This is a genomic window from Plantibacter sp. M259 (assembly GCF_006065115.1).
Lineage (GTDB): Bacteria > Actinomycetota > Actinomycetes > Actinomycetales > Microbacteriaceae > Plantibacter > Plantibacter auratus.
Map to the genome: position 1 here is coordinate 2,615,632 of NZ_CP040750.1, position 56,443 is coordinate 2,672,074.

Genomic DNA, 56,443 nt, shown 5'->3' on the forward strand with positions numbered 1-56,443 from the left:
ACGCGATCAGCAACCCGCGCCTCCGTGAAGGGAAGTCACGATGAACGCCGTCAACCTCCAGGCCGAGAGCGCATCCGCGCCGGCAGCCGGGACCGGAGCGCTCCTCGAGGTCCGCGACCTGTCCGTCGTCTACGAGTCGGTCGGCGCCGCGCCGGTCCAGGCCGTCGACCACGTGTCGTTCTCCGTCGGCGCCGGTGAGTTCATCGGGCTCGTCGGCGAGTCCGGCTCCGGGAAGTCGACGCTCGGCTTCGCGGCCACCCGCTTGCAGAAGCCGCCGGCCCGCATCAACGGCGGGCAGATCCTCTTCGGTGGCAAGGATATCCGCGAGCTCGGCGACGAGGCGCTCCGCGAGCAGCGGCAGGGCGGGTTCGCCATGGTGCTGCAGTCGGGGATGAACGCACTCAACCCGGTCCGCACGATCCGCAACCACTTCGTCGACATCTTCAAGGCGCACGGGCACGTCTCCCGCGACCGCTGGGACGCCCGGATGGCCGAGCTGGTCGGCAAGGTCGGGCTGACGCCGCAGGTGCTCGCGCGCTTCCCCGGCGAGCTCTCCGGTGGCATGCGCCAGCGCGTGTCCATCGCGCTGGCCCTGTCGCTCGAGCCTCGCCTCATGGTGTTCGACGAGCCGACCACCGCGCTCGACGTCCTCGTGCAGCACGCGATCATGGACACGATCACCGAGCTGCAGCAGGCCGAGGGGTTCACCGCCATCCTCATCAGCCACGACCTCGGTGTCGTGCTCGAGGCGACGCAGCGCGTGCTCGTCATGCATGAGGGCCGCATCGTCGAGGACGCCCCGAGCCGCGACATCCTCGAGCGTCCGCAGGACCCGTACACGCGGATGCTGCTCAGCCACTACGCCGACCCGCGCGCCGCGGTCGTCGAGCTGCCCGGCTTCCCCTCGCGGGCGAACCGCGGGACGGCTCCCGTCTCCGGCACCACGACGAGCGTCCCGACCGCGACGAGCGCGAGCTCCGAGTCGGGCAAGGCCTCGTCGCGCGCCGGTCGTTCGGCCGAGTCGGCGGTCATCGTCGACGCCGTCTCGAAGGTCTACCCGCCGCCGCGTCGCGGTGAGTCCGCGGTCACGGCCGTCGACGACGTGTCGTTCACGCTCGAACCCGGCCAGTCACTCGCGCTCGTGGGGGCCTCGGGCTCCGGCAAGTCGACCATCGCGAAGCTCATCACGGGCATCGAGAAGCCGACCTCCGGCGCGGTCCGCTTCGGTGACCTCGACGTCGCCCAGCTGAACCGCAAGGGCATCCGGAACCTGCACAAGAACGTGCAGATGATCTTCCAGGACCCGTACGCGGCGCTCAACCCGCTGCACACGGTCGAGTACACGCTCACCCGGCCGGTGGTGAACTTCACCGGGCTGAAGGGCGACGCGGTGCGCAAGCGCGTGCTCGAACTCCTCGAGACGGTGGGCCTCTCGCCCGTCGAGCAGTTCGCGGCGAAGCTGCCCCACCAGCTCTCCGGTGGACAGCGGCAGCGAGTCGTGATCGCCCGGGCGCTCGCGAGCGACCCGCAGGTGCTCATCGCCGACGAGCCCGTCTCGATGCTCGACGTGTCGCTGCGTGCCGGTGTGCTCGCACTGCTCGAGGACCTGCGGGAGCAGTGGGGCGTCTCGATGCTCTACATCACGCACGACCTGCTGTCGGCGCGACTCGTGACCGACAACATCATGGTCCTCAATCAGGGTCGCGTCGTCGAACGAGGCGAGACCGCGCACGTCCTGCAGCACCCGCAGGATCCGTACACGATCCAGCTGCTCGACGCCGTCCCCAACCCGGCCCGCGCCAAGCGCTGACGCCCGTCCGGTCCCTGCGCTTCCCCCGGTCCCTGAGCCTTCCCCTCCCCGGTCCCTGAGCTTGTCGAAGGGCCTGGTTCCCTCCCGGTCCCTGAGCTTGTCGAAGGGCCACACCTCTACATGAAACAGGAGCAACACCCGTGCTGACCTTCCCCGACGGCTTCCTCTGGGGCGCCGCCACCGCTGCCCACCAGATCGAGGGCAACAACATCAACAGCAACTGGTGGGTGCACGAGCACGAAGCCGGGACGAACATCGTCGAGCCCTCGGGCGACGCGATGGACAGCTACCACCTCTACCGCGAGGACATGCAGCTGCTCGCCGACGCCGGGCTCAACACCTACCGGTTCAGCATCGAGTGGGCCCGGATCGAGCCCGAGCGCGGCATCGTGTCGCGTGCCGAGGTCGACCACTACCGTCGCATGGTCGACACCGCGCACGAGCTGGGACTCAACCCGGTCGTCACGCTCATGCACTTCACGGTGCCGCGCTGGTTCGAACGTGACGGGTTCTGGCGGGCCAAGGACGCCGCCGACCTCTTCGCGCGGTACACCGAGCTGACCCTGCCGATCGTCGGCGAGGGCGTCGACCACGTCTGCACCATCAACGAGCCGAACATCGCCGCGATGCTCGCCGGTGGTGAGGACGCGGCGAACCTCGTCGCGTACGGCCTGCCGAACCCTGACCTGTTCGTGGCGGATGCGCTCCTCGAGTCCCACAAGCGTTCGCGCGAGGTGCTGTCGCAGGTGTCCGGCCTGAAGTCCGGCTGGACCATCGCGACGCAGGCGTTCCGGTCGAACGGTGAGCCGGGCTCCGACGAGATGCTGCGCGAGTACGGCTACCCGCGTGACGACTGGTACCTCGAGCAGTCCGCCGGCGACGACTTCCTCGGCGTCCAGGCGTACACGCGCACGTTCATCGGGCCGAAGGGTCCGCTGCCCGTCGAGGACGGCGTCGAGACGACGCTCACCGGTTGGGAGTTCTACCCGCCGGCCGCCGCCGAGGGTGTGCGGAGCGCCTGGGAGCTGTCGGGCGGGGTGCCGATCATGATCACCGAGAACGGCATCGCGACCTCGGACGACACGCGTCGGATCGACTATACGGACGGCGCCCTGCGCGAGCTGCACGCCTGCATCCAGGACGGGATCCAGCTCGAGGGCTACCTCCACTGGAGCGCGCTCGACAACTACGAGTGGGCGAGCGGCTTCCGGCCGACCTTCGGCCTCATCGCCGTCGACCGCGAGACCTTCGTTCGCACGCCGAAGCCGAGCCTCGCGTGGCTCGGAAACGTCGCGAAGGCGAACGGCCTCACGGAGTAGCGGAAGCGCCCCGTTGCTGTCCCCAACTCAGGAGACGTCCGGTGTGTCGGGCTCGTGTGGGTGGCGACACGCGTCGGAGTCCTGAGATAGGGGCGCCGGGGTCGGGTGTGGTCCGTCCGTGCCCAACTCAGGAGATGTCCGGTGTGTCGGGCTCCGTGTGGGTGGCGACACGCGACGGAGTCCTGAGATGGGGACGTCGGGGTCGCGTGTGGTCCGTTCGTGCCTAACTCAGGAGATGTCCGGTGTGTCGGGCTCGTGTGGGTGGCGACACGCGACGGAGTCCTGAGATAGGGACGTCGGGGTCGCGTGTGGTCCGTTCGTCCCCAACGCAGGAGACGTCCGGTGTGTGGGGCTTCGCGGGAGGGTGACACGCGACGGAGTCCTGAGAACGGGACGGTGGGTCGAACGGAGAGAGCCCCGGGCAGCGGTTGCTGCGCGGGGCTCTGTGCATGGAGTTCGGCTGGGGTCCGCATGGGCGGAAGACGCCGGCGGCCGGTCAGCGTTCGCTGCGGGGGCCGCGACCGAAGCGACCACGCGGGCCGCGTTCGTGGGCCGTGCGCTCATCCCAGCCGAAGGCCCGGGCGATGCTCTCGAGGCTGGCGAGGGTCGTCGCGAGGTCCTCGGGCGAGACGGCGTCGGCGACGGTCTGGCGGACCGCGTCGACCTTGGTGCGGAGCGCGTCGTGCGCCTCGCGACCGGTGTCCGTCAGGGTGATGCCGTCGGCGTCGACGATGACCCAGCCGCGGACGGCGAAGTCCATGACGATGTCCGCGGTCGAGCGACGAGGACCGCGGTGCCCACGGTGGTGGCCGTGTCCAGGACCGAACGGTGCACCGCCGGAACGGTGACCGCGACCGAAGCCGGGACCGGACTCGCGGCCGCGCCCGAAGGCCCGATCGTGAGCGGGGTGGCCGTCCTCGTGGCCGCTCGGACGCTCGGCGGATGCGGTGTCCGCCGTCGTCTCGGCAGTGCGCTCGGGGCGACCGAAGCCGCGACCGGGGCCGAACCCGCCGCGGCGGCCGAACCGTTCGGGGCCGCGCGGTTCGCGGCGGTGTGGCGGGAGCGCTGCGTCGATCTCCTCGACGCTGGACGCGCCGGAGGCGATGAGCTCGAGGGTGCGCCAGCTGCGGCGGCCGAGGCCGTCCTCGGCGAGCACCTCGTGCATCGAGTGCTTGACCGCGTGGTCGACGGTGCGGAGCCAGAACCCGAGCGGTCGCTCGGCGGACTGGGTGGTGGACTGCTCTGGGGAAGTCGTGGGGGTGTTCATGGGTGGTCTCCTTATTTGCATGCTCTGTTACATGTAAATGTATAATGACATGTATGTCCGATGATCGTCAAGCGCAGCCCAGCGAACCCACAGCAACCGACCCGGTGGAGATGATCGAGCAGGCCCTCGTCCAGATCCGACGTGACCAGTCAGGCCGTCGGTTCGGCGGTCGCGGTGGGCGCGGTGGGCCCGGTCATCACCACCACGATGAGCACGGGGGCGGTCATCGGCACGACGCCGACGGCGGCGCTGAGGACGAACGCGGACGTGGGCGCGGTCCGGGCCTCGGACCTGGCTTCGGCGGGCCCTGGGGTCCCGGCGGTGGCGCCCGTCACCCGCGCGAGCAGGCGATCGCCCAGGCGGCCCGGTTCCGGATGCTGGACGCGCTCGCTCGTGACGAGGCGGCCGGTGGCATGGGGATCAGTGCGCTCGCGGAGTCGATCGGCGTCGACCAGCCCCGCGCGAGCCGGCTCGTGGCCGAAGCGACGAAGCGTGGCGAGGTCGCTCGCGCGGTCGACCCGAACGACGGTCGACGCAGCGTGGTGCAGCTGAGCGCCGCCGGCCGCGCGGTCCTGCAGGAGGCGCACCGGGGTCGACGCGACGCGGTCACGACCGCGCTCTCGGGGTTCACGCCGGAGGAGGCGGCGCAGTTCGCCGCCTACCTCGACCGCTTCGTCGCCGCGTGGCCGCGCCCCGACACCGACCGGTAGCTCGCCCGCCTGATCCTCGACTCCGGGTTCGCAATTCAGGAGCGTCCCGGTGAGTCGAGCCGGATCATCCCCTCGGTGGCCGGACGCGCCGGCGTGCGCCTGAGTTCTGCACAATCGGACCCGGCCGGTCCATGCGGTTCGCAATTCAGGAGGAGTCAGGCGTGTCGGCCTGGGGATGGCCGTCTCACGGGAGAATCGCCGGAGCGCTCCTGCGTTGTGAACGGTGAGGCGGCATCGGGACCCCGCCCTCGCTACTCGGGGCGGAGGCGGAGCTCCTGCATCCCGCCGTCGACGGCGATCGAGGTGCCGGTCGTCGAGCCTGATCGCGGACTCGCCAGGTAGGCGACGGCACCGGCGACCTCGGTCGCGGCGACGAGTCGGCCATGCGGCTGACGTGCCTCGAGTGCGGCGCGCTCGGCGGCCGGGTCCGAGGCGCTGTCGAGCAGCCGGCCCACCCACGGGGTGTCGGCCGTGCCCGGGTTCACGCAGTTGACCCGGATGCCCTCGCGCAGGTGGTCGGCGGCCATCGCGCGCGTCAAGGACAGCACGGCCCCCTTCGTCGCCGTGTAGAGCGCGCGCTGGGGGAGTCCCGCCGTCGCGGCGATCGACGCGGTGTTCACGATCGCGGCCGACGGTGACTCTCGCAGGTGTGGGAGGGCTGCGCGGGTCACGCGAGCCATGCCGACGACGTTGATGTCGAAGACGCGGTGCCACTCGTCGTCGTCGTTCGACTCGACGGTCCCCTGCGCACCGATGCCGGCGTTGTTCACGACGATGTCGAGGCGGCCGAACCGTGCGACGACGGCTTCGATCGCAGCGCGGACCGACGCGTCATCGGCGACGTTCGCACGCACCGACAGGCGGGTTGCGGAGTCCTCGTCGGGCGACGGGTTCAGATCGAGGATCGCGACGCTGGCGCCGTCGGCGGCCAGGCGTTCGACGATGGCGGCCCCGATCCCCGAAGCGCCGCCGGTGACGATCGCGACGAGTCCGTCGAACTCGCCGGTGTCTTCGGCGCTCATGCGCGGGCTCCGAGTGCCTCGGCCGGCTTCGCGGCCGGCGCGATTCCAGGGACCGGGTCGACGAACCGCTGTCGCTGGCGGCCGAGGCCCTCGATCTCGACCTCGCAGACGTCGCCCGGTGCGAGGTAGGGGAAGCGGCCGGAGAGCGCGACGCCCTCGGGTGTGCCGGTCAGGACGAGGTCGCCGGGTTCGAGCTGCAGATACTGGCTCAGGTGCCAGATGACCGTGGCGACGTCGAAGATGAGGTCGGCCGTGCTCGAGTCCTGACGTGGTTCGCCGTTGACCCAGCTGCGGAGTCGCAGGGCGCCGGCGTCGACCTCGTCCGGCGTCACGAGCCACGGGCCGGTCGGGTTGAAGCCCGGAGCGCACTTGCCCTTCGACCACTGCCCGCCACTCGCCGCCATCTGGAAGTCGCGCTCCGACACGTCGTTCGCGGTGACGAAGCCGGCGATGCGGCCGAGGGCGTCCTCGGGGCTGTCGAGGTAGGAGGTGCGCTCGCCGATGACGACGCCCAGCTCGACCTCCCAGTCGGTCTTCGTGCTGCCTCGCGGGATGCGGACGTCGTCGTTCGGGCCGACGACCGTGTTGGGCGTCTTCAGGAACATGATGGGGATCTCGGGCGGAGCGGATCCGGACTCCGCCGCATGCGCCGCGTAGTTCATCCCGATGCAGACGACCGCACTCGGCCGGGCGATCGGAGCGCCGATCCGAAGGTCGTCGGCGCCGTCGAGGGTGGGGAGCGCACCCGACTCGAGGGCGGCGCGAACGCGGGCGACACCACCGCCGGCGAGGAACGCTCCGTCGATGTCGGGGGTGATCGATCGGAGGTCGTAGGCGGTGTCTCCCGCGAACACGACGGGGGTCTCCCCGTCCACGGGGCCGAGTCTGGCGAAGCGCATGCTGGTCCTTCCGGTTCCGCCGGTGCCCGCGTGCGGACCCGGCTCCGTAGCCGATAACGTCTGAACTCTACCGCCCGATCCGACCGTTGCAACAGGTGAATTCGTCCACGCTGGGCGCATTGACATGTCAGACATCGGATGTCTAAGCTCGGTGGCACCAGCCCGAAGGAGCATGCCGACGTGAGTACCATCATCGGATTCGAGACGCACGACGTCCGGTTCCCGACCTCGACCACCCTCGACGGCTCGGACGCCATGAACCCCGACCCCGACTACTCCGCCGCCTACCTGCGGCTCGTGACGGACGCGGACGACGGCCACGAGGGCCACGGCTTCGTCTTCACGATCGGACGCGGCAACGACGTCGAGGTCGCAGCCATCCACGCCCTCCGGGAGCACCTCCTCGGTCGCGAGGTCGAGCCCGTGCTCGACGCCCTCGGAGCCTTCTGGCGCGAACTCGTCTACGACTCCCAGCTCCGGTGGCTCGGTCCCGAGAAGGGCGTCATGCACATGGCGATCGGCGCCGTCGTCAACGCGCTCTGGGACCTCAAGGCCAAACGCGCCGGCCTGCCGCTCTGGCGACTGCTCGCCACCATGACCCCGGAGGAGCTCGTCGAGCTCGTCGACTTCCGCTACCTGAGCGACGTCCTCACCCCGGACGACGCCCTCGCGATCCTCCGACGCGCCGAACCGGGACGCGAGGCCAGGATCGAGGCCCTCCTCGCGGCCGGGTACCCCGCCTACACGACGACGCCCGGGTGGCTCGGCTACTCCGACGAGAAGCTCGACCGCCTGTGTCGTGAAGCGGTCGCGGACGGATTCACGCAGGTCAAACTGAAGGTCGGCGGCAACGTGGAAGACGACGTCCGTCGCCTCGCCATCGCCCGGAACGCGGTGGGACCCGACATCCGAATCGCCGTCGACGCCAACCAGCGGTGGGACGTCGCGGAGGCGATCGACTGGATGTCCCGACTCGCCCCCTACGACATCGCCTGGATCGAGGAGCCGACGAGCCCCGACGACATCCTCGGCCACGCGGCGATCGCGCGCGGCGTCGCCCCGATCCCGGTCGCGACCGGCGAGCACATGGCCAACCGCATCATGTTCAAGCAGTTCCTGCAGGCCGACGCCCTCCAGGTGCTCCAGATCGACTCCACTCGGGTCGCCGGCGTGAACGAGAACATCACGATCCTCCTCCTGGCCGCGAAGTTCGGTGTCCCGGTCTGCCCGCACGCCGGTGGCGTCGGGCTGTGCGAAGCGGTGCAGCACCTCTCGATGTTCGACTTCATCGCCGTGTCCGGGAGCGAGGATGGACGCATGATCGAATTCGTCGACCACCTGCACGAGCACTTCGTCGAGCCCGTCGAGATCGTCGCCGGCCGGTACCGCGCGCCGGTCGCCCCCGGCGGCGGTTCGGAGATGCTCGCGACGTCGATCGCCGAGTTCACCTTCCGGGGCGCCGGTGCCTGACCTGCTCGTCCCGCGGCTCGCGTACGGCGCCGCCAACCTCGGCAACCTCTACCGCGAGCTCAGCGATGAGGACGCCTGGGCGATCCTCGATGCGGCCTGGGAACACGGCGTCCGCTTCTACGACACGGCTCCGCACTACGGCCTCGGCCTCTCCGAGCGTCGGCTCGGCGCCTTCCTGCGGACGAAGCCTCGCGACGAGTACGTCCTGTCCACCAAGGTCGGCCGCCTCCTCGTGCCGAACCCGGCGGGGAGGGTGCGCTCGACACGGACAACGACTTCGTCGTCCCGGCGACCTTGCGGCGCGAGTGGGACGCCAGTGAGTCGGGCGTGCGGCGTTCGCTCGACGAGTCCCTCGAGCGACTCGGGCTCGACCACGTCGACGTGCTCTACCTCCACGACCCGGAACGGAACGACCCCGAATCCGGGATCTCCGAGGGGATACCGGCGCTCGCTGCCCTCCGCGACGAAGGACTCGTCAGGGCGGTCGGGATCGGGTCGATGGACGTCGCCGCGCTGCTCGCCGCGGTGCGCACGGGCCTGACCGACCTCATCATGATCGCCGGTCGGTACACGCTCGCCGAGCAACCAGCGGGCGAGGAGGTGCTGCCCGCCTGCCTGGAACACGGCGTCGGCGTCGTCGCCGCCTCGGTGTTCAACTCCGGCCTGCTGGCCCGCGCCGTCCCCGACCGCGACGGACGCTACGAGTACGGTGCTGTCCCACCTGAGGCCTTCGACCGCGCCGTCGACATCGCCGAGATCTGCCGTCGGTTCGAGGTCGAACTGCCCGCAGCCGCCCTCCAGTTCCCGCTCCGCCATCCCGCCGTGCGGACGGTCGCGGTCGGTGCCTCACGGCCGGAGCAGATGATCCAGAACGTGGAGCGCTTCGAGGCGCCGATCCCCGAGACCTTCTGGACGGAGCTGCGCACCAGAGGGCTGCTCGGCTGATGCGGACGATCGACGCGCACCTCCATCTGTGGAATCGCGCCGACGGGTATCACTGGCTCGCTTCGGCCGACGAGGCACTTCGCGAGGATTTCACGCCGGAGCGCGCGGCCGCGGAGCTACGGGAGGCCGGCGTCGATGCGGCGATCCTCGTCCAGGCCGACGACACGGAGCTCGACACGATGTCCATGCTCAGCGCATCGGACGCTTTCAGCTGGGTGGCCGGCGTCGTCGGCTGGGTGCCGATCGACGATGCGAAGCGGGCTGAGGCCCTGCTCGACCGCTGGTGCGCGCATCCACGGTTCCGCGGCGTTCGTCAGCTGCTGCACGACGATCCCCGGGACGGACTGCTCCTGGCTGCACCCGCCCGCCGGTTGGCGGCGCTCCTCGCGGACCGTGGGCTTCCGCTCGACCTCCCGAACGCCTTCCCTCGGCTGCTCCGCGACGCCACCGGACTCGCGCGGCTGGAGGAGGGGCTGACGATCGTCGTCGACCACCTCGCGAAGCCGCCGCGCGACGATGAGGCCTTCGAACGATGGGCGACCGAGCTGGCGGCTGCGGCGGCGTCACCGAACGTGGTCGCGAAGGTGTCCGGCCTCAACCGGGCCGGTCGGCCGTTCGTGGCGGCCGAGGTGCGTCGGGCCTGGGGCACCGCACTCGCCTGCTTCGGGCCCGAGCGGTTGATGCTCGGTGGCGACTGGCCGATGACCGTCACGAGCGGCGGGTACGGTGCGGTCTGGCACGAGCTGTCCGGTCTCGTCGACGAGTTGTCGCCGTCGGAACGCGATGCACTCCGTGGCGGGACAGCGACGCGCGTCTACCGGCTCGACCCCCGCGGGCCGGTCGGCGTCGACGGACTGACATGATCGGGCAGACGGATGGACACGGAACCATGACGAGGAGGTCACCATGCTGACAGGGATCGACCCGGTGCTGAGCGGCGAACTGCTGCTGCACCTGGACGCGATGGGACATTCGGACGCGGTGGTGATCGCCGACGCGCACTTCCCGGCCACCCGGCTCGGCGAACGCGTCGTCGTGCTGCCGACGCTGTCGACGCCGGAGGTCCTCCGAGCGGTGCGCACGGTGATCCCGCTCGACGACGAGCCCGTGCTCGACCTCATGACGAGTGCCGACGGCACGGTGCTCGACGTCCAGCGGGAACTCATCGCCGCCGCCGGCACGACCGAGGACGCCGTGCGATTCGTCGACCGGTTCGCCTACTACGACGAGGCCGCCACGGCGTTCCTCATCATCCGCACGGGCGAGACCAGGAAGTACGGGAACGTCACCCTGCGGAAGGGCCTCGTGCTCCCGGGCGCCTGACCCGACCGTGGGCTGCTGTCGCTCACCAGCAGAGCGCGACGATCGCAGCACCGACGACGGCGTAGATCCCCGAGAGGACCTGCCGACCGCGAGTGCGGGGTGCGGCCGCGGTCTCGACCGTCGCCCCGTGCTCGTCGAGTGAACGCTTCGGCTTGGGTGCGTGCCAAGGGAGTGTGCGCCAGCGGAGTGCTGCGCCGGCGAGTCCGAAGCCGACGATCGCAACGGCGAGGACCCACGCCCAGGACCAGACGCCGACCGGCGCGGCGAGGGCGCGGACGAGGGCGAGGATCACGACGCTGTCGACCGCGTCGACGACGAGTCGGTAGCGCTCGGTCGCCGCCCAGCGTCCCGTACTCCACGCATGCGCGACCTGGAGGGCGAGGAACCACGCGACGACGAGGGCGACGACGACGGGGATCAGGATCTCGATCATCGTGCTGCTCCGATCTGCTCGAGGAGGGCGACGCCGGCCGCATCGACCGACTCCTGGGTCGCCGAGACGAGGACCACCGTGGTGCCGGTCGCCGGGACGACGCCGACGAAGGACGCGAACCCGCCCGTGGCGCCGTTGTGCCAGACGAGGTCCTCACCGTCGATCGCCTGCCGATCGGTGATCCAGGCCCAGCCGATCTCGCGATCGCCGAACGCCGCCTGTGGGTCGAGTGCCTCGATGCCCGGCGCGCTGCCGTCGGCCAGTCGTTCCGCGAAACGCGCGAGATCCGCTGTGTCCGAGCGGATGCCGCCGGCAGGTCCGATCGCCGTGCCGGTCCATGCTGCGGCGGTCCGTCCGCCGGCGGTCTCACCGAGGAGGTCGCGGTCGCCGAGGTCGCCCGCATCGCTCACGGGGGCGGTCGAGTCGAGTCCCATCGGACCGGTGATCCGTTCCTCGAGGAGGTCGGGGTAGCTGGTGCCGGCGGCTGCGCCGAGGGCGGCACCGAGGAGTTCGAAGCCGAGGTTGGAGTAGGTGCCCTTCGGGGTGTCGAGGGACGCGGACCGCGCCTGCTCGAGCAGCTGGTCGAGGTCTTCGCCGTAGGGGTTCGCCGTCGTGAGCGCGAACCACGTCGAGGAGAGGATCGTCGAGAGGTCGATCGGCAGCCGGGGCAGGCCGGAGGTGTGGGTGGCGAGCTGCGCGAGGGTGACGTCCGCCGCGGGCGCGTCGCCCAGTTCGAGGAGGTCACCGAGCCTGGTGTCCGGGGTGACCTCGCCGCGCTCGATCGAGTCGGCGAGCAACAGTCCGGTGAAGGCCTTGCTCACCGACCCGATCTCGAACCGGGTGTCCGGCTGGGCGCCGATCGTCGCGGTGCGGGTGCCGTCCGGGGTGACGACGACGGCCAGCAGGGCCTTGCGGTCGGGGCCGGCGAGCTCGCGGACGGTCGCCGCGAGTTCGGCGTCGCCGGTGGCCTCGGATGGAAGCGTCGAGGGCCCTGGCCGGAAGGCGAGCCCGACCGCGAGGGCGACAGCGGTGCTGACGGCGGCGATGGCCCAGACCCGTCTGGGTCGGGACGTGCTGCGTGGTGTGGCGGTCATGCGGGGTCCTTCCTGGGGTCGGTGGTCATTCCATGGCGGCGACGGCGACGAGCAGCGGGACGAGTCGCATGGGTGGGACCGCGACCCGTCCGCGGCCGGCGGGTTGCAGCCAGCCGGCGGCCGTCAGGACGCGGACGTGGTGGTAGACCTGGCCGGTCGTCCCGATGCCGTCGAGTTCGCCGAGGTCCGCGAGTGCGGACGTGCCGTTGGCGACGGCCAGGAGCAGCTGCAGCCGGACGGGGGAGCCGATGGCCGCGAGCCGCGATGCCGCGGTCGCGAGCGGACCGGAGCCCGCTGACTCCACGGCGTCGGGGTCGTCGCCGAGCGCGAGGAGGTCGTCGGTCGCTCGGGCGTACTGCCACTGCACGGGTCCGCCACCGGCGACGACCGATCCGGTGAAGAGGACCGCCCCGTGCTCGAGCGCCGTCGTGCGCTGTTCGAGGCCGCGGAGCGCCCAGAAGGTGTCGTCGGCAGCGCCCGCCGCGGCTGCGGACGGAACGTCGTCCGGTCGCCCGGCGGTCGAGTCGTCGTCGGCCGCCTGGGCGAACACGGCGGCTTCGAGACGCGCGAGACGTGCCTCGTGATCGCCGGGGTCGATGGTCGTCATGACCCAAGTGTACAAATATCGTAATTACGAAATCAAGCCGATCGCTCCCGAGCTCGGAGCGGGGAGCCGCGCATCACGCCCGCGAGGCGAGCCGCCCCTGCTTCGCGTGCACCGGGATCAGCAGTCCGAGGCCGATGAGCAGCACGAGCACGATCCCGAGGATCCCCCAGAACTGCGCCCCGCCGAGCGTGACGAACAGTGCGAAGGCGGTCGGCGCGAGGAAGGACACGGCGCGGCCGGTCGTGGCGTAGAGGCCGAAGACCTCACCCTCGCGGCCTTCCGGGATGATGCGCGCCAGGAACGAGCGGCTCGCCGACTGTGCAGGGCCGACGAACAGGCACAGCATGAGGCCGAAGATCCAGAAGATCGTCGCGCCGCCCTCGTGGAGGAAGAACACGGCGCTTCCTGCGATGACGAGGCCGATGAGCGACGCGACGATGACAGGTTTCGGGCCCACCTTGTCGTCGAGCAGGCCGATGGTGATCGTCGCGATCCCGGCGACGACGTTGGCGGCGATCGCGAAGATGATCACCTCGCCGGGTGAGAAGCCGAAGGTCCCCGCGGCCAGGACGCCACCGAAGGTGAAGACACCGGCGAGCCCGTCGCGGAACACGGCGCTCGCGAGCAGGAAGTAGAGCGTCTGTCGGCTGTCGCGCCAGAGTTCCGCGATGCTCTTGGCGAGCACCCCGTAGGAGGCGAAGAACCCGACGTGCGGCCGGGCGACGGCCTGGGGTGCGTGGTACTCGGGCACCGCGAAGAGCACGGGCAGGGCGAAGATCCCGAACCACGCCGCGGAGACGAGCATCGCGACGCGGACGTCCATGCCGTCGTCACCGGTGACGCCGAAGAGTCCGACCTCGGGGGAGATGAAGCCGAAGTACACGATGAGCAGCAGCACGATGCCGCCGATGTACCCCATGCCCCAGCCGAGACCGGAGACCTTGCCGATGGAGGTGGGCGTCGACACCTGGGCGAGCATCGCATTGTAGTTGACGCCGGCGAATTCGAACACGATGTTGCCGACCGCGAGGAGGATGAGGCCCAGCCAGAGGAAGTTCGGATCGGGGGCGACGAAGAACAGGAGCGCGGTGATCGCGACGACGACGTAGGTGTTGAAGCCGAGCCAGAACTTCCGTCGCCCGGCGGAGTCCGACCGCTGGCCGACGACCGGCGCGAGGATCGCGATCAGCAGCCCGGCGGCGGCGAGCGCCCACCCGAGGGACGCCGACACCGCGGCCTCCTCGCCGAAGGAGTCGCTCGTCAGATAGACGGTGAACACGAAGGTGGTGACGACGGCGTTGAACGACGCCGAGCCCCAGTCCCACAGGCTCCACGCGAAGATGCGACCCTTACGACCCGCCTGCGCCTTCACTGCGGCGACCTGCGAGGTGTCGAGGTCGACGGTGGCTGCTGCGGCGTCGGGGGTGACGAGCGGTGGTGGCGGGAAGTTGCGGGGCCGGGATCCGAGACGCGGGGCCTCGTCGCCGGGCCCGTCTGTCCGGCCGGTGTCGTCGGTGCCACCTGGGGAGTCGTGCTCATGCACTGAGGCTAGTGCCGCGTGGTGAGCGGGCGGTAGCGCGCGTCCCGGAGCGCGATGGCTGGGGGTTCGCTGGGACGAGGATCGTTGCCGGGAATAGCTTCGGGCACCCCGCGTTGGACTTGAGCGTACGACACTCAAGTTTGAATCCAGGAGGTTCACGTGCCCGAAGACTTCACCCAGGGCGGCGCAGCAGCAGACGGCGGATCGTCGTCGTTCGACGACTTCCTCGCCCGATACCTCGAGGGCGAGCGGGCGCGTTCGGCGCGGACCATCGACCTCAGCCGCTTCCTCACCGCACGGACGCAGGAGATCCTGCAGCGCGCCGGCCGGTTCGCGCTGGAGCGCGGCCAGAACGAGCTCGACGCGCTGCACATCCTGCGCGTCATCGTGAGCGAGGAGCCCGCCAAGGACGCCGTCGCGCGCCTCGGCGTCGACCCGAAGATCATCGCCAAGGCCGCCGAGCAGCGCCTGCCGCAGGCGTCCTCGCCGAGCGTCAAGGACCCGGCCATCACGCCGTCGGCCCAGCGCGCGCTGTTCCACGCCTACCAGGTGGCCCGCGCCGCCGGATCGACGTACGTCGACCCTGAGCACCTCTTCTTCGCGCTCGTCATCAACCAGGACTCGCCCGCCGGTGAGGTCCTCGCGCGCGCCGGCGTCACGGCGGAGGCGCTGACGCAGGGCATGCGCCAGACCGTCGGCGACCCCGGCGTCGCCACCGACGACCAGGACGACCGCGATGCCGACGACCTCGACTCGGACACCCCGATGCTCGACCGTTTCGGCACCGACCTCACGGCGCTCGCCGCAGGCGGGTCGCTCGACCCCGTCATCGGACGTTCCGAGGAGATCGAGCAGACCATCGAGATCCTCTCCCGCCGCACGAAGAACAACCCCGTGCTCGTCGGCGAGGCCGGCGTCGGCAAGACCGCGGTCGTCGAGGGACTCGCCCAGGCGATTGTCGACGGCGGCGTCCCGGAGCAGTTGCGCGATAAGCGCGTCATCTCACTCGACCTGCCTGCCATGGTCGCCGGAACCCGGTACCGCGGCGACTTCGAGGAGCGCCTCACCGGCCTGCTCGACGAGATCGCAGCCAACCGCTCCGAGCTGATCGTCTTCATCGACGAGGTCCACACCGTCGTCGGCGCCGGAGGATCCGGCGAAGGCGGCATGGACGCCGGCAACATGCTCAAGCCGCGTCTCGCTCGCGGTGAGCTGCACCTCATCGGTGCGACCACGCTCCGTGAGTACCGCGGGATCGAGAAGGACCCGGCACTCGAACGCCGCTTCCAGCCCGTGCGCGTCGGCGAGCCGTCGATCGAGGACGCCGTCCTCATCCTCGACGGTCTCCGTCCGGCCTACGAGGAGCACCACGACGTCCGCTTCACCGACGCCGCCCTCCGCGCCGCCGTCGAGCTCTCGGCCCGCTACCTGCCCGACCGTGTCCTGCCCGACAAGGCCATCGACCTCGTCGACCAGGCCGGCGCCCGACTGCGGTTGCGGCTCGGGAAGGCGGTCGACGTGAGTGCCCTCGTCGAGGAGCTCGCGACACTCGAGGCGTCGAAGAACGCTGCCGTGTCGGCCGAGCACTACGAGGAGGCCTCGCGCATCCGCGATGAGATCACCGCCGTGCAGGCGAAGCTCGACGCCGCCTCCAACGGCCCCGGCGCGCGCACCGACCGCGACGCCGTCGTCGACGAGGCCCAGATCGCCGGCGTCGTGTCCCGCGCCACCGGCATCCCGGTCAGTCGGCTCACGGAGGGCGAGCGGGAACGTCTCGCCGGCCTCGAGGACGAACTGCACGCTCGCGTCATCGGCCAGCACGACGCCGTGACCGCGGTGTCGAAGGCCGTCCGCCGCAACCGCACGGGCATGGGCGACGCGAACCGACCCGTCGGCAGCTTCCTGTTCCTCGGTCCCACCGGCGTGGGTAAGACGGAGCTCGCGAAGGCACTCGCCGGATCCCTGTTCGCGGACGAGCACTCCGTGATCCGCTTCGACATGAGCGAGTTCGGCGAACGCCACACGGTGTCGCGACTCGTCGGTGCCCCTCCCGGGTACGTCGGGTTCGACGAGGCGGGCCAGCTCACCGAGCGCGTGCGGCGCAACCCGTACTCGATCGTGCTGTTCGACGAGATCGAGAAGGCGCACCCGGACGTCTTCAACCTGCTCTTGCAGGTCCTCGACGACGGTCGCCTGACCGACGGTCAGGGGCGGACGATCGACTTCCGCAACACGGTCGTCGTCATGACCTCGAACCTCGGCTCCGAGTTCCTGGCCTCCCGGTCCGGTGCGATGGGCTTCGTGGCCGGTGGCGCCGACGACCCGACGGGCTTCGGCTCCGAGGAGGCGCTGCGGGCCCGGGTCATGGGCAAGCTGCGCGAGGCGATGCGTCCGGAGTTCCTCAACCGCATCGATGAGATCGTCCTCTTCCGCAAGCTCGACCAGCAGCAGCTGCAGGAGATCGTCGCGCTGATGCTCGGCCGCACGACCGAACGGTTGGCCGCGCGCGGTGCGTCACTCGAGACGACTCCGGAAGCGCGCGCCCTCCTCGCGGAGCTCGGCTACGAGCCGGAGTACGGTGCACGCCCCCTGCGTCGCCTCATCCAGCGTGAGGTCGACGACCGCATCGCCGAGCTCGTCGTGGGCGGCGGGGTCGGCGACGGCTCGACCGTGCACGTCGACGCGGTCGGCGGGAGGATCGTCGTCACCGAGCGGTCTGTGATGGTGGCGGAAGCCGCCTAGGCCGGGAGATGGATCGACAGGCTCAGGGACCTGACCTCCGGACCCTGAGCCTGTCGCCGTCTGTGCGCGCGGGCACCTCGACAGGCTCGGTGACCGGAGCAGCCCGGAGTGTTCCTACTCCTGAAGTCCTTGCACCGAATCCAGCAGGCTCGGCGCGCTCACGTAGAAGAGTTGCCCGTCCTGCCACACGAAGCCACCGGAGAGGTTGCCGCCCGGGTCGGTCGGCTCGAGGAGGAACGGAAGTCCGGACTCGTCGCTCTCGACGAATCCGGCGGCCTCGAGTTCGACCTGCTTCGCCGCCCAGGCCGTCTCGTCGAACGGTGCCTGCGCGACCGTCGCCGAGATGTCGGTCTGCGGCTTCGTCCAGGTGCACGCGACGCCACCGGCGTCGACGAGGAACGTCAGGTCGGTCCGTGTGACCTGGTACGCCCGCGGTTCCATCTGGGTCTGCGCGAGGTCCGCATATCCCTGCTCAGTGAGGATCGTGTCGCACGTCGCAGCTGCGGCCGTCTCGGTCGCCTCGGCGGAGGGCGTCGAGGTGGGGTGGCGCTCGGAGTGCTCATGGCCGTGGAGCTCGGCGACGGCGCTCCGGATCCGCACCCGGCGAGGGCGAGGGCTCCGATCGTTGCGACGAGGGCGGTCAGGAGACGAGGGGAGTGGCGGCGCGACATCCCACAAGCCTAGGAGTCGCGCCGAGTCCGGCGGATCAGGGGCAGCACGGGGATCGCGCAAACTGGCCATCCGCTGGGAGTTGAGCCAGGCGGACTCAACTTTCTTGACGTCGAAACCGGGCCTCGGTAGCATTGAGTCATCGGGGCTCAAGTCTCGACGTCACACCAGCATCACCCCATCAACCAGCTCGGTGCCGAGCTCGTCGAGTCGGCCGGACGCCATCCGCATGCCGCCCGAGTCGACGAGTTCCGAACCGGCAGTCAACACAAGGAGAACCAACACATGGCACGTGCAGTAGGCATCGACCTCGGTACCACCAACTCGGTGGTCGCCGTCCTCGAAGGTGGAGAACCCACCGTCATCGCCAACGCCGAGGGCTTCCGCACCACCCCGTCGGTCGTCGCATTCACCAAGGACGGCGAGGTGCTCGTCGGCGAGACCGCGAAGCGCCAGGCCGTCACCAACGTCGACCGCACCATCGCGAGCGTCAAGCGCCACATGGGCACCGACTGGAAGTTCGACGTCGACGGCAAGAAGTACACGCCGCAGGAGCTGTCCGCCCGCATCCTCGCGAAGCTGAAGCGCGACGCCGAGCAGTACCTGGGCGACACGGTGACCGACGCGGTCATCACCGTCCCCGCCTACTTCAACGACGCCGAGCGTCAGGCCACGAAGGAGGCCGGTGAGGTCGCAGGCCTCAACGTGCTCCGCATCATCAACGAGCCGACCGCTGCAGCCCTCGCCTACGGCCTCGACCGCGGCAAGGAGGACGAGCTCATCCTCGTCTTCGACCTTGGTGGCGGTACCTTCGACGTCTCGCTGCTCGAAGTGGGCAAGGACGACGACTTCTCCACCATCCAGGTCCGTTCCACCTCCGGTGACAACCGCCTCGGTGGAGACGACTGGGACCAGCGCGTCGTCGACTACCTGATCAAGCGCTTCAAGGACTCGACCGGTGTCGACGTCTCGGGCGACAAGATCGCGAAGCAGCGCCTCAAGGAGGCCGCCGAGCAGGCGAAGAAGGAGCTCAGCTCCTCGATGTCGACCTCGATCCAGCTCCCCTACCTCTCCCTCACGGAGAACGGCCCGGCCAACCTCGACGAGACGCTCTCCCGCGCCAAGTTCGAGGAGCTCACGCAGGACCTGCTCGAGCGCACCCGCAAGCCGTTCAACGACGTCATCGCCGAGGCCGGCGTGAAGGTCTCCGACATCGCGCACGTCGTGCTCGTCGGTGGATCGACCCGTATGCCCGCCGTCGCCGAGCTCGTCAAGAAGCTCACCGGTGGTCAGGAGCCCAACAAGGGCGTCAACCCTGACGAGGTCGTCGCCGTCGGCGCAGCCCTCCAGGCCGGCGTGCTGAAGGGTGAGCGCAAGGACGTGCTGCTCATCGACGTCACCCCCTGTCGCTCGGTATCGAGACCAAGGGTGGCATCATGACGAAGCTCATCGAGCGCAACACCGCGATCCCCACGAAGCGGAGCGAGACCTTCACCACGGCCGACGACAACCAGCCGTCCGTCGCGATCCAGGTCTTCCAGGGCGAGCGCGAGTTCACCCGCGACAACAAGAACCTCGGCACCTTCGAGCTGACCGGCATCGCGCCGGCTCCGCGCGGTGTGCCGCAGGTCGAGGTCACCTTCGACATCGACGCCAACGGCATCGTGCACGTGTCCGCCAAGGACAAGGGCACCGGCAAGGAGCAGTCGATGACCATCACCGGTGGCTCGTCCCTCGGCAAGGAGGACATCGAGCGCATGGTCCGCGAGGCCGAGGAGCACGCTGCGGACGACAAGGCCCGCCGCGAGCAGGCCGAGGTCCGCAACAGCGCCGAGCAGCTCGCCTACTCGATCGACAAGCTCATCAAGGAGAACGACGACAAGCTGCCCGAGGACGTCAAGACCGACGTCCAGGCCGACGTCGACGCTCTGAAGAGCGCACTCGCCGGTGAGGACGAGGACGCGGTGAAGACCGCGTTCGACAAGCTCAACGAGAGCCAGGTCAAGCTCGGCGAGGCGATCTACGCCCAGGCGCAGGCCTCCGAGTCCGCCGCAGGAACCGAGGCCCCGGCCGAGGAGGCGACCTCCGATGAGGACGTCGTCGACGCCGAGGTCGTCGAGGACGAAGACGACAAGGACAAGAAGTAACCATGACTGACGAGAACCAGAACCAGAACCAGGACGATCCCATCATTCGTGACAAGCGACGGATCGACCCGGAGACCGGCGAGGTTCGTCAGCCTGGCACCGAGGGGGCTGACGCCGACGCGTCGGCCCCCTCGGGCGCACCTGCCGAATCCGCCGACGCACCGGCCGCCGACGACGAGCTGACCGTCGAGGACATCCTCAACGCGGCTCCCGAGGAGCCCGTGCAGGGCGGCGACCTCTCCCCGGCCGAGCAGCTCGCTGCGGAACGCCTCGGCGACCTGCAGCGCGTCACGGCCGAGTACGCGAACTACCGGAAGCGCACCGAGGCCGGCCGCGAGGTGGAGCGCGAGCGCACCACCGGCGAGGTCGCCAAGGTCCTGCTCCCGGTACTCGACGACCTCGACCGCGCTGACAAGCACGGCGACCTCGAGGGCGACGCCCCCTTCACGCAGATCGCGGCCAAGCTCCGCGGCGCTGCCGAGAAGCTCGGGCTGAAGCCGTTCGGAGCGGTCGGCGAGACCTTCGACCCCAACGTGCACGAGGCCATCTTCCAGCAGCCCACGCCGGGCGCCGAGGGCGAGACCGTCCTCGACGTCGTGGAGACCGGGTACCACCTGGGCTCCACCCTGCTGCGCGCCGCGAAGGTGGTCGTCGCGGTCCCGGCGAGCTAGCCATGGCGAGTCAGGACTGGTTCGACAAGGACTTCTACAAGGTCCTCGGCGTCAAGAAGGACGTGACGCCCGCGGAGCTGAAGAAGGTCTACCGGAAGCTCGCCAGGCAGTACCACCCGGACTCCAACCCGGGTGATGCGAAGGCCGAGGCGAAGTTCAAGGAGATCAGCGAGGCCCACTCGGTCCTCGGCGACCCCGAGCAGCGCAAGGAGTACGACGCCGTTCGTGCGATGGGCGGTGGAGCCCGCTTCACCGCTCCGGGTGCCGGCGGCGGCCAGGGTGGCTTCGAGGACGTCTTCGGGACGATGTTCGGTGGGGGCGGTGGTGGTGGCGGTCGCCAGAGCTACAGCTACCAGCAGGCTCCTCCCGGCTACGAGGACATCCTCGGCGGCATGTTCGGCCAGGGTGGCTTCGGCCAGACCTCCGGCGGCTTCCGCGGCTACGGCGGGCCGACGCCGGGGCGCGACATCACCGCGCACACGACGATCGACTTCATCACGGCGACGCAGGGCGACACCATCTCCCTGCAGACCTCCGAGGGACGCACCATCAAGGTGAAGATCCCGGCGGGGGTGTCGGATGGACAGAAGATCCGCCTGCGCGGCAAGGGGCAGCCGAGTCCGGATGGCGGCGAACCCGGCGATATCGTGGTCACCGTGAGTGTCCGCAAGCATCCCGTGTTCGAACGCGACGGCCTGAACCTCCGCGTCACCGTGCCGGTCACCTTCGTGGAGGCCGCGCTCGGCGCCACGATCGAGGTTCCGACGCTCGGCGGCGACCCCGTCAGGCTGCGGGTCGCCCCCGGTACGCCGAGTGGCCGCGTCCTGCGCGTCAAGGGCCGCGGTGTCGCGACGACGAAGGGCACCGGCGACCTCCTGGCCGTCGTGCAGATCGTCGTCCCGGCGCATCTCGGCGGCGAGGCCAAGGAAGCACTCGAACGGTTCCACGAGCTGGAGCCGAAGGACAACCCCCGCGACGAGCTCATCGCTCGGGCTCGGGGCTAGTAGCCAGCAGCACACGGAAGGGCAGGGAGCATGGACGAGCATTCGCCGGTCTTCGCGATCGCGATGGCTGCCGAGCTCGCTGGCATGCACCCGCAGACCCTCCGGCAGTACGACCGGCTCGGGCTCGTGTCGCCGACGCGGACCGCGGGGAAGTCGCGCAGGTACTCGATGCGCGACATCGCCCAGCTCCGTGAGGTGTCCAGGCTCAGTGCCGAGGGCGTCAGCCTCAAGGGCATCTCCCGCATCCTGACCCTGGAGAACGAGGTCAGCTCGCTCCAGGGTCGGGTGCGGGAGCTCGAGCACGCGCTCGCCAACGCCCTGCTGCGGACCCCGGGCAACCGGGTGTTCGCCGCCGGTATGGAGGGGAGCGTCGTCCCGATGCGGAGCGGTACCCGCACCCGCCGCCGGACCGAGGTCGTCGTCTGGCGGCCGTCGCTCTCCGAGTAGCCGACGAAAGCGCACTCGTGGTCGTCATCCCGCACGGATGACGACCACGAGTGCGCTTTCGCGCGTCTGCCGGCCGCGTAGGGTTGGGGCATGAGCGCGCAGCCCGTGGTGACGAAGCCGGATCCGGCGCAGACCGCACCCGCGACGGCCCGGAGGCGGCGCGGCGCCCGGCTGACCGGACTGACCGCCTACCCCCTCATGTACTTCGGTCTCATCGCGGGCGTGCTCCCGCTGCTCACGCTCATCGTGATCGGTGCCCCGATACTCGTCGGCGTCCTGCTCGGTGCGGGTGAGGCCGAGTGGGTCGACGGCTTCTCCCGCATGTTCGGCTTCATCCTGCTGTTCCTGTCGCCTCCGTTCGGGGCCTGGGTGTGGGGGTACGTCGCGCTCGGTGTCATCGCCTTCTTCGGTGGCATCGCGCTCAGCGTGCGGATCCTGCGACGTCACGGCGTGCGTCGCGCGGGAGCCGTGACGCACTGGGGCATGTGGGCCACCGTCCCGCTGCAGTTCGTCTTCGCGTTCATCAGCGTCGTGATCGTGTTCGGAGCGATCGCGAGCGTCCGAGCCGAGGACGCCAGCGGCCTCGAGACCGTGCGCGCCTTCGGCCAGGGCGTCGCGATCGCCACGGTCGTCAACCTCTTCGTCTCCGCCGGGCTCGGCGTCCTGCTGTTCCCGGTGGTCCTCCGAGCCGTGAAGGCGGAGAAGCCGGCCCGACGCGCGCGCGGACGCGGCTGACCACTGGACGGCGTCGGTCCCCGGGAGCAGAATCGCTGCAGCAGCCGGTCCAGGCTGTGTCGCCGCTCCAGAAGGGACGCCAGCATGACCACGATGCCGATCGCCGTCGATCCGCCCTCCATGTACACGAGCCCCGCTTTCGCGCAGGGCATGATCCTCCCAGCCGGCCCGACGCTGTTCATCGGCGGACAGAACGGCGTCGACGCCGAGGGCGCCCTCCTCGACGGCCTCGGCCCGCAGACGGAGCAGGCACTCCGCAACGTCCTCACCGTGCTCGCCGAGGCCGGTTCCGGGCCCGAGCACGTCGCGAAACTCACCATCTACCTTGCGCCAGGGATCGATCCGTCCGACGGCTACGCGGCGACCGCGGCGGTCTGGGGTGGTCGCCGGACCGCGGTGACAGTCGTCTCCGTCGCCCCGGCACGCCCGGGAGCGCTCGTCGAGATCGACGCCGTGGCGGCGGTCCCCGCGTCCTGACCACGCGAACCCGTGCGGACGGCCCGCCGGTACGCTGAGGGGATGCCCGAGTTCTCCTTCGACGCGCTGCGCCGGTTCCCCGATCACGAGGCACCCAACCTCTTCGCCGTCGACGCGACCGACCGGCTCCTGCTCGACGAAGCGGCCGTGGCCCTGGCCGGGCGGGTGCCGACACCCGGCGAGATCGTCGTCGTCGGCGACGCCTACGGGGCACTCACCCTCGGGGCCATCGCGCTCCTGGGGGCGACCGACGTCCGGGTCCACCAGGACGCCGCCGTCGGAGAACGGGCCCTCGCGGCCAACGCCGAACGGCTCGGCATCGACGGCGGCTTCCGCAACCTGCCGCTCGGCGAGGAGCTGTTCACGGGCGCATCACTCGTCCTCCTCCAACTCCCGAAGCACCTCGAAGCCCTGCACGAGATCGCCGCCGCCGTGGCCCGCTGGGGCGCCGCTGATGTCCGTCTCCTGGCCGGTGGCCGGGTGAAGCACCTCACGCCCGCGATGAACGAGGTCCTCGGTCGGAGCTTCTCGACCGTCACCGCGAGCCTCGCCCGGCAGAAGTCCCGGGTGCTCCGTGCGAGCGACCCGGCGACCGCAGCCATCGAGGGAGCGCGTGACGAGGCCGACACCGCGGCCCCGGCCGCGCTGCGCACCGAGCACCATGCCGACATCGGCCTGACCATCGCCGCCGCCGGCGCGGCGTTCGCCGGCACGAAGCTCGACATCGGCACCCGCTTCCTGCTCGAGGCGCTGCCGGAGATCGCGCCCGACGCCCGGACGGCCATCGACCTCGGCTGCGGCACCGGCGTCCTCGCGGTGTCGCTCGCCATCGCCCGGCCCGAGCTCGCGGTCATCGCGACCGACCAGTCCGCCGCCGCGGTCGCCTCGACCACCGCGACCATCGCCGCCAACGACGACGCCGACCGCCGACTGGCCGAGCGCATCACGGTGCTCCGCGACGACGGCCTGTCGATGCAGCCGGACGCGTCAGCGGACCTCATCGTCCTGAACCCGCCCTTCCACAGCGGGACCACCGTCCACACGGGCGTCGCACACGACCTGTTCGCCGAGGCCGCGCGTGTCCTGCAGCCGGGCGGCACCCTCGCCGTCGTGTGGAACTCGCACCTCGGCTACCGGGCTGCCCTCGAGCGGCTCGTCGGTCCGACGACGCAGTTCGCGCGCAACCAGAAGTTCACGGTGACGGTCTCGCGCCCCCGGGCCGCCGGCGAGCCGCGTCCGTAACTCCTGCTGCTTGGACCGCTCGACGGGCACCGGCCGCTCGGGCACCCGCATCGTCGACGGTCCGGACGGGTGTTGCAGGAGTTGTGGACGTCAGGCGGCGTTCCAGAGGCGCTCGATGCGCTCGCGGAGTGCGGTCTCCTCGGGGGACTCGTCGGCGTACTCGGAGGCGTCGATCGAGATGGTGTCCGCGGCATCGAACCACCAGGTCCCCGGCTCACCGTCGAGCTCGATGCTGGTTGACGTCCCCGGAGCGACACCCGCCTTGACCAGGCCGATCGCTGTCCCGAGCATCGTGTCGTCGCCCGCGTGGACTTCGACCTGCAGGTGATCGACGCTGCCCTCGAAGGAGGTCAGTGTGCCGGTCGCGGTCAACTGCTCGACCAGGGCGAACAGCACGGTCGCTTCCCCGCGAGTGCCGCGCACCGAGAACGTGCCAGGCGAACCGTTGATGACGGGGCCGTCGATGCCGAGCGACTCGACGACCGAAGCCTCCGGCAGGGCGTCGAGGGCGTCGAGGGCGGCGCGGCCCGCCGCCGGGTCCGCGACCGTGAGCCTGACGCTGTCACTCGACGCCGCGATCGTGATCACGCCGGGAACCGCGCCGAGGGCCTGGACGACCGGCAGCGTCTCGGCCGCCGGCGCTCCGTCGTCCCAGGTGACGATGCCGCCTTGGATCTGTACGGCCACGTCCGCCGGCACCACGCCGGCCGCGACCGTGGTCGCGGCCGGCACATCCTCGACCTTCGAGACGCGCAGGTCGAGGGCGTCCGGGGTCAGGGAGGCTCCGATCACGTCGAACTGTTCGGCCACGGCCAGGTAGGCGGCGCGGCTCGGCGCCGGGTCGCCGCCCCCGGTCGTATCGTCCTCGCCTCGCGAGGAGATCGAGAACCGTGCGGCTTCGCTTCGGAGGGGGAAGTCGTGATCCGCCTCGTCGAGGCCGTCGTCGCTGGTGCCGGTGACGACCGCGGTCGCGTAGGTGGGGGTCTCGTCGGCCGTCTTCCTGGCCAGGTCGTAGGCGTCGAGGAAGTCCTCATCGGGACGTGCCACGAGGGTCAGGGACGAGGCACGCACGCCGTCCGTCCCCGCGGCGGCGAGCTGCAACTCGCCGCCCGGCACGCCCTCCTCCTCGAGCGCAGCGAGCAGCTCCAGCTGCGTCGCGTTGTCCTCGCGTCGGCCGAGGACGGAGACGGAGAACCCTCGCACGGTGAGATCGACGCCTTCCCAGGTGGCCCCGCCGCTCCGCTTGGACTGCTCGCTGAGGAATCCGCCGACGCGGTCGACGATCTCACCGAGGTGGTCGTCGGAGACCGCGTCGTCCAGGAGGACGAACGCCGACGCCGTTCCGCTCCAGGGCAGATCGTTGCTACTCGTCGTCTCGATGTCGACCACGTCCGGGACGTCGGCCAGGAGCTGCTTGAAGTCGCGGGCGGCCGCCGAGCCCGCATTGACATCACCACAGCCCGTGAGAGCCGCGGCGGTGACCACCGCGACCAGCGCAGAGGCGGCGATCCTGATCATCTGATGATGTGGCATGACACAAGCCTACGACTCGGTGCCCGGGTCCGCGTCGGGGTGCTCCCGACGTCTCAGGTGCGGCGCCGAATGTGCCCGTATGCTGGCCCGATGTCCGAGCCGTCCATTCCTGCAGACGGAGCACCTCGCGGCTCGCGCCGCCGAGATCAGCACGATCTCACCGCGGTCGAGCGCTGGATCGACGACCGGGCCAACCGGCTCCTGCGCGACGCCCCCGACGGCGGTGCGCGGGCGAAGCTGGTCGAGTTCCTCGTCTTCGGGGCGAAACAGGCGTGGGCGTGCATCTTCGGCGCAGCGATGCTCGCGGTCATCGTCGCCGCCCGCCTCTGGTACCCGGACGACGTCTGGCTCGCCCGCAACGACGCGCTCGTCGTCGCTGCCATCGTCATCCAGGTGGTCATGATCGTCACCAGGCTCGAGACGGGCCGCGAGCTCTGGGTGATCGTCCTGTTCCACGTCGTCGGGACGGGCATGGAACTGTTCAAGACCGGGGTGGGGTCGTGGGAGTACGACGGCGGCGGGGTCCTGCACCTCGGCGCCGTGCCCTTGTACACCGGGTTCATGTACGCGGCCGTCGGGTCGTACATGGTCCGGGTGTACCGGCTCTTCGACCTCCGGTTCGACCGCTATCCACGGGTGTGGCTCACGACGATCATCGCGGCCGGCATCTACTTGAACTTCTTCAGCCAGCACTTCATCGTGGATCTGCGATGGGTGCTGCTCGCCGCCGTCCTCGTCGTGTTCGCGCGGACGATGATGCACTTCCGCGTGTTCCGTCGGACGCACCGCATGCCCGTGTTGGTGGCGTTCCTGCTCGTCGCCTGCTTCATCTGGATCGCCGAGAACATCGGGACGATCACGGGCGCTTGGCTGTACCCGAATCAGGAGGACGGCTGGCAGCTCGTCCCGCTCACCAAGCTGGTGTCGTGGTTCCTGCTCATGATGATCTCGGTGGTGATGGTCACCTGGGTGTACCCGCCGAAGCGGCCCGATCGACTCCCGACCTGAGCCGCCTGCTGTCAACGGTTGCTGAACGCGGTCCGCGCACCGGGTAGGGTTCGGGAGTGAGCGGCCCGATCCCGGTGATCGCTCGTCCCCTCCGGAGAGCAGCCATGGCCCAGCGTCAGCCCCAGGACCCACGATTCCGTGATCGTGGCGGCGCTCGGCCAGCCCCATGCAGGCGGGTCCCGTTCAGCCGGGCCCGGCCCGCCCCGCCCCGACTCGACCTGCTGCCGCCCCGCGGCCCGCGTCACCGATCGTCGGTATCTCCGTCCCGGCAGCGGCCGCCGCACCCCTGCCACGGACGAACCACCTCTTCGCCGGTGCGCAGTTCGCGTTCATCGCCTCGATCCTGATGCTCGGCGTCTACGTCGGACTGACCTCGACCTGGACGCTCCTGGAGCCCGACTTCCTCATCGGGCTCTCCCTCACCGCCGCGGCCACGTCCCTGCTGTTCGCCGTGCCGCCGTCCGGTGCGCTCCGTGGTCTGCTGGTACTCGTGCCGACCATCGACATCCTCGCCGTCGGGTTCTTCCGCGACACCTTGCCGAACCTGCCGACGTCGGGTCTCCTCATCGTGATCCCGGTGCTCTGGCTCGCCGGCGGGTTCGGGGTCTCGGCACTGCCCGTGCCGGTGTTCGGAGCGATCTTCGTCTCCCTCGTCCCGGTGGCGCGCGCCGGAGCGTGGCCGACGACGCCTGGCGGGTGGGGCGCGATCTGCATCCTGCCCGCGCTCGTCCTCATCATGACCGTCACCGTGCACCTGGCCGCGCGTCAGCTCCGCGCCCATGAAGGACGCGCGCGCATCGCGCTCGCCGCAGCGACCGAGGCTGCGGCCATCGCGACGACGGTCTCGGAGTCCGTCGACGCCGCCGTCGCCTTCTTCCGACCCGACGGGACCGCCGCCCTCCGGAACGAGGCCACGTACGAGCAGGCCCGACTGGCGGGCTTCGACCCCAAGACCCGGGCCGGCGTCCACGTCTATGGACCGGACCGGAAGACCCGGCTGCCACCCGAGAAGCAGGTCATCAACCGGGCGTTGCGCGGGGAGAGCTTCCGTGGCGATCTGTACTGGGTGGGTGAGCCGGGCGACCAGCGCGCCATCATCGGGAACGCGCGACAGGTGCACACCGACGACGGGACGTTCGTCGGCACCATCACCGTCGGTCACGACGTCACCGACCTCGCCGACGCGGTGGCGCTGCGCGAAGCGTTCCTCATCGACGTCTCGCACGAACTCCGTACCCCGTTGACGTCGATCATCGGCTACCTCGACCTCCTCACCGAGGGACATGACCTGCGGCAGCTCGGACTGGAGCGTGAGGTCTCCACGATCCAGCGCAACGCGGAGCAGCTGTACGCGATCATCGGGGACCTGCTCGCGGCGGGCGACGCCGAGATGCGCGTGCGGATCGCCCTCACCGACATCGCCGACATCGCCCGGGCGAGCGCGGCCGCGGTCCTGCCGCAGGCGTCGGAGGCCGGTGTCGTCGTCCGAGCCGAGGTCCCGCCGCACGTGGAACTGGAGGGCGACGGTGGCCGACTCCGCCAGGTCCTCGACAACCTGCTGTCGAACGCGGTGAAGTACACGCCGCGCGGCGGGCGCGTCGTCGTGACCGTCGCGGTGGACGGGACGACCTGCACCGTCACGATCGCGGACACCGGCATCGGCATCTCGCCGGACGACCAGCGGCAGCTCTTCGACCGCTTCTTCCGGGCCAGGGAGGTCCGCGACGATGCGCGGCCCGGTGTCGGCCTCGGACTGTCGATCGTGAAGTCCATCACCGAGGCTCATCACGGCTGGATCACCGTGTCGAGCCGCCCGGGCCGCGGCTCCACCTTCACCGTGACCCTACCGCTCCGCCAGCCGCGCGCCGGCGCACCGTCCGCTTCCTGAGTCGGACCCCGGCGGGGAGGCGCTGCGGCACGCATCGTGGGAGGCTTGGAGGATGGCGCAGATCCTCGACCAGCCGATCGTCGACGAGGCGACCCTCACCATGCAACCGTGGGTCACCATCGTGTGGAACGATCCGGTGAACCTCATGTCCTACGTCTCCCTCGTGTTCCGCAGCTACTTCGGCTACACCCACGATGAGGCGGAGCGACTCATGCTCGCCGTGCACCACGAGGGACGCGCCGTCGTCGCCACCGGCAACCGCGAGGAGATGGAACGCCACGTCGAAGCCATGCACGGGTACGGGCTCTGGGCCTCGCTCGCGAAGGCCGACGCATGAGCGCCTTCGTCCGTCCGCCCATCGGGCCCGTCGTGCTGCGTCTCGACGAGCAGGAGACGTCGATCCTCGAACAGTTGGCGAGCCAGCTCGTCGACATGCTCGAGGACGCGACGCGCGCCGGGCTGGCGACCGCCGTGGAGCTCGACCCCGCCATGGCGCGACTGGTGCCGGAGGGGTACCGCGACGACCCCGAGGCCGCCGCGGAGTTCCGACGCTTCACCGCGGACGACCTCGTCGGCGGCAAGGTGACCGCGGCGCGGACCGTCCTGGCTGCGCTCACCGCCGATGCTTCCGACGCAGCTCAGCCGACGGATGTCCCGGTCGGGCACGAGGACGGTGCAGCCGTGACCCTCGAGGGCGAGACGGCCTGGACCTGGCTGCGGTTCCTCAACGACACCCGGCTCACCATCGCGGCGCGACTCGGCATCGAGGAGGACGACGCGGAGCCGTTCGACCCGGCTCCGACGACCTCGGACGAGGAGCAGGATCCGCAGCTCATGATGGCGATCTACGCCTGGCTCGGGTACCTGCAGGAGTCGATCGTCGCCGTCCTCGACGAAGCCTGAGTCGCGGCGCCGGACAACCGGGACCCGGATGCCACGGGTAGCCTTGGTGACCATGCACATCCTCGTCTTCAGCGACCAGCACCCCGAGTCGTCCGGCGGGGCCCAGGTCTCGATCCGGCTGCAGCGGCGCTTCCTGGAGGCCGCGGGGCACACCGTCACGGTGTGCTCGCCGCGGATGCACCAGGCGCACGACGACGACCCGCACTACCTCGACACCCCCTCGATCCCCATCACCCTCGACCGCGAGTATTCGATGACCGTGCCCGGCCGCCTCACCGACCGCTGGCTCGACGCACGTCTGGCGGAGCTGCCCCCGGTCGACGTCGTGCACGTGCAGGCCGACTTCTGGCAGGCGCTCACGGCCTACCGCTACGCCGAACGGCACGGGATCCCGGCCCTCCACACGATGCACAACCGCATGGACGTCGGCATCGAGCAGACCATGCCGGCGCCGGGCCTCGTCGTCGGAGCCCTGTCGTGGTGGCAGCGCCGGGTCCTCCGGCCGCGGCTCTCGACCCTGCCGACGGGCGTCTGGTCCTACCTGCAGGAGTTCGCCAAGCGTGCGTCCATCGTCATCGCGCCATCGCACCACTTCGCACGCGTCCTCCGCGAGCAAGGGGTGACCGCCCACGCCGAGGTCCTGTCGACGGGCGTCGACGACGCGGTGCTCGACGAGATCCTCGACGAACGCGCGACCACGCTCCACGTGCCGCATCGGTTGCCGTCGTTCGTGTGGATCGGCCGCTTCAGCCAGGAGAAGCGGCTCATGGAGTTCCTCGAGGCGGTCCGGCTCGCGGACGTCGACGCGGTGTTCCGCCTATACGGGGCGGGGCTCCTGCTCGCGAAGGCCCAGGCGTTCGTCGCCGAACACGACCTCGCCGACCACGTCGTCTTCGCCGGACGCGTCTCCTACCCCGACTCGCTGCGCGCGATCGCCGACGCCGACGCGCTCGTGCAGACGTCGATCGGGTTCGAGACGCAGGGCATGACCGTGTTCGAGGCTGCCGCACTCGGCACACCGTCGATCATCAGCGACCCGAACATCGCGGCGGAGCTCCCGGCCGACTCGATGTGGCAGCCGACGGACGGTGGGGTCGAGGCGCTCGCCGAAGCGATCCGTCGCGCCGTCGCCGACATCGAGGCGGGTACCGCACCTGTCGTCGCACCGGGCCTCGCCCGCACCCTGCGCCAGTCGACGCAGACGACCCGCCTCATCGCCCTGTACGAGGCGGCCCTGGCGCCGGAGGCCGCGCGCTAGCATCGGCTCATGCGCAGGACATCGAAGCAGCACCCCGGGCCGGACGGCGGCGAACGCGTCCTGATCCTGTCGGCCGGGGTCGGGTCCGGACACAACAGCGCCGCCGCCGCGGTGGAACAGGCGTGCGCCGGGCGTCCCGACGTCACCGAGGTCGAGGTGCTGGACGTCCTGCAGGCGAGCACCTCCCTGTACCGCGACGTCCTCGGCAAGGGGTACTTCGTGCTCGTCGAGGAGACGCCCTGGCTCGTGGAGTGGGGCTACGACCTCAGCGACGCACCGTTCCGTCGTCGCGGCCCGCTCGACCCCTGGACGCGGGCGAACGCCATGCCGGTGGTCAGCGCGATCAAACGCTTCAGGCCCTCGGCGATCATCTGCACCCACTTCCTCCCGGCCCAGTTGCTGGCCTCCCTCATCCTCCGAGGCGCCGTCGACGCCAGGACCGCGATCGTCACCACGGACTACGACTTCCAGGGGCTGTGGCTGACGAGCGCCTTCCACGCGCTCTTCCTCGCCCGGGAGGAGGGACGGGTCCAGCTGACGGCCCTCGGTCTTCCGACCGACCGCGTCGTGGCTTCGGGGATCCCCATCGCCGCTCAGCCGAGCGCCCCGGCCGAGCGCGACCCGGCAGCGCCGCCCATGCTGCTCATCTCGGCCGGCGCGTCCGGCGGTGACTACGCGCTCGCGGTCGTCCGACAGACACTGCACCTGCGGTCGCCGTTCACCGCGACGATCGTGTGCGGGCGGAACGAGGCGCTGCGGCGGAGCGTCGAGGACCTCATCGCGCCCGGCGACGACCGCTACACCGTGCTCGGCTTCACCGACGAGATGCCGCAGCTCCTGCGCAGGGCCGACCTGTTCATCGGCAAGCCCGGAGGATTGTCGGCGTCCGAGTGCATGGCCGCCGGTCTGCCGATGGTGCTCGTGAACCCCATCCCCGGGCAGGAGGTCCGCAACGGCGACTACCTCATGGAGCAGGGTGCGGCCGTCCGGTGCAACACCGCGACGACGATCGGGTGGAAGATCGACGGGATCCTCGGCGAGCCGGGTCGTCTGGCGCGGATGCAGGCCGCGGCCCGACGGGTCGGTCGCCCCGACGCGGCCCGCGACGTCGTCGACCGGCTGCTCGACGGTCCCGCTCGACCGTTCGTCGTGACCCGGGCAGCGCAGAAGACGATCTTCGACGCGAGCGCGCGGCGGTTGGTCGCGAGTGAGCTCGAGGGCGAGTCGGCGCTCGTCCGGCTCGTCGACCCGGCGGCGTCCAGCACGGTGGCGCTGCTCCGGGCCGGTGAGCTGGACGACCTGCAACAGCGTTACACCGGCCCGGACGGCACCCTCGTGCTTCGACGCGACGACGCCGTGCTCTCCGTCCGGCGCGACACGCAGCGTCTGCTCCGCGCCGTCCTCGGACGGGACGACGAGCTCGCCGTGCGGGTCGAGGGCCTCGCCGACCTCGAGTCGGCCGGCCCGAGCTGATCGGCTCGGGTCAGCCGGCTGTGTCCGGCAGTCGGGTGGGGTCGTCGTCGAGGTCGCTGTCACCGATCCGCAGCGGGGTCGCGGTCGTCCAGGTCGACGGGCTGTGCTGGACGGCCTGCAGGGCCCAGTCGCCGACGCGGGCCGACCAGCGGCGGGTGATCGGGTCGCGTTCGAGCGTCGGCGTCGGATCGAGGGAGACCCGGACGACGCGTTCCTCGCCCGCCTGCAGGGTCACCTTCCGGAACCCGAGGAGTTGGGCGACCGGTCGATCGAGTGCGGTGTCGGCTGCGTAGAGCTGGACGACGGTCGACCCCTCGCGGTGACCGGTGTTCGTCACGAGGACCTCGGCGGTCCCGCCGGTGTCGTCGAACCGGTGCCCGAGCAGGCGGTGGTCGATCGTCGTGTACCCGAGGCCGAAGCCGAACGGGAAGGCCGGTGTGTGGCCCTCCTCGTCCAACCGCCGCTGACCCCAGCGGTCGTCGTACACGACGGCCTTCGCCTCGCGGTCGAACGGCGGCAGGTGCGCGGGATCGGTCGGGATCACGAAGGGCAGTCGCCCGCCGGGCTCGACCACACCGGTCAGGACGTCGGCGAGCGCTCGACCGCCCTCCATCCCGCCGTACCAGGCGAGGACGAGGGCCGGGACGCGGTCACGCCAGGCCTCGGTGAGGATCGCGCTCCCGCCGATGAGCACGACGACCGTGCGCGGGTTGGCAGCGGCGACGGCCAGGATGAGGCGTTCGTCCGAGGGCCGGAGGCGGAGCGAGGTGCGATCGCCGCCGCGCACGAACCGCGACGCCAGGTGCGCGACGCCGGTGATCGCGCTGCGGAGTCGACCCGAGTCCAGGGCCGCCCCGAGGACGCCGACGTCGACGCCGCCGGTGACGACCGACTCGCCCTCGTCGTGCTGGTCGAAGCCGACGACGACGATGGCCGTGTCGGCGGCCGCCGCCGCAGCGACCGCGGCCCGCACCTTGCCGGCCGGGGTGGTCGTGATCTGCGTGTCGGGGAGTGCCTCACGGAGCCCCTGCAGCGGCGAGACGGTGGTCGGCGGGCGGACGCGTGACGAGCCGTGGTCGCCGAGGTTCGCGCGATCGGCGAGACGACCGAGCACCGCGATCCGACGGGTCGTCGGCGACAGCGGGAGGAGCGGTACGCCGTCGCCGACCGGCCGGTTGGCGAGGAGCACGATCGACTCCTCGGCGACGTGTCGGGCGAGCGCGCGATGGGCCGAGCCGGCGACGACGTCCGCCGAGGGCTGCGGTTCGGCGCGGGTCGCGGCATGCAGGAGGGTCGTCCGCAGGATGCGCCGGGCCGAGCGCAGGACGGTGGCGTGCTCGAGGGTGCCGTCCCGCAGGGCGGCGGGCAACTCGTGCGCCCGTCGCAGGCGGAGCGGCATCTCCACGTCCATCCCGGCCTCGAGGCTGCCGACCGCGTCATGGGTCCCGAAGACCCAGTCGCTCGTCACGAAGCCCGTGAAGCCCCACTCCTCCCGCAGCACCTCGGTGAGCAGCGGACGGTTGACGTCCATGTACTCGCCCCGCACCCGGTTGTACGCGCTCATGACCGAGTCCGCGCCGGCGTCGATCACGGCCTTGAAGTGCGGCAGGTAGACCTCGTGCAGTGCGTGGTCGTCCACGGAGACGTCGACCTCGAACCGCTCGTCCTCCATGGAGTTGAGCGCGAAGTGCTTCACGCACGCCATCGTGTGGACGCGGACGCCGCGGGTCATGGCCGACCCCATCCGGCCCGTCAGCACCGGGTCCTCGCCGTAGCACTCCTGTGCGCGGCCCCACGCGGGATGGCGCAGGAGGTTGACGCAGACGGACGCCGAGTAGTTCGCCCCCCGGGTCCGCGTCTCCGCACCGATCGCCTCACCCACCCGCTCCTCGAGCTCCGGGTCCCAGGTCGCTGCGCGCGCCATCGTCACGGGGAACGCGGTGGACTCGCCGATGACGACACCGCGGGCGCCGTCACTGAACCGGATCCCCGGGATCCCGAGCCGTGGGACGGCTCCGGCCACGAACGGACGCCGGTGGAGCAGCACGGGGATCAGCGGGAGGAGTCGGCGCGGGGAGTCGCCGTCGAGCAGCCCCAGGAGCTCCGCATCGGTCAGCCGGTCGATCAGTCGCTCCGCGCCCGTGTCGGCGTCGAGTCGTCCGGCACGGATGTCCCTGACGACCTCGTCGTAGGTGTCGCCGTCGGTTGGTCCACCTGCGCGGCGCTGCTTCGGCGGACGCGCGTTCCGGCGCCCGGTGACGATTCCCATGCTCTGCATTCTGCACCCTCGACCGACGTGTTGAGCCCCGACGCCCGACCGCGCGATCCGCCGCACGGTGGAGGACACCTCGGCGGACGCCTGCGAGGATGGGACGATGTCGGGACACGAGGGGGAGTCGGTTGCCGCGATGCAGCCGCTGATCGAGGCGGACGGCGTCGGAGCGGTGATCGACGGGGAGATCCTGCTGGCGCCGACGGACATCCGGGTCGAGCGGGGGATGGCGCTCGCCGTCCGAGGCCGGAACGGATCGGGCAAGACGACGCTGCTGCGGATCCTCAGTGGACGGCTGCGTCCGTCGAGCGGGACGGCGACGATCGGCGGCCGGACCATCGACGACCGCGACCGCACGGTGCGTCGCTCCGTCTCAGCCCTCATCGGCACCCCGGCCTACGCGCCGGACCTGACGCTGCGCGAACACCTGCGCTACATCTCGACGACCTGGGGTGTGACCGGCCAGGCGGCGGACGCCGCCGCCGACGAGCTGCTCGCGGCCCTCCGCATCGACACGCTCGCGCGGCGCTTCGCCACCGAGCTGTCCTCGGGTCAGTCGCAGCTGTTCGCCCTGGCGACGGCGCTCGTCAGGCCGTTCGACGTCCTCGTGCTCGACGAACCGGAGCAGCGCCTCGACGCCGAGCGGCGTGGCCTCGTCGCCGACCGCATCCTGCTCGCGAAGGAGCGCGGTGCGGCGATCGTCTTCGCGAGCCACGACGCCGGGCTCGTCGAACGGGTCGCGGACGAGGCGATCACGGTCGAAGCCCCGTGAGCACCGACTCCGGGCGCATCTCGCGCGACGACCGTCGGATCCTCCGCGCCGGCCGGGCGGTGCTCGCCGCGCGCGACGGGCGTCCGCGGGTCACCGACGTCGCGTTCGTCGTCTACGCCGCGCTGCTCGTCGCACTCATCGTGGGCGCTCCGCTCGTGCGGTTCGCGGTCCTCGGACTGATCGAGCCGGATGCCGCGGGCGTCGTGGCGGCCGTCCAGCCCGGGGTGGTCGCGCTGCTCTCGGCGATCGCGACGATCGTCGTCGTGCTCGGAGGCCGTACGAGGGGACCGGTCGTGCCGAGGCCTGCGGCGGTGCAGTTCCTCGCCGATTCGCCACTGCCGCGTCGGCTCACCCTGCGTCGTCCCTTCGTCGCCTCCACGCTCGCACTCGCGGGGCTCTCGGTCCTCGTGGCCGGGGTGGTCGGCTTGTCGCGACTCCTGGTGCCGGGGGAGCGGGCGACCGTCTCGGTGGGAGTGGCCGCCGACACGGCCTCGGTGATCGGCATGACCGGACCGACCGTCCCCGCCGCCGTGGTGGCCTTCGTGATCGGTGCCGTAGGCTTCTCGCTGCTCCTCGCGGTGGCGTGGCTGCTCGGTCAGCACGGTTCGCGACGGACGGTGGCCGCCGTGGTCATCGTCGCCGGTGTGGGCGGGGTGCTCGGTCTCCTCGTCCCGGGCATGCTGCTCGTCTCCCCGTGGGGGTGGCTGGGGCTCCTCTGGTCGCCGGTCGCGGGCGGCATCGAGAGCATGGTGCTCGGCAGTGCACTCGCGACGGGGGACTGGGCGGGGCTCTTCACCTGGGGTGGCGGCGGTGGCTGGTTCGCGTCGGTGGGGGTGCCGGTGTCCTGGTGGCCGGCGGTCGCGCTCGTCGTGCTCGGGGCGGTCTCCCTCCTGCTCGTCCCGAGGGCGCTGGACGGGCTGCGGGGCGGACCCCTCCTCGATCAGGCGCTGCGCTGGCAGCGGGTCGGGATGATGCTGCAGAGCGGCGATGCCTCGGGTGCCGTCGGCGGGCTGCGAGCCTCCCCGACGAGCGGTCGCCGTGTGCCGCTGCGGATGACCGGGCCGTTCTGGCTCGTCGTCCTCCGGCGGTCGATCGTCGGAGCTCGGCGGACACCCGGGCGGGTCGCCCTCGGTTCCCTGGTCCTGGCGGCGTCCGGTGCAGCGGTCGGTCTCTCCTTCGGCCTCCCGGACGGTGTGCGGTGGATGCTCGCCGTCCCCGCGGCGTTCCTCGCCTACCTCGCGGTGGGCGTCTGGTGCGACGCGGTGCGGCACGGGGTCGAGAGCGCCGGGACGCCGACGCTCTACGGTCGGGGCCCGCGCTCGCTCGTGGTCGCCGGAGCCGTCGCCCCGCTGTTGGCCGCGGTCGTGATCGGTGGGATCGGTGCCCTGCTCGGTACCCTCGCCTCTGCGGCGCCGGGTGGCATGGCACTGCTCCAGCCGCTCGGGTGGTGGCTGCTGCTCGCGGTGTGGATCGTCGCGCTCCGGACGTTCGACGCCGCGAAGGGACCGCTGCCGATCCTGCTGCTCATGCCCGTCCCGACGCCGTTCGGCGACGCGTCCTCGTTGAACGTCCTGCTCTGGCAGTCGGACGCCATCCTGCTGGCGCTCCTCGTCGGCGGTGGGCTGACGGCGCTGGCACCGGCGGCGCCGGGCGCGGCCGTCGTCCTGTTAGTGGGGGTGCTCGTGATCGTCGCGGCGTTGGGGTTCGCGCGGTTGCGGAAGTTGTCCCGGCCGGCCTGAGCCCGAGCGGCCCCCCGGCAGGCACGAGAGCCAGAGAACCGCGCGAGAGCCGGACGGAAGACGCGATTCCGTCCGGCTCTCGCGCGGATCTCCTGCTGTGGTGCTGGTGGGCTGGACCCTACTTCGCGACCTTGGCGGCGGCCTCGGCGAGCTTCGGGACGAGCTGCTCGAGGACGACGGGGATGCTGAGCACGGACGCCGCGCTGTAGGCCTGCGTGAGCTCGTCGGTGGGGTCGAGGACGATCGCGCGACCGTCCTGCACCACGGGGAGGCTCGCGAGGAGCGGGTCGGCGGTGGTGTCCGCTGCGCTGAACCCGATCGGGAGGAGGACGGCGACGTCGGCGTCGAACGCGGACACCTGCTCGGCGGAGACCGCCGCGTAGAAGCCGGAGGCCTCGAGGTCGAGGACGGCCGGGTTCTGCTGGAAGCCGAGGTCGGCGAGGATGTCGAAGCGACCGTCACCCTCGAGGTAAGCGCCGTAGGCGTCGCCGAACTTCGTCGCGGCGACGGTGGTGAGCCCGGCGAACTCCTGGTGGAGGTCGGCGGCCTCGTTGATCGACTGTTTCGTGGCGGAGACGAGTGCGTCGCCCTCCTGGGTCTTCCCGAGCGCCGCGGCGACCTGCTCGAGCTGGACGTCCCACGGGGTCGCGAACGCGGCGGTCCCCTTGGGCGCGAAGACGGTCGGGGCGATCTCCGAGAGTCGCTCGTACTGCTTCTCGTCGCCGGCGGAGCGGGTGTTGAGGATGAGGTCGGGTTCGAGCGCCTGGATCTGCTCGTAGTTGACGGTGTCGCCGCTGTCCTCGATGATCTCGGGGGTGACGTCGCCGAACAGGTCGGTGGCCCACGGGCCGACGGCCTTGTTGTCGGCGCCGAAGGACTGCCAGTCGTACACGCCGACGGGCACCACGCCGAGGGAGAGTGCCATCTCCGCGTCGGACCAGCCGAGGGCGACGACGGTGAGGTCGCCGGCGGGCTCCGGGACGGTCACCTCGCCGAACATGGTGTCGACGGTGCCGAGCGTGCCGGTGGAGGCGTCGTCGGTGGAGGACCCGGCGGTGCAGCCGGCGAGGGCGAGGCCGGCGACCGCGAGGGCGGCGACGGCGGTGAGGGTGCGGGGCATGCGGCGCATGTTCTGCTTTCCGTTGAAGACGTGGGGTATGAGGTAAGCCTAAGCTTCCCAAGTCACGTCTCGGTAACGCTTGTGCTTCGGCCAGCGCGGTGCGCTGACGTGAGCGCGGGTCTTTGACGCGAGCGCGCCCCTCCGGAGACCCGCGCTCGCGTCCCCTGGGGTGCGCTCACGCCAGCGCACAGCGCTGGCACACGGACCACTTGTGCGACATATGTCCGTGTAGGCATATCTGCTCTGTGGATAACCCTGGGCGGGAGTCTGGGCGCGCTTAGCGTCGAGGGATGCCACGGACCTCGCGCTCTCGCTCTGCCTCCACGCTCGTCCTCGCGGCGGGGCTCCTCGCCCTCACCGCATGCACCGGACCTGAACCCGCACCACCTCCGACGACTTCGCTGCCGGTTTTCGAGAGCGAGGAACAGGCGCTGGCGGCCGTGACCGAGACGTATCAGCGTTTCCAGGAGCTCTCGTTCCAGATCCTCGCCGAAGGTGGAGCGAACCCGGAACGGATCTCGACGCTGGCATCAGACGACGTCGCCCAGGTCGAGATCGACGGGTACCGCCGATCGGCAGAGCTGGGGTACGCCGTCACCGGCACGCCGTCGATCCAATCGGTCGTCCTCGACCTCTGGCTGCCCCACCCGGACTCCCTCCAGATCGTGGCTCGTGCAGACGTCTGTGTCGATATCTCGAAAGTCCAGGTGCTCGATAGCGCCGGGGCGTCTGTCGTGCCAGCTGATCGCGCGACCCAGTCGCTCTGGTCGGTCGAAGTCGCGTACCGAGAAGCAGATCGATCGCTCTTCGTGAGTTCCAAGCAGAAGGAGAAGGACCAATGCGACTGAACGAATCTCACCGTCCGACGGTGCTCACCGGCTGGGCGCTGGTCCTCGGCCTGATCCTCGCACTCGGCCCCGGGACTGCGGCGGTCGCTGCGCAGTGCTCGGACTTGGACCATTCCATCGGCGCTTGTATCGGTAACGGCTCGGTCGACATCGGTGGCAGCATCGAGCAGCCTGGTTCGGGTGGAAGCGGTGGTTCCGGTGGCGGGACGGGCGGAGACAGCGGTGGTTCGGGTGAGCTGCCGCCCGGGGTGACCGACGGCCCGAATGGTGAACGCACGGTCTGCAGCCTCATGCGGCCGGACGAGTGTTACACCTTCACCCCGGGCGACCTCGGCACCGACCTCGGCGCAGCACCCGCCGCGCAGCCCGTCACGATCCGCGACGTCGCAAGCTTCGCCCCCGCCGCCCCGACCGTCACCACTGAACCCGCCGCCTGGAGTGTCCGCGGACTCCACACCAACGTCATCGCCGGCGCCTCCGGCCACACCCGCACCGGCACGCTCCTCGGCCAGGCCGCGGAGGTGAACTTCATCCCCGTCGGATTCACCTTCGACTACGGCGACGGCGAGACCGCCACCAGCCGGACCGGCGGGTCGACCTGGGCGCCCCTCGGGCTGGCCGAGTTCGCCAAGACCCCGACCAGCCACCGCTACACGAGCGTCGGGACCAAGATCATCACCGCGGAGGTCGAGTACGCCGCCGAGTATCGCATCGGCGACAGTGGGTGGCTTCCCGTCGTCGGAACCCTGTCGATCCCGACCGAAGAACCCCACACGGTCCAGATCGTGCGGAACTCGACCGTCGGCGTCGACAAACCCTGCCGACCCGGCAAACCAGCCATCGGCTGCTGACGCCGGCACGCGTCCACCCCGTCAGCGCGCCCCATCGGCGTGAGCGCACCCCTCCAGAGACCCGCGCTCACGTCAGCGGGGCGCGCCCACGCCCACAAACCCGCGCTCACGCCAGCGCACCGCGCTGACGCCGGTCACCACCACGGGTCAGTGCGCGCCCATCAGCGGGATGACGAGCGGCGTGTGCGACTCGGGGTCGTCGATGATCCGGCAGCGGAGCCCGAAGACCTCCTCGACGAGCTCGGCCGTCACGATGTCCGCAGGCGCACCCTGCGCGACCACGTGTCCGTCCCGCATCGCGATCAGGTGCGTCGCGTACCGTGCCGCCTGGTTGAGGTCGTGCAGGACCGCGACGAGGGTGCGGCCACCCTCCTGGTTGAGCCGGGTGAAGAGGTCGAGCAGCTCGACCTGATGCGTGATGTCGAGGAAGGTCGTCGGCTCGTCGAGCAGCAGCAGCGGCGTCTCCTGCGCGAGCGCCATCGCCACCCACACCCGCTGGCGCTGGCCGCCGGACAGCTCGTCGACGAGGCGACCGGACAGCTCGGTGACGTTCGTCGCCTCCATCGCCGCGAGCACCGCCGCCTCATCGGCCGCCGACCAGCGTCGGAGGATCGACTGGTGCGGGTACCGGCCCCGCGACACGAGGTCGATCACCGAGATGCCGTCCGGCGCGATCGACGTCTGCGGCAGCAGCCCGATGCGCTTCGCGACCTCCTTCGACGGGTACCGGGTGATCTCCTGACCGTCGAGCACGACCTGTCCCTGGGTCGGCTTCAGCAGCCGTGCGAGGGCACGCAGGAGCGTCGACTTGCCGCAGGCGTTCGGGCCGACGATGACGGTGAACGAGTCGTCGGGGATCGCGATGTCGAGCTCGTGGATGATCGTCCGCTGGTCGTAGCCGACGCGGAGGCCGGTTCCGGCGAGTCTCGTGGTGGGGGTGTCGGTCTTCATGTCAGCGCTTTCCCGCCTGCGTGATGAGCAGGGCGATGAGGTAGATGCCACCGAGGGTCACGGTCACCGCACCGACCGGCAAGGCGGCCGGGGCGATGATCCGTTGGGCCACGACGTCGCTCACGAGGAGCAACGCCGCACCCATGGCGGCCGAGGGGACGAGGGTGATGCCGGCGGACTTCGTCAGCCGCCGGGCGAGTTGGGGTGCGGCGAGGGCGACGAAGATGATGGGGCCGGCGACCGCGGTGACGGTCGCGGTGAGGGCGACGCCGATCACGAGCAGCAGCAGTCGCGTGCGTTCGACCGGGATGCCGAGGGCGCTCGCGATGTCGTCGCCGAACTCCAGCATGCCGAGACGCCGCGACAGGAGCGCGAGGAGGGGGACGAGGACCGCGACCGCGATCGTCACGGGCACGACGTCCTGCCATCCGAGGTCGGCGAGCGAACCCATGCCCCAGCTGGCGGCCGCGATGGCGGCGTTGAGGTCGGCTCGCAACTGCAGGTAGTCGTTGAACGCGTTGAGGACGGCGCTGATCGCGATGCCGATGACGATGAGCCGGAAGCCCTGGACGCCGCGGGACCACGCGAGCACGTAGACGAGGAACGCGGTCGCGAGCCCGCCGATCAACGCCCCGGAGACCATCGCGGCATAGTTCCCGCCAACGACGAGGGTGACGATGAGCGCGCCGGTGAACGCGCCGGAGTTGAACCCGATGATGTCGGGACTGCCGAGCGGGTTCCGGGTGATCGACTGGAAGATCGCGCCGGAGAGTCCGAGCGCGATCCCGCCGACCACGGCGATCACGACCCGCGGCAGGCGCCACTCCAACACGATGCGGAGGACGCTCTCCGAGCCCGTGCCGGTGAACGCGGCGAGCAGTTTGTCGAGCGGGATGCGGTACTCGCCCTGGGTGAGTGCGAAGGCGCCGACCCCCATGACGACGGCGACCAGGGCGCCGATGACGACCAGCTCACGCCGGTGGACCACCCAGCTGACCCGACCGACCCGCACGGTGCGCCGGCCCGGCTCGGCGACCGCGGTCACAGCCCCTGCGCCTTCGAACGGCGGATGAGCACGATGAGGAGCGGGGCACCCACGAACGCCGTGACGATCCCGACCGGCATCTCGCCGGGGACGGCCACCCGCCCGACGAGGTCGGACAGCAGGAAGATGATCGGCGCGAACACCATCGTGAACGGCAGCACCCAGCGCTGGTCCGGTCCGACGATGGCCCGGGCGAGGTAGGGCGACATGAGTCCGAGGAAGGCGATCGGTCCGGCCGCCGCGGTGGCCGAGCCGCACAACAGGGTGATCGCGACGACCGACAGCACCCGGGTCCGGAGCACCTTCGTGCCGAGTGAGGTCGCGAGATCGTCTCCGAGGGCGACGGCGTTGAGTGACCGGGAGACGACGAGGGCGAGGACGACCCCGACGATGAGGAACGGCAGCACCCCGAGGAACACGTCCATCTGACGGTTCTGCAGCGAGCCGGCCTGCCAGAAGCGGATCTTGTCGAAGATGTCGGGGTTGCGGATCGTGATGGCGAAGGTCACCCCCTGGAGTGCTGCGGAGAGCGCGACGCCGGCGAGGACGAGCCGGACCGGGGTCGCCCCGGCGCGGCCCCGGGAGCCGATCACGTACACGATGACGGAGGCGACGCCAGCGCCGGCGAAGGACCACCACACGTAGGAGCTCAGGTCGGCGGTGCCGGCGATAGCGACGGCGAGTACGACCGCGATGTACGCCCCGGCGTTGACGCCGAGGATGCCGGGGTCGGCGAGCGGGTTCCGTGTAACGGCCTGCATCATCGCTCCGGCGAGGCCGAGCGCCGCACCGACGCCGATGGCCAGGAGCATGCGCGGAACCCGGAACCCGGTGATGAGGATCGCGTTGGTGTCGTCGCCGCCCTGCGAGAGGGCGCGCCAGACCTCTGCGGCACTGATCGTCCCCGAGCCGATGAAGAGGCTGCCCGCGGCGATGGCGGCGAGCACGACGAGCGCGGCGGCGAGCAGGAGCCAGCGCGAGGCGGTCGATCGGGCGATGCCGGTCGATGCCTCTCGTGCGCGGGCGGCCGCGGTCGGGAGCCGCAGGCTGTCGAGGTCGGCGCTCACCGGCTCATCGGTTGTCTTCGGCCTTGCCGTGTCGCCAGTAGCCCATGAACGCGACCGACTTGCGGTCGACGCCGCACCCGGAGACGAGGTGCCGACGGAGCGTCTTGATGGCCGACGCCTCTCCGGCGAGCCACGCGTAGAGCGGTGCGCTCTCGAGGACGGGGCCTCCGGTCGCGTTGACCGGCGCTTCCCAGAGCAGCTCGGTGTCGACGTCGACGTCCTCGAGCGCCGGCTGCGTGGCGATCGTGGCGGTGTCGACGCTCGGCGCGAGGCGGCTCGCGATGCGCTCGACCTCCGGGATGAGCAGGGTGCCCACGGGCTGGTCTCCGCGGGGGAGGACGACGACCTCGACCCCGTCGGGCTTCGTGGACAGGGCGGCGATGTCGTCCTCGTGCGGCAGCTCGACGACGGCGATCCCGCGCGCGGTGCTCGGGAGGCGCTCGAGGATCCCGGCGATCCCGGGCAGGGCCGTCTCGTCGCCGGCGAGGAGTACCTGGTCGACGGTGGCCGGCGCGTGCCAGTCGATGCCGCCGGCCGGGACGGCCGACCGGGCGTTCGGGACGTTGACGACGAGCTCGTCGCCGACCTTCGCGTCCATCGCCCAGGTGGACGCGGGGCCGACGCGGCCGTGCAGGGCGATGTCGACGTCGAACTCGGCGAGCTCGGGCCGGACCTCGCGGATCGTGTAGGTGCGCATCGGGTGACGCTTGTCGTTGGGCAGTAGTCGCCAGGCCTGGTACCAGTCGTCGTGCATCGGCAGCTCGTCGAAGCCGGTGTCGGGCAACGGGAAGAGCAGCTTGATGCGCTGGTCGTGGCGGTTGTCCGCGATGTGCTGGACCTCGGGACCGGTGAACGTGAAGCGCCGATAGCTCGGGCTCACCTGCTCGATACGCCGGACGACGGCTGCGAGGAGGATGAAGATCGAGTCGGGGGTCTGTTCACTGAGGCGAGGCATCGATAGGTAAGCCTACCCTTCGATGCACGGGAGGGCACCAGTCGATCGGATCTTGTCCGCCACGACCAGCAGTGGTAAACTTGAGTCAGATTCACTCAAGTTTTGAACAGGAGACCGTACCCATGCCAGCAGGCCAGACGCCTCAGCAAGAGGATCAGCGCAGCGCGCTCGAGCAGTACGGCGTCAACCTGACCGAGATCGCCGCCTCCGGCAAGCTCGATCCGGTCATCGGCCGCGACGCCGAGATCCGCCGCGTGAGCCAGGTGCTCACACGACGCACCAAGAACAACCCCGTCCTCATCGGCGAGCCGGGCGTCGGCAAGACCGCCGTCGTCGAAGGCCTCGCCCAGCGCATCGTCGCGGGCGACGTCGCCGAGAGCCTCAAGGGCAAGCAGCTCATCTCCCTCGACCTCTCCGCGCTCGTGGCCGGCGCCATGTACCGCGGGCAGTTCGAGGAACGCCTCAAGGCGGTGCTCAAGGAGATCGACGAGTCCGACGGACAGGTCATCACCTTCATCGACGAGCTCCACGTCCTCATGGGCGCGGGTGGTGGCGAAGGATCCGTCGCGGCGGCCAATATGCTGAAGCCCATGCTCGCCCGTGGCGAGCTGCGGCTCATCGGCGCGACCACGCTCGACGAGTACCGCGAGTTCATCGAGAAGGACGCCGCCATGGAGCGTCGCTTCCAGCAGGTGTTCGTGGGGGAGCCGAGCGTCGAGGACACGGTCGCCATCCTCCGTGGCCTCAAGGAGCGGTATGAGGCGCACCACAAGGTGGCCATCGCCGACAACGCGCTCGTCGCCGCGGCTGCCCTGTCCAACCGCTACATCACGTCGCGGCAGCTGCCCGACAAGGCGATCGACCTCATCGACGAGGCGGCCAGCCGACTGCGCATGGAGATCGACTCGGCCCCCGTCGAGATCGACGAGCTCCGGCGCAGCGTCGACCGCCTGAAGCTCGAGGAGCTCGCCCTCAAGAAGGAGAAGGACGACGCCTCCAAGGAGCGCCTCGCCCGCCTCCGGGAGGACCTCGCGACCCGCCAGGCCGCGCTCGGCGAGCTGCAGGCGCGCTGGGAGCGCGAGCGTGCGAGCCTCAACCGGGTCGGCGACCTCAAGAAGCAGCTCGACGCCGCCCGGAGCAAGGCCGAACGCGCCCAGCGCGAGGGCAAGCTCGAACAGGCGTCCAAGCTGCTCTATGCCGACATCCCGCAGCTCGAACGCGAACTCGCGCTCGCGGAGTCGGCAGAGCAGGACACCGACGGTGAACCCCGGATGGTGAACGACCAGGTGACCGCCGAGGACATCGCCGCCGTCATCGCTGCGTGGACCGGCATCCCCGTCGGTCGCCTGTTGCAGGGCGAGACGGAGAAGCTGCTGCACCTCGAGCAGGAGCTGTCCCGCCGACTCATCGGGCAGCACCGTGCGGTCGCCGCCGTGTCCGACGCCGTCCGGCGCACCCGGGCCGGCATCTCCGACCCCGACCGCCCGACCGGCTCCTTCATGTTCCTCGGCCCCACCGGCGTCGGCAAGACCGAGCTGGCGAAGGCGCTCGCCGAGTTCCTCTTCGACGACGAGAAGGCCATGGTCCGCATCGACATGTCCGAGTACGGCGAGAAGCACTCGGTCTCTCGGCTCGTCGGTGCACCTCCGGGGTACGTCGGCTACGAGCAGGGCGGGCAGCTCACCGAGGCCGTTCGTCGACGCCCGTACTCCGTCGTGCTGCTCGACGAGGTCGAGAAGGCGCACCCAGAGGTGTTCGACATCCTCCTGCAGGTGCTCGACGACGGTCGGCTGACCGACGGCCAGGGGCGCACGGTCGACTTCCGGAACGTCATCCTCGTGCTGACCTCCAACCTCGGCTCGCAGTACCTGATGGACGCCTCGCTCTCCCTCGAGCAGAAGGAGGAGGCGGTGCAGCAGCTCGTGCGCCAGGCCTTCAAGCCGGAGTTCATCAACCGTCTCGACGACATCGTCGTGTTCCAGCCGCTCAGCGAGGCGGAGCTCGGCCAGATCGTCGAGCTGTACATCGATCGCCTGCAGCGTCGACTGGGCGAGCGTCGGCTGCACCTCGCCGTCACGCCCGACGCCCGTGCCTGGCTCGCGGAGCGCGGATACGACCCCATGTACGGCGCGCGTCCGCTGCGTCGACTCATGCAGCGGGAGATCGACGACCGCCTCGCACGGGCGATCCTCGACGGCTCGATCCGCGACGGCGACACCGTCCACGTCGGGCTCGCGAGCGACGGCGACGGCCTCACGGTCGAGCGAGCGGTGGTCCCGGCCTAGCCCGCCTGCTTGCGGCCAGCGCGGTGCGCTGACCCGAGCGCGACCCACCGATGTGAGCGCGCCCCTCTGGAGGGGCGCGCTCACGCGTATGCGCCGCGCTCACACGACAGCACCGCGCTGGCAGCCCCCCCGAGTGGGGGAGGAAACCCCTGGTGCGCTACGGATGCCGCGCACTAGCGTGATCCTCGCGGTGGGCCCGGTCGGCGTGCCCTGAGAGGATCCGATGTCACACGCAGCCCCGAGCACGACGCCTGAGACCAGCGACACCGCCGTGCCACTCTGGCGTCACGCACACGCCCCCGCCTGGTTCTTCTTCGGCGGCCTGGCGCTCTGGCTGTTCCTGCTGCTGGTGCCGCACGTCCTCCTCGGCAACCCGGCGGTGATCCCCGCGTGGATCCTGCTCGGCTCGGGGCTCGCCGCGTCGACCCTGCTGCTCATCATGGCCCGTCGTCTCCAGCCCGGCGACGGCGTCACGACGGCGACGCTCCTCTGGGCGGTCCTGGTCGGAGGCTTCATCGCCATCACCCTCGGCAGCACCTTCGACTCCCTCATCGGCGTCGCCGCGACCGATGCCGGCGAGAGTCCGCACGACATCGGGCTGTTCTTCGCCGGGGTCGCCGAGGAGCTGGCGACGATCATCGCCGTCGTGATCGTGGCGTGGCGGTTGCCGGTGAAGACCGCCCGTGGTGGGCTTTTCGTCGGCGGCGCCGTCGGGATCGGTTTCGCCGTCCTCGAGAACCTCTGGTACATCGGGCAAGGCTGGGCGAACGGTGTCGAGGCCTCGCAGAAGCTCGTCGCCGGGTCGCCGCCACTCGAGACGATCCTCTCGCACCCGGCGTTCCATGCGGCCGGGGCGGCGTTCGCGCGGACCATCTTCGACCCGGTCGGACACCCGCTGTGGACGGCGCTGTTCGCCGCGGCGGTGTTCGCGGCTGCACGCAACGGTCGGTTCCGGGTCACCGTGGGCGTGGTCCTGACCTACCTGCTCGTCGCGGTCATGCACGGCCTGTGGGACGGCAACGCCGTGCTGTGGGGGCTGTTGTTCCCGACCGTGCCGGCACTCAAGATGCTCACCGTCCCGGCCCTCGTCATCCTCGTCGTGGCGTTCGCGCTCATCTGGCGGGCGCGGGTCCGTCGCATCAACCGCGAGGCGGGTGTCGTGTCGCTCCACGTCCCGCGTCGTGAGCGGACGAAGGCCTGACACCAGCCTCGCGATGGCTGCGGTGATCCGGGCATGCCGGGGAGTAGCGTGAAGCGCACCTGATCCGCGACGCCGAGGAGACACCCATGCTGGGACGCAAGACCTTCGAACAGCGAGAGGTCGACCAGGCGAAGACGATGATCGCCGCCCTCGTCGCCGGCCGCGAGACACTGGCCGAGGCCGGAGCGGACCCCGCGGCACTGGCGGTGGTCGACCCGGAGTTCTTCACCGGTCTGACGCTCGTGCTCGACCGACCCTTCGTCCACCGGGTGCGGTCCGTGCTCGGGAAGGGTCCAGGGGCCCTCAACGAGCTCGAGCTGATCGTGGCATCGATCATCGACCACGACCGGGTGTTCACGGTGGGGACCGTCCTGCAGTACGCCGAGGGGTCGTCGTTCACCGGTCTCGTGCCGGGCGAGACGATCCGGCTGAGCGCCGAGCAGTTCGAACGCCTCGCCGTCGGCGTCTTCGCCGAGTTGGAGGAGTTGTTCGTCGAAGCGGTGTGAGGTGCGGCGTCGGCCGCGAGTCTGCGTCACGCGCTCCGCGGACGGTGCCACGATCAGCTCGTGAGCTCATCGACGTCCGGAACGATCATGGTGCGGCACGGCGCGAAGCTCCGGTTGACCGTCTCCGCCCTCGTCGGTGTCGCCGTGGGCGTGATCGTCGGCCTGAACTGGTTCTGGGCGGGTGCGATCCTCGCCGGGTGGGGGACCACCTGCGTGGTCTTCGTCGGCTCCCTCTGGATCCGCATCTGGCGGATGGGCCCCGAGCGGACGCGCGAACACGCGACCTCGGAGGAGCCCGGGCGGACGACGAGTGAGGTGCTCATCGTGCTCGCGAGTGTCGGGAGCCTCGTGGCCCTGAGCGTCGTCATCCTGCAGGCGAGGGCGTCGTCCGGGGTGGAGCAGGGCGTGCTCGCCGGTTTCGCGGTCGTGAGCGTGGCGCTCTCCTGGGCGCTCATCCACACGATCTACACCCTGCGGTACGCGCGCATGTACTTCGCGGCGCCGGAGGGCGGCATCGACTTCAATCAGGAGGAGGCGCCGCAGTACAGCGACTTCGCCTACCTCTCGTTCGACCTCGGCATGACCTACCAGGTCTCGGACACGACGCTGCGGTCCAGCGAGCTGCGCCGCACCGTGCTCAAACACACCCTGCTGTCATACCTCTTCGGCTCCGTGATCCTGGCGACCGTCATCAACCTCGTCGCGGGGCTGTAGCGGCGCAACGGACACGCTCTTCGACAAGCGGTTCCTGAGCCTGTCGAAGGACAGGGACCGGGGATGGTGCTCAGAGACCGGTTACGACGACGGTGAGCCCCGGAACGACGACGTTGAGCCCCGAGACGACGACTGCGCAGCCCGGCGGACCGGACTGCGCAGCGTGGTGGTGCAGGAACTGAGCGGACTACTCCTGGACGATCACGAGGTCGGCGAGCGGACGACGCTCGCGCGGAGCCGTCTCGCGGTCTCGGAGCATGCCCTCGGGCAGGAGCTCGGGGTCGCCGAGCTCGCCGAGCGCGGTGACGGTGAACGGCACGAGGCCGTCCGGCAGCGAGAACGCCTCCCGGATGCCGTCGGCGGAGAAGCCGGCCATCTGGTGCGCGAAGAGACCGTCGCTGTGGGCCTGGATGCTCAGGTGCGCCATCGCCTGGCCGAGGTCGTAGATCGCCCAGGGACGCTCGTTGCCCTCGTCGTCGAGGGTTTCGGCGACGGCGACGATGAGCGCGCCGGCCTGCGCGGCCCAACCGCGGTTGAAGGCCACCAGCTGCTCAGCGATCGTGTCGAACGTGGCGGTGCCCTTGGTGCCGACGATGAACCGCCAGGGCTGCACGTTGTTGGCGCTCGGCGACCAACGCGCGGCTTCGAGGGCCGAGGCCATCTTGGCGGCGTCGACGGGCTCGCTCACGAAGGCGCGGGGCTCCAGCGGTCGGCGAGGACGTCGAGGATGGGGGCGTCGGTCTGGGCGGTACGGGTGACGATGGACATGCGGTCTCCAAGCGAAACAAGGGAAGTGGACAGAGGTTGCGTCGCCGTTGACGATGGATGCAACTGCATCGATCGGGGTGCTATTCCCGGGCTCGAGGGCTCCGTGCAGCAGCGACGATCTCCGCGATCCGGTGCGGGGCCGCTTCGTCCTGCAGCGACGTCGTGTCGCCGAGGGACCGCTGGTCGACGATGTCGCCGAGCAGACGCCGCATGATCTTCCCCGAGCGGGTCTTCGGGAGGTCTGGGACCACGAAGACGTCGCGGGGCTTCGCGATCGGGCCGATCTCGTTCGCGACGTGTGACCGCAGTGCCTCGCGGAGTGCCGCGGAGCGCTCCAACCAGTACGCCTCGCCGTCGGCCTCGGGCCCGTGGGATCGCGAGGACGGGATGACGAACGCGGCGATCGCACTCCCCGTGATCGGGTCGTGCACGCCGACCACGCCGGCCTCGCCCACGTGGGGATGCGACACGAGGGCCGACTCGATCTCGATGGTCGACAGGCGGTGGCCCGAGACGTTGATGACGTCGTCGACGCGCCCGAGGACCCAGATGTCGCCGTCCTCGTCCCACTTCGCGCCGTCGCCGGAGAAGAAGTAGCCCTGCTTCCAGTACTTCGCCCAGTACGAGTCGCGGTAGCGCTCCGGGTTGCCCCAGACCGTGCGCGCGAGCGACGGCCCGAAGCGGCTGACGACCAGATACCCGCCGGATCCGTACGGCACCGTCTCGCCGTCCTCGTCGACGACCAGCGCCTCCAGGCCGGGGAGTGCGCGACTGCCGGAACCCGGCTTGATGGTGGTCGCGCCGGGGAGCGGCGCGATGACGGCCGACCCCGTCTCCGACTGCCACCAGGTGTCGACGACCGGGGTCTCGCCGCGCCCGATGCGGTCGCGGAACCACATCCAGGCCTCGGGGTTGATTGCTTCACCGACGGTACCGAGGAGCCGGAGGGTCGAGAGGTCGTACTCGGCGGGCGGCCCCTCGGGGAACCACGTCATGAGGGTCCGGATGAGCGTGGGCGCCGTGTAGTACGTCGTCACGCCGTAGCGCTCGATGATCTCGAAGTGCCGTGCCTGGTGCGGGGTGTTCGGCGTGCCCTCGTAGATCACCTGGGTGAGCCCGTTCGACAGCGGACCGTAGATCTCATAGGTGTGTGCCGTGACCCAGGCGAGGTCGGCGGTGCACCAGTGGACGTCGTCGTCCTTGGCGTCGAAGATCGCCCAGTGGGTCCAGGACGCCTGGGTGAGATAGCCACCTGACGTGTGGACGAGTCCCTTGGGCTTCCCGGTGGTGCCGCTCGTGTAGATGATGAAGAGCGGGTTCTCCGCATCGAACGCCTCGGCCTCGTGGGTGTCGGCGGCGACACCCACGGTGTCGTGCCACCAGACGTCGCGACCGGGGGTCCACGGCACGTTCGGCGTCTCGTCGCCCGTGCGTGCGACGACGAGCACGTGCTCGACGGACGGCACACCGTCGACGGCGGCGTCGGCGTTCTGCTTGACCGGCACGGCCGTACCCCGGCGGTACTGACCGTCGGTGGTGATGAGTAGCTTCGCCTCGGTGTCCTCCACCCGGAAGCGCAGCGCCTCGGCGGAGAACCCGCCGAACACGAGGGAGTGGATGGCGCCGATGCGGGCGACTGCGAGGGTGGCGATGACCGTCTCGGGGATGACCGGCAGATAGATGACGACGCGGTCGCCCTGGCCGACGCCGAGTTCCGTCAGGGCGTTGGCCGCCTTCGCGACCTCGCGCTGCAACTCGGCGTAGGTGATGGAGCGGCGGTCGCCCGGCTCGCCCTCGAAGTGGAGGGCCACTTTGTCGCCTCGTCCGGCGTCGACGTGGCGGTCGACGCAGTTGACCGCCACGTTGAGCGTGCCCCCGGCGAACCAGGTGGCGGCGGGTACGGTGAGCTCGGGCTCGGGGTCCGTCGGGTCGGACCCTTCGACCGGCCGGGCCGGGTCCCAGGTGTGCGCCGTCTCCCACGGGGTGACCCAGTCGAGGCGTCGGGCCTGCTCCTCCCAGAACGCCACGGGGTCGGCGGCCGCGCGAGCCCACTCCTCCGGGCCGACGTTCGCCCTCTGGGCGAGGTCGGTCGGCGGGGCGTAGCTGCGGGTCTCGGCGAGGAGGTTCGCGATGGTGGCGGCGGGCGCTGCGGACGTCGATCCATCAGTGGGAGGCATGCTGCAACGCTACGCGGGAGGCCCGGGCCGGTGCCATCCGCGGGTCATGCGGCGTCATGGTCCGGACGTTCCGCGGGGCTGTGGAGGAGCGTCGGGAGTAGCCTCGAAGGGCCGCCGCGATGCGCGGCGGAGGTCGATCAGGAGCGCGCACGGCGTGTCTCGAGAAGGGAACGACATGGCGACCGTCATCCAGTACCAGGAGCTCGGCTCGGCCGACGTCCTCGAGCTCGTCGAGGTGCCGACGCCTCAGGCGGGCCCCGGCGAACTCGTCGTCGAGGTGCGCGCCGCGGGCGTGAACCCGATCGACTGGAAGCTCCGGAGCGGCGTCCGCGGCGGCGAACTGACCGGCACCCGACGCGTCGGGAGCGACGGCGCCGGGGTCGTCGTCGAGGTCGGCGACGGGGTCGAGGGCTGGTCGATCGGCGACGAGGTGGTCGTCGTCAACGCCTCCGGGACGTACGCGACCCACGTCGTCGTCACGCCCGATCAGATCATCCGCAAACCGGCCGCCATCTCCTTCGAGGAGGCTGCGGCGATCGGCATCCCCGTGAGCACGGCCTATCAGGCACTGCGCTCGCTCGGCGTGACCGAGGGGACGACCCTCCTGATCCACGGCGGATCGGGCTCGGTGGGGCACGCCGCCGTGCAGTTCGCCGTGGCCTGGGGAGCGACCGTCGTCGCCACCGCGAGCGAGGGCAACCACGCACGCTTGCGGGAGCTCGGGGCGATCCCCGTCACCTACGGTCCCGGGCTCGTCGAGCGCGTTCGTGAGGCCGCCCCGCAGGGCGTCGACCGCGTGCTCGACGCCGTCGGAACCGACGAGGCGCTCGAGGCCTCGTTCGAGCTGGTCGAGGACCGGCAGCACATCGGCACGATCGTCGTCGGCGCGAAGGCCGCCGACCTCGGCATCCAGGCCTGGTCCGGGGGAAACCCGCTCCCGCTCACGGCGCAGGAACAGGCCTGGCGGGCGGAGGCCATCCCGGCGGTCGCGTCCCTCGTCGAACAGGGACGCTTCAGCTTCGAGCTCGGGACGGTCCGGCCCCTCGCCGAGGCCGCCGATGCGCACCGCGAGAGTGAGTCGGGCCACCCGAGCGGGAAGCTCATCCTCATCCCCTGAGCGCCCTTCGACAGGCTCAGGGACCGGAGCGACTTGAGCGGGAGCGCCCTTCGACAGGCTCAGGGACCGGAGCGCTACTCCGGCCCCTCGCCGAAGCTGTCACCGACGGGAGCGCGGTCGGCGAGGTCGTCCTGGTCGTCGAGGTCCTCGACGGCGTCCTCGGTGTCCGCGTCGTCGTCCAGACCTGCATCGCCGACGACGTCGTCACCACCGATGCCGTCGCCGGCGTTGCTCAGGCCGCCGTCACCGGGGGCCGCGTCGTCGGCCGAGCGGTCGACCGCACCACCGTCGGGCACGACACCGCCGACCGAGCTGTCGGTCTGGTCCTCACCCGGCACGTGTGCCTGGGCACCCGGGCCGCCGTGGGCAAGGGCGTCGCGTTGGGCGTCTGCTGCTGCTGGATCCATGGGATTGCTCATGACGGCAGCGTAGGCCGGACGCCGAGACGTCGCTGGGGCTTGGCTCCGGCGGGCTCGACGCCTATCCTCCGCGCTTCCCGCCGGGCCGGACGCGGCGGTGACAGCGCGGTGCCCTTCGACCGGCTCAGGGACCGGGACCGGGACCGGCTCAGGGACCGGGGCAGGCTCAGGGACCGGGGTGGGTCAGCGGCCGGTGTGCTCCACGATGATCGCCTTGATGCGGTCGACGTCGGCCGGCACGATCTCGAATCGCTGCTCGAGCCCCTCGATGCCCTCGAACGCCTCGGGACGCTCCGGCTCCTCGCCGAGCGCCTCGCGGACGATCTCGGCGAACTTCGCCGGCAGCGCGGTCTCGAGCACGAGCATCGGGACGCCCTCGCGCAGGTGCCGACGGGCGACCGTGACACCGTCGGCGGTGTGCGGGTCGATCGTGACGCCGTAGCGCTCGTGGACGTCGCGGATGGTGGCGACGCGGTCGGCGTGCGTGCTGCGACCGGAGACGAAGCCGAACTCGCTGATCCGCTCGAACTCGGGCGTCCCGGAGAGGTCGAACCCGCCCTCCTCGTCGAGGGACCGGAACAGCTCACCGAGGCGGGTCGCGTCCTGGCCGACGAGGTCGTAGAGGAAGCGCTCGAAGTTCGACGCCTTCGAGATGTCCATGCTCGGGCTGGAGGTGTGGTGCGTCTCTGCCGCCGAGCGCGGGCGGTACACGCCCGTGCGGAAGAACTCGTCGAGGACGTCGTTCTCGTTCGTCGCGACGACGAGCTGGTCGATCGGGAGCCCCATGGATCGGGCGATGTGCCCGGCGCAGACGTTGCCGAAGTTGCCGGACGGCACCGAGAACGACACCTTCTGGCCCGGACCGTCGGTCGCGAGCAGCCAGCCGTGCACGTAGTACACGACCTGCGCGACGACGCGGGCCCAGTTGATCGAGTTGACCGTACCGACGGCGTGGAGTGCCTTGAACGGGGCGTCCTTCGAGACGGCCTTCACGATGTCCTGGCAGTCGTCGAAGTTGCCCTCGACGGCGAGGTTCACGATGTTGTCGTCCTGGAGGCTGAACATCTGCGCGCGCTGGAAGCTGCTCATGCGGCCGTGCGGGCTCAGCATGATGACCCGGATGCCGGTCTTGCCGCGCATGGCGTGCTCGGCCGCGCTCCCGGTGTCGCCGGAGGTCGCGCCGAGGATGTTGAGCTCGTCGCCGCTCTTCGCGAGCGTGTACTCGAAGAGGTTGCCGAGCAGCTGCATCGCCATGTCCTTGAAGGCGAGCGTCGGGCCGTTCGAGAGGCCGAGGAGCTGCAGCTCGGTGCCGCTCTCCTCGCCGAGGGTGCGCAGCGGGGTGATGAGCGCGGCGTCGTCGCCGGCGCGGCCGTTCGAGTACACCTCGGCGGTGTAGGTACGACGGGTGATGTCCTGGAGGTCGGCGGCGGGCATGTCGTCGGCGAACTTCGACAGCACGGCGAACGCGAGGTCGGCGTAGGACAGCTCGCGCCACGACTCGAGCTCGTCAGCGGTCAGCTGCGGGTACTCGGCCGGGAGGTACAGGCCGCCGTCCGGGGCGAGCCCGCCGAGGAGGATGTCCGAGAAGTGCTGGGGCAGATCGTGGCCCCGCGTCGACTGATAGTGCATGACCGTCTCTCTCATCCGGTTGGAAGCCCGATCTCCAACCTTGCCATATCGGGGGTCGACGCGCAGAGGCCCGCCGTCATCGTGACCGGCCGCTACGCGCGGGTGAGCTCCTCGCGGATCGCGGCGACGAACGCGTCGATGTCGTCCTCCGTGGTGTCGAACGAGCACATCCAGCGCACCTCGCCCTTCGCCGCGTCCCAGTCGTAGAAGCGGAAGCGTTCCCGCAAGCGGTCGGGGACGCCCGCGGGCAGGGTCGCGAAGACCGCGTTGGCCTGCGTCGGCTGGCTGAAGCCGAGTCCCGGTGCCTCGCCGGCGGCGATGAGGGCCTCGAGGGAGGTGCGGAGGCGCGCAGCCATCGCATTGGCGTGGGTCGCGGATCGGAGCCAGAGCCCGTCGCCCCCGTCGGCCGCCGGCTCGAGCAGGGCGATGAGCTGCGCCGCGCCGAAGCGCATCTTCGACGCCAGCTGCATGTTGAGCTTCCGCAGGTAGACGAGGCCCTCCGACGCCGACGGTTCGAGGACGACGATGGCCTCGCCGAACATGAGCCCGTTCTTCGTCCCACCGAAGGACAGCACGTCGACGCCGGCATCGGCGGTGAACGCGCGCAGTGGGACGCCGAGGGCTGCTGCGGCGTTGGCGATGCGGGCGCCGTCGAGGTGCAGTTTCATGCCGTGACCGTGCGCGTGGTCGGCGATCGCGCGGATCTCCTCGGGCGTGTACAGGGTGCCGAGCTCGGTGGTCTGCGTGATCGAGACGACGAGCGGCTGTGCGCGATGCTCGTCGCCCCAGCCCCACGCCTCGCGGTCGATGAGGTCGGGCGTGAGCTTGCCGTCGGGGGCGTCGACCGTCAGGAGCTTGATGCCACCGACCCGCTCGGGTGCGCCGCCCTCGTCGGAGTTGATGTGCGCGGTCGACGCCGAGATGACGGCACCCCAGCGCGGGAGCATGGACTGCAGGCCGACGACGTTCGCGCCGGTGCCGTTGAAGACGGGGAACACGGCGACGTCGCGGCCGAAGTGATCAGCGAAGACCTCGTGCAGCCGACGGGTGTAGTCGTCCTCGCCGTACGCGATCTGGTGGCCGCCGTTGGCCGCCGCGAGGGCGTCGAGGATCTCGGGGTGGACGCCGGAGTAGTTGTCGGAGGCGAAGCCGCGGATGGTGGTGTCATGCAGAGAGTCGGTCACTGATCCATCCTCGCGCATGCCACACGCAGCTTCCGTGCATCGCGGGCCGACTTCCTGCGTGCTCGGGTCGGTGTCGTCGGTCTCCCCTAACTCAGGAGTGTCCCGGCGTGGCGGCCGGTGCGGGCGGCCGACACGCCGCGACACGCCGGGACCTTCCTGAGTTAGGGGACTGGGAAACGGGGTCAGT

Annotated in this window: 51 protein-coding genes and 2 pseudogenes (2 of these 53 running past the window's edge); 32 read left to right on the forward strand and 21 right to left on the reverse strand. The window is 70.6% G+C overall.

The annotated features are described in order from the left end of the window. The 3 genes from FGL15_RS12280 to FGL15_RS12290 form a co-directional block, all read left to right on the forward strand. Positions 1 to 44, forward strand: partial view of an ABC transporter permease gene (locus FGL15_RS12280; RefSeq protein WP_086473024.1) — the final stretch only. 877 nt of this gene lie to the left of the window's left edge; the window shows 44 of its 921 coding nt (coding positions 878-921); its start codon lies beyond the left edge, outside the window; it ends in the stop codon at positions 42 to 44. Further along, positions 41 to 1,810: an ABC transporter ATP-binding protein gene (locus tag FGL15_RS12285; RefSeq protein WP_071261828.1), complete on the forward strand. Its 1,770-nt coding sequence runs from the start codon at positions 41 to 43 to the stop codon at positions 1,808 to 1,810. Before FGL15_RS12280 ends, FGL15_RS12285 begins: the two co-directional genes overlap by 4 nt. 140 nt (positions 1,811 to 1,950) lie before the next feature. Beyond that, positions 1,951 to 3,129 carry a glycoside hydrolase family 1 protein gene (locus FGL15_RS12290; protein ID WP_138946259.1) on the forward strand — a complete coding sequence of 393 codons (1,179 nt, stop codon included), beginning with the start codon at positions 1,951 to 1,953 and terminating at the stop codon, positions 3,127 to 3,129. A gap of 496 nt (positions 3,130 to 3,625) precedes the next feature. On the opposite strand, the gene FGL15_RS12295 is transcribed toward FGL15_RS12290, so the two are convergent. Continuing rightward, the gene (locus FGL15_RS12295) at positions 3,626 to 4,396 is read right to left on the reverse strand and encodes a hypothetical protein (protein ID WP_138946260.1); all 771 of its coding nucleotides are present in this window, start codon (positions 4,394 to 4,396) and stop codon (positions 3,626 to 3,628) included. Between the two features lie 53 nt (positions 4,397 to 4,449). On the opposite strand from FGL15_RS12295, the gene FGL15_RS12300 reads away from it, so the two are divergent. Further along, positions 4,450 to 5,106 carry a MarR family winged helix-turn-helix transcriptional regulator gene (locus tag FGL15_RS12300; protein ID WP_240773525.1) on the forward strand — a complete coding sequence of 219 codons (657 nt, stop codon included), beginning with the start codon at positions 4,450 to 4,452 and terminating at the stop codon, positions 5,104 to 5,106. Positions 5,107 to 5,357: 251 nt separating this feature from the next. Here the strand turns inward: FGL15_RS12300 and FGL15_RS12305 are convergent, their stop codons facing one another. Both FGL15_RS12305 and FGL15_RS12310 read right to left on the reverse strand, forming a co-directional pair. Then, a complete protein-coding gene (locus FGL15_RS12305) occupies positions 5,358 to 6,128 on the reverse strand; it encodes an SDR family NAD(P)-dependent oxidoreductase (RefSeq protein ID WP_138946261.1) in 771 nt (256 codons plus the stop codon). Then, positions 6,125 to 7,027 (reverse strand): fumarylacetoacetate hydrolase family protein, encoded by a 903-nt coding sequence (locus FGL15_RS12310; protein WP_138946262.1) that lies wholly within the window; start codon positions 7,025 to 7,027, stop codon positions 6,125 to 6,127. The genes FGL15_RS12305 and FGL15_RS12310 overlap by 4 nt, the downstream gene beginning before the upstream one ends. A 180-nt stretch (positions 7,028 to 7,207) precedes the next feature. On the opposite strand from FGL15_RS12310, the gene FGL15_RS12315 reads away from it, so the two are divergent. The 5 genes and pseudogenes from FGL15_RS12315 to FGL15_RS12330 all read left to right on the forward strand — a co-directional run bounded on the left by FGL15_RS12315 (position 7,208) and on the right by FGL15_RS12330 (position 10,765). Next, positions 7,208 to 8,497, forward strand: a complete 1,290-nt coding sequence (locus tag FGL15_RS12315) for an L-fuconate dehydratase (RefSeq protein WP_138946263.1) — start codon at positions 7,208 to 7,210, stop codon at positions 8,495 to 8,497. Continuing rightward, a pseudogene (locus FGL15_RS21520) lies at positions 8,490 to 8,675 on the forward strand (aldo/keto reductase); the annotation flags it as partial. The gene FGL15_RS12315 and the pseudogene FGL15_RS21520, both read left to right, overlap by 8 nt. A 149-nt stretch (positions 8,676 to 8,824) precedes the next feature. Further along, positions 8,825 to 9,442, forward strand: a complete 618-nt coding sequence (locus FGL15_RS21525) for an aldo/keto reductase (protein ID WP_370281696.1) — start codon at positions 8,825 to 8,827, stop codon at positions 9,440 to 9,442. Continuing rightward, the gene (locus tag FGL15_RS12325; protein WP_138946264.1) at positions 9,442 to 10,305 is read left to right on the forward strand and encodes an amidohydrolase; all 864 of its coding nucleotides are present in this window, start codon (positions 9,442 to 9,444) and stop codon (positions 10,303 to 10,305) included. Before FGL15_RS21525 ends, FGL15_RS12325 begins: the two co-directional genes overlap by 1 nt. A 43-nt stretch (positions 10,306 to 10,348) precedes the next feature. Beyond that, positions 10,349 to 10,765 (forward strand): RbsD/FucU family protein, encoded by a 417-nt coding sequence (locus FGL15_RS12330; protein WP_138946265.1) that lies wholly within the window; start codon positions 10,349 to 10,351, stop codon positions 10,763 to 10,765. Between the two features lie 22 nt (positions 10,766 to 10,787). Here the strand turns inward: FGL15_RS12330 and FGL15_RS12335 are convergent, their stop codons facing one another. The 4 genes from FGL15_RS12335 to FGL15_RS12350 form a co-directional block, all read right to left on the reverse strand. Further along, positions 10,788 to 11,198, reverse strand: a complete 411-nt coding sequence (locus FGL15_RS12335; RefSeq protein WP_138946266.1) for a hypothetical protein — start codon at positions 11,196 to 11,198, stop codon at positions 10,788 to 10,790. Next, complete coding sequence (locus FGL15_RS12340; RefSeq protein ID WP_138946267.1) at positions 11,195 to 12,292, reverse strand: serine hydrolase; 1,098 nt, start codon at positions 12,290 to 12,292, stop codon at positions 11,195 to 11,197. Before FGL15_RS12340 ends, FGL15_RS12335 begins: the two co-directional genes overlap by 4 nt. Before the next feature lie 25 nt (positions 12,293 to 12,317). Continuing rightward, positions 12,318 to 12,899, reverse strand: coding sequence for an ArsR family transcriptional regulator (locus FGL15_RS12345; protein ID WP_138946268.1), 582 nt, complete (start codon positions 12,897 to 12,899; stop codon positions 12,318 to 12,320). A 73-nt stretch (positions 12,900 to 12,972) separates the two neighbouring features. Further along, on the reverse strand, positions 12,973 to 14,271 hold the full coding sequence (locus FGL15_RS12350) for an MFS transporter (protein WP_138947298.1): 1,299 nt from the start codon (positions 14,269 to 14,271) through the stop codon (positions 12,973 to 12,975). 327 nt (positions 14,272 to 14,598) lie between these two features. Between FGL15_RS12350 and FGL15_RS12355 the strand changes: the two genes are divergently transcribed. Further along, positions 14,599 to 17,181 carry an ATP-dependent Clp protease ATP-binding subunit gene (locus tag FGL15_RS12355; protein WP_138946269.1) on the forward strand — a complete coding sequence of 861 codons (2,583 nt, stop codon included), beginning with the start codon at positions 14,599 to 14,601 and terminating at the stop codon, positions 17,179 to 17,181. A gap of 114 nt (positions 17,182 to 17,295) precedes the next feature. Here the strand turns inward: FGL15_RS12355 and FGL15_RS12360 are convergent, their stop codons facing one another. Continuing rightward, positions 17,296 to 17,781, reverse strand: a complete 486-nt coding sequence (locus FGL15_RS12360; protein ID WP_138946270.1) for a hypothetical protein — start codon at positions 17,779 to 17,781, stop codon at positions 17,296 to 17,298. 354 nt (positions 17,782 to 18,135) lie between these two features. On the opposite strand from FGL15_RS12360, the pseudogene dnaK reads away from it, so the two are divergent. From dnaK to FGL15_RS12395, 7 genes and pseudogenes are all read left to right on the forward strand, one after another. Continuing rightward, positions 18,136 to 19,997, forward strand: a pseudogene (dnaK, locus tag FGL15_RS12365) (molecular chaperone DnaK). 2 nt (positions 19,998 to 19,999) lie between these two features. Further along, complete coding sequence (locus FGL15_RS12370; protein ID WP_138946271.1) at positions 20,000 to 20,668, forward strand: nucleotide exchange factor GrpE; 669 nt, start codon at positions 20,000 to 20,002, stop codon at positions 20,666 to 20,668. 2 nt (positions 20,669 to 20,670) lie between these two features. Beyond that, a complete protein-coding gene (locus FGL15_RS12375) occupies positions 20,671 to 21,672 on the forward strand; it encodes a DnaJ C-terminal domain-containing protein (protein WP_138946272.1) in 1,002 nt (333 codons plus the stop codon). Positions 21,673 to 21,702: 30 nt separating this feature from the next. Further along, entirely contained in the window at positions 21,703 to 22,119 is a 417-nt protein-coding gene (locus tag FGL15_RS12380; protein WP_138946273.1) for a heat shock protein transcriptional repressor HspR, read from the forward strand. Between the two features lie 90 nt (positions 22,120 to 22,209). Next, positions 22,210 to 22,854: a hypothetical protein gene (locus FGL15_RS12385; protein ID WP_138946274.1), complete on the forward strand. Its 645-nt coding sequence runs from the start codon at positions 22,210 to 22,212 to the stop codon at positions 22,852 to 22,854. An 84-nt stretch (positions 22,855 to 22,938) separates the two neighbouring features. Beyond that, positions 22,939 to 23,331 carry a RidA family protein gene (locus FGL15_RS12390; protein WP_086473043.1) on the forward strand — a complete coding sequence of 131 codons (393 nt, stop codon included), beginning with the start codon at positions 22,939 to 22,941 and terminating at the stop codon, positions 23,329 to 23,331. A 42-nt stretch (positions 23,332 to 23,373) separates the two neighbouring features. After that, the gene (locus FGL15_RS12395; protein ID WP_138946275.1) at positions 23,374 to 24,573 is read left to right on the forward strand and encodes a methyltransferase; all 1,200 of its coding nucleotides are present in this window, start codon (positions 23,374 to 23,376) and stop codon (positions 24,571 to 24,573) included. Positions 24,574 to 24,663: 90 nt separating this feature from the next. Here the strand turns inward: FGL15_RS12395 and FGL15_RS12400 are convergent, their stop codons facing one another. Beyond that, positions 24,664 to 26,106 carry a hypothetical protein gene (locus FGL15_RS12400; RefSeq protein ID WP_138946276.1) on the reverse strand — a complete coding sequence of 481 codons (1,443 nt, stop codon included), beginning with the start codon at positions 26,104 to 26,106 and terminating at the stop codon, positions 24,664 to 24,666. 90 nt (positions 26,107 to 26,196) lie between these two features. Between FGL15_RS12400 and FGL15_RS12405 the strand changes: the two genes are divergently transcribed. The 6 genes from FGL15_RS12405 (at position 26,197) to FGL15_RS12430 (ending at position 32,636) form a co-directional block, all read left to right on the forward strand. Beyond that, positions 26,197 to 27,114 carry a DUF817 domain-containing protein gene (locus FGL15_RS12405; protein ID WP_138946277.1) on the forward strand — a complete coding sequence of 306 codons (918 nt, stop codon included), beginning with the start codon at positions 26,197 to 26,199 and terminating at the stop codon, positions 27,112 to 27,114. Between the two features lie 166 nt (positions 27,115 to 27,280). Next, complete coding sequence (locus FGL15_RS12410) at positions 27,281 to 29,002, forward strand: HAMP domain-containing sensor histidine kinase (protein WP_138946278.1); 1,722 nt, start codon at positions 27,281 to 27,283, stop codon at positions 29,000 to 29,002. A 52-nt stretch (positions 29,003 to 29,054) separates the two neighbouring features. Then, a complete protein-coding gene (gene clpS, locus FGL15_RS12415) occupies positions 29,055 to 29,339 on the forward strand; it encodes an ATP-dependent Clp protease adapter ClpS (RefSeq protein WP_138946279.1) in 285 nt (94 codons plus the stop codon). Continuing rightward, positions 29,336 to 29,905: a DUF2017 family protein gene (locus tag FGL15_RS12420; protein ID WP_138946280.1), complete on the forward strand. Its 570-nt coding sequence runs from the start codon at positions 29,336 to 29,338 to the stop codon at positions 29,903 to 29,905. The genes clpS and FGL15_RS12420 overlap by 4 nt, the downstream gene beginning before the upstream one ends. A gap of 52 nt (positions 29,906 to 29,957) precedes the next feature. Then, entirely contained in the window at positions 29,958 to 31,163 is a 1,206-nt protein-coding gene (locus tag FGL15_RS12425; protein WP_138946281.1) for a glycosyltransferase, read from the forward strand. Positions 31,164 to 31,172: 9 nt separating this feature from the next. Then, positions 31,173 to 32,636 carry a glycosyltransferase gene (locus FGL15_RS12430; protein ID WP_138946282.1) on the forward strand — a complete coding sequence of 488 codons (1,464 nt, stop codon included), beginning with the start codon at positions 31,173 to 31,175 and terminating at the stop codon, positions 32,634 to 32,636. A gap of 10 nt (positions 32,637 to 32,646) precedes the next feature. Here the strand turns inward: FGL15_RS12430 and FGL15_RS12435 are convergent, their stop codons facing one another. Further along, positions 32,647 to 34,905: a beta-glucosidase gene (locus FGL15_RS12435; protein WP_138946283.1), complete on the reverse strand. Its 2,259-nt coding sequence runs from the start codon at positions 34,903 to 34,905 to the stop codon at positions 32,647 to 32,649. A gap of 106 nt (positions 34,906 to 35,011) precedes the next feature. Here FGL15_RS12435 and FGL15_RS12440 point away from each other — a divergent pair, with 106 nt between their 5' ends. Further along, positions 35,012 to 35,680, forward strand: coding sequence for an ABC transporter ATP-binding protein (locus FGL15_RS12440; RefSeq protein WP_240773526.1), 669 nt, complete (start codon positions 35,012 to 35,014; stop codon positions 35,678 to 35,680). After that, positions 35,677 to 37,419 carry a hypothetical protein gene (locus FGL15_RS12445; protein WP_138946284.1) on the forward strand — a complete coding sequence of 581 codons (1,743 nt, stop codon included), beginning with the start codon at positions 35,677 to 35,679 and terminating at the stop codon, positions 37,417 to 37,419. Before FGL15_RS12440 ends, FGL15_RS12445 begins: the two co-directional genes overlap by 4 nt. Positions 37,420 to 37,537: 118 nt before the next feature. Here FGL15_RS12445 and FGL15_RS12450 read toward each other — a convergent pair whose 3' ends face one another. Then, on the reverse strand, positions 37,538 to 38,539 hold the full coding sequence (locus FGL15_RS12450) for an ABC transporter substrate-binding protein (RefSeq protein ID WP_205858616.1): 1,002 nt from the start codon (positions 38,537 to 38,539) through the stop codon (positions 37,538 to 37,540). Between the two features lie 290 nt (positions 38,540 to 38,829). Between FGL15_RS12450 and FGL15_RS12455 the strand changes: the two genes are divergently transcribed. Both FGL15_RS12455 and FGL15_RS12460 read left to right on the forward strand, forming a co-directional pair. Further along, on the forward strand, positions 38,830 to 39,387 hold the full coding sequence (locus FGL15_RS12455; protein ID WP_138946286.1) for a hypothetical protein: 558 nt from the start codon (positions 38,830 to 38,832) through the stop codon (positions 39,385 to 39,387). Beyond that, entirely contained in the window at positions 39,378 to 40,238 is an 861-nt protein-coding gene (locus FGL15_RS12460) for a hypothetical protein (RefSeq protein ID WP_138946287.1), read from the forward strand. The genes FGL15_RS12455 and FGL15_RS12460 overlap by 10 nt, the downstream gene beginning before the upstream one ends. Positions 40,239 to 40,385: 147 nt before the next feature. On the opposite strand, the gene FGL15_RS12465 is transcribed toward FGL15_RS12460, so the two are convergent. The 4 genes from FGL15_RS12465 to FGL15_RS12480 are packed head-to-tail and all read right to left on the reverse strand — an operon-like array spanning position 40,386 to position 44,256. Beyond that, positions 40,386 to 41,189 carry an ABC transporter ATP-binding protein gene (locus FGL15_RS12465; RefSeq protein ID WP_138946288.1) on the reverse strand — a complete coding sequence of 268 codons (804 nt, stop codon included), beginning with the start codon at positions 41,187 to 41,189 and terminating at the stop codon, positions 40,386 to 40,388. A 1-nt stretch (position 41,190) separates the two neighbouring features. After that, a complete protein-coding gene (locus FGL15_RS12470; protein WP_240773527.1) occupies positions 41,191 to 42,234 on the reverse strand; it encodes an iron chelate uptake ABC transporter family permease subunit in 1,044 nt (347 codons plus the stop codon). Then, positions 42,231 to 43,301: an iron chelate uptake ABC transporter family permease subunit gene (locus FGL15_RS12475; RefSeq protein ID WP_205858617.1), complete on the reverse strand. Its 1,071-nt coding sequence runs from the start codon at positions 43,299 to 43,301 to the stop codon at positions 42,231 to 42,233. The genes FGL15_RS12470 and FGL15_RS12475 overlap by 4 nt, the downstream gene beginning before the upstream one ends. Positions 43,302 to 43,305: 4 nt before the next feature. After that, on the reverse strand, positions 43,306 to 44,256 hold the full coding sequence (locus FGL15_RS12480) for a siderophore-interacting protein (RefSeq protein WP_124768591.1): 951 nt from the start codon (positions 44,254 to 44,256) through the stop codon (positions 43,306 to 43,308). Between the two features lie 122 nt (positions 44,257 to 44,378). Between FGL15_RS12480 and FGL15_RS12485 the strand changes: the two genes are divergently transcribed. The 4 genes from FGL15_RS12485 (at position 44,379) to FGL15_RS12500 (ending at position 48,962) form a co-directional block, all read left to right on the forward strand. Further along, positions 44,379 to 46,541: an ATP-dependent Clp protease ATP-binding subunit gene (locus FGL15_RS12485; protein WP_086473058.1), complete on the forward strand. Its 2,163-nt coding sequence runs from the start codon at positions 44,379 to 44,381 to the stop codon at positions 46,539 to 46,541. A gap of 223 nt (positions 46,542 to 46,764) precedes the next feature. Continuing rightward, positions 46,765 to 47,742: a PrsW family glutamic-type intramembrane protease gene (locus FGL15_RS12490; protein WP_138946289.1), complete on the forward strand. Its 978-nt coding sequence runs from the start codon at positions 46,765 to 46,767 to the stop codon at positions 47,740 to 47,742. Positions 47,743 to 47,828: 86 nt separating this feature from the next. Beyond that, a complete protein-coding gene (locus FGL15_RS12495; RefSeq protein WP_138946290.1) occupies positions 47,829 to 48,248 on the forward strand; it encodes a hypothetical protein in 420 nt (139 codons plus the stop codon). A 60-nt stretch (positions 48,249 to 48,308) separates the two neighbouring features. Then, positions 48,309 to 48,962 carry a DUF1345 domain-containing protein gene (locus FGL15_RS12500; RefSeq protein ID WP_229940487.1) on the forward strand — a complete coding sequence of 218 codons (654 nt, stop codon included), beginning with the start codon at positions 48,309 to 48,311 and terminating at the stop codon, positions 48,960 to 48,962. 187 nt (positions 48,963 to 49,149) lie between these two features. On the opposite strand, the gene FGL15_RS12505 is transcribed toward FGL15_RS12500, so the two are convergent. Next, positions 49,150 to 49,650, reverse strand: a complete 501-nt coding sequence (locus tag FGL15_RS12505; RefSeq protein WP_370281700.1) for a nitroreductase family protein — start codon at positions 49,648 to 49,650, stop codon at positions 49,150 to 49,152. 160 nt (positions 49,651 to 49,810) lie between these two features. Continuing rightward, the gene (gene acs / locus FGL15_RS12510; RefSeq protein ID WP_138946291.1) at positions 49,811 to 51,907 is read right to left on the reverse strand and encodes an acetate--CoA ligase; all 2,097 of its coding nucleotides are present in this window, start codon (positions 51,905 to 51,907) and stop codon (positions 49,811 to 49,813) included. A gap of 175 nt (positions 51,908 to 52,082) precedes the next feature. Here acs and FGL15_RS12515 point away from each other — a divergent pair, with 175 nt between their 5' ends. Then, on the forward strand, positions 52,083 to 53,024 hold the full coding sequence (locus tag FGL15_RS12515; protein ID WP_138946292.1) for an NADP-dependent oxidoreductase: 942 nt from the start codon (positions 52,083 to 52,085) through the stop codon (positions 53,022 to 53,024). Positions 53,025 to 53,098: 74 nt separating this feature from the next. On the opposite strand, the gene FGL15_RS12520 is transcribed toward FGL15_RS12515, so the two are convergent. The 4 genes from FGL15_RS12520 to FGL15_RS12535 all read right to left on the reverse strand — a co-directional run. Continuing rightward, positions 53,099 to 53,443 (reverse strand): hypothetical protein, encoded by a 345-nt coding sequence (locus FGL15_RS12520; RefSeq protein ID WP_138946293.1) that lies wholly within the window; start codon positions 53,441 to 53,443, stop codon positions 53,099 to 53,101. Between the two features lie 183 nt (positions 53,444 to 53,626). Then, a complete protein-coding gene (thrC, locus tag FGL15_RS12525; RefSeq protein WP_138946294.1) occupies positions 53,627 to 55,072 on the reverse strand; it encodes a threonine synthase in 1,446 nt (481 codons plus the stop codon). Between the two features lie 92 nt (positions 55,073 to 55,164). Next, on the reverse strand, positions 55,165 to 56,274 hold the full coding sequence (locus FGL15_RS12530) for a low specificity L-threonine aldolase (RefSeq protein ID WP_138946295.1): 1,110 nt from the start codon (positions 56,272 to 56,274) through the stop codon (positions 55,165 to 55,167). Positions 56,275 to 56,438: 164 nt separating this feature from the next. Beyond that, positions 56,439 to 56,443 carry the end of a hypothetical protein gene (locus FGL15_RS12535; RefSeq protein WP_079704981.1) on the reverse strand. 433 nt of this gene lie beyond the right edge of the window, so the window shows 5 of its 438 coding nt (coding positions 434-438); its start codon lies beyond the right edge, outside the window; its stop codon occupies positions 56,439 to 56,441.

Bases quoted from the DNA above. Each gene is read 5' to 3' on its own strand.
- FGL15_RS12295 (WP_138946260.1), bottom strand. From the start codon at position 4,396: ATGAACACCCCCACGACTTCCCCAGAGCAGTCCACCACCCAGTCCGCC.
- FGL15_RS12330 (WP_138946265.1), top strand. From the start codon at position 10,349: ATGCTGACAGGGATCGACCCGGTGCTGAGCGGCGAACTGCTGCTGCAC.
- FGL15_RS12285 (WP_071261828.1), top strand. From the start codon at position 41: ATGAACGCCGTCAACCTCCAGGCCGAGAGCGCATCCGCGCCGGCAGCC.
- FGL15_RS12430 (WP_138946282.1), top strand. From the start codon at position 31,173: ATGCGCAGGACATCGAAGCAGCACCCCGGGCCGGACGGCGGCGAACGC.
- FGL15_RS12495 (WP_138946290.1), top strand. From the start codon at position 47,829: ATGCTGGGACGCAAGACCTTCGAACAGCGAGAGGTCGACCAGGCGAAG.
- FGL15_RS12390 (WP_086473043.1), top strand. From the start codon at position 22,939: ATGACCACGATGCCGATCGCCGTCGATCCGCCCTCCATGTACACGAGC.
- FGL15_RS12480 (WP_124768591.1), bottom strand. From the start codon at position 44,256: ATGCCTCGCCTCAGTGAACAGACCCCCGACTCGATCTTCATCCTCCTC.
- FGL15_RS12440 (WP_240773526.1), top strand. From the start codon at position 35,012: ATGTCGGGACACGAGGGGGAGTCGGTTGCCGCGATGCAGCCGCTGATC.
- FGL15_RS12425 (WP_138946281.1), top strand. From the start codon at position 29,958: ATGCACATCCTCGTCTTCAGCGACCAGCACCCCGAGTCGTCCGGCGGG.
- FGL15_RS12450 (WP_205858616.1), bottom strand. From the start codon at position 38,539: ATGCCCCGCACCCTCACCGCCGTCGCCGCCCTCGCGGTCGCCGGCCTC.
- FGL15_RS12310 (WP_138946262.1), bottom strand. From the start codon at position 7,027: ATGCGCTTCGCCAGACTCGGCCCCGTGGACGGGGAGACCCCCGTCGTG.
- FGL15_RS12515 (WP_138946292.1), top strand. From the start codon at position 52,083: ATGGCGACCGTCATCCAGTACCAGGAGCTCGGCTCGGCCGACGTCCTC.
- FGL15_RS12520 (WP_138946293.1), bottom strand. From the start codon at position 53,443: ATGAGCAATCCCATGGATCCAGCAGCAGCAGACGCCCAACGCGACGCC.
- FGL15_RS12380 (WP_138946273.1), top strand. From the start codon at position 21,703: ATGGACGAGCATTCGCCGGTCTTCGCGATCGCGATGGCTGCCGAGCTC.
- FGL15_RS12335 (WP_138946266.1), bottom strand. From the start codon at position 11,198: ATGATCGAGATCCTGATCCCCGTCGTCGTCGCCCTCGTCGTCGCGTGG.
- FGL15_RS12345 (WP_138946268.1), bottom strand. From the start codon at position 12,899: ATGACGACCATCGACCCCGGCGATCACGAGGCACGTCTCGCGCGTCTC.
- clpS (WP_138946279.1), top strand. From the start codon at position 29,055: ATGGCGCAGATCCTCGACCAGCCGATCGTCGACGAGGCGACCCTCACC.
- acs (WP_138946291.1), bottom strand. From the start codon at position 51,907: ATGCCTCCCACTGATGGATCGACGTCCGCAGCGCCCGCCGCCACCATC.
- FGL15_RS12485 (WP_086473058.1), top strand. From the start codon at position 44,379: ATGCCAGCAGGCCAGACGCCTCAGCAAGAGGATCAGCGCAGCGCGCTC.
- FGL15_RS12300 (WP_240773525.1), top strand. From the start codon at position 4,450: ATGTCCGATGATCGTCAAGCGCAGCCCAGCGAACCCACAGCAACCGAC.
- FGL15_RS12490 (WP_138946289.1), top strand. From the start codon at position 46,765: ATGTCACACGCAGCCCCGAGCACGACGCCTGAGACCAGCGACACCGCC.
- FGL15_RS12405 (WP_138946277.1), top strand. From the start codon at position 26,197: ATGTCCGAGCCGTCCATTCCTGCAGACGGAGCACCTCGCGGCTCGCGC.
- FGL15_RS12375 (WP_138946272.1), top strand. From the start codon at position 20,671: ATGGCGAGTCAGGACTGGTTCGACAAGGACTTCTACAAGGTCCTCGGC.
- FGL15_RS12305 (WP_138946261.1), bottom strand. From the start codon at position 6,128: ATGAGCGCCGAAGACACCGGCGAGTTCGACGGACTCGTCGCGATCGTC.
- FGL15_RS12400 (WP_138946276.1), bottom strand. From the start codon at position 26,106: ATGCCACATCATCAGATGATCAGGATCGCCGCCTCTGCGCTGGTCGCG.
- FGL15_RS12395 (WP_138946275.1), top strand. From the start codon at position 23,374: ATGCCCGAGTTCTCCTTCGACGCGCTGCGCCGGTTCCCCGATCACGAG.
- FGL15_RS12530 (WP_138946295.1), bottom strand. From the start codon at position 56,274: ATGCGCGAGGATGGATCAGTGACCGACTCTCTGCATGACACCACCATC.
- FGL15_RS12460 (WP_138946287.1), top strand. From the start codon at position 39,378: ATGCGACTGAACGAATCTCACCGTCCGACGGTGCTCACCGGCTGGGCG.
- FGL15_RS12325 (WP_138946264.1), top strand. From the start codon at position 9,442: ATGCGGACGATCGACGCGCACCTCCATCTGTGGAATCGCGCCGACGGG.
- FGL15_RS12385 (WP_138946274.1), top strand. From the start codon at position 22,210: ATGAGCGCGCAGCCCGTGGTGACGAAGCCGGATCCGGCGCAGACCGCA.
- FGL15_RS12410 (WP_138946278.1), top strand. From the start codon at position 27,281: ATGCAGGCGGGTCCCGTTCAGCCGGGCCCGGCCCGCCCCGCCCCGACT.
- FGL15_RS12370 (WP_138946271.1), top strand. From the start codon at position 20,000: ATGACTGACGAGAACCAGAACCAGAACCAGGACGATCCCATCATTCGT.
- FGL15_RS12420 (WP_138946280.1), top strand. From the start codon at position 29,336: ATGAGCGCCTTCGTCCGTCCGCCCATCGGGCCCGTCGTGCTGCGTCTC.
- thrC (WP_138946294.1), bottom strand. From the start codon at position 55,072: ATGCACTATCAGTCGACGCGGGGCCACGATCTGCCCCAGCACTTCTCG.
- FGL15_RS12465 (WP_138946288.1), bottom strand. From the start codon at position 41,189: ATGAAGACCGACACCCCCACCACGAGACTCGCCGGAACCGGCCTCCGC.
- FGL15_RS12455 (WP_138946286.1), top strand. From the start codon at position 38,830: ATGCCACGGACCTCGCGCTCTCGCTCTGCCTCCACGCTCGTCCTCGCG.
- FGL15_RS12340 (WP_138946267.1), bottom strand. From the start codon at position 12,292: ATGACCGCCACACCACGCAGCACGTCCCGACCCAGACGGGTCTGGGCC.
- FGL15_RS12435 (WP_138946283.1), bottom strand. From the start codon at position 34,905: ATGGGAATCGTCACCGGGCGCCGGAACGCGCGTCCGCCGAAGCAGCGC.